The organism is Pantanalinema sp., assembly GCA_036704125.1.
GTDB lineage: Bacteria > Cyanobacteriota > Sericytochromatia > S15B-MN24 > UBA4093 > JAGIBK01.
The window spans coordinates 1-56,524 of record DATNQI010000060.1 but is presented as its reverse complement, the minus strand read 5'-3'; the positions used below and the strand labels follow the sequence as shown (position 1 = coordinate 56,524).

The following is a 56,524-nucleotide window of genomic DNA, read 5'->3' as shown; positions in this document are numbered from 1 at the left end:
GATCCAGGGAGGCGAGGGATGAACACGACGCACCCGCTGATTCGAGGTTGGTCACTGGCGCTCGGCATCGCCGCGGCGGTGGTCGCCATGCTCGCGTGCGCGCCCTTCGCGGGCCATGCGCCCGACGAGGCGGGGGACACCCCGCCCATCACGGGCCGCGCCTACCTGAACCCCGCCGACAAGCTCTCCCCCTACACGGTCCAGGCCTCCATCACGGAGGTGGCGAGCGCTTCGACGATCGTCCTGATCGACACGGTCGCCAACATCACCCGGGGCAGCACCCTGACGGACGCCGTCGGCAAGTTCACCCTCAGCTTCGGCCGCACGTTCAAGCCCACGGTCAACCGCACCTACTACCTGGAGGCGGTGCGGGGCCTGGGCGACAACGGGGCGGGCAAGAGCGCGGCGCGCGTGCGGACCATTCTCGCCTACACGAGCCAGGGCTGGACCTCGATCACGAGCACGGCCTCCAACGTGCCGGTCGTCATCGACGAGGGGACCACCGCGCTCTCGGCCCTCGCGAACCTCAAGGGGCCCGCCAGGGTCAACCCCATGCATCTCATCGGCGCGCTCGCGCTCCCCTTCAATGGCGTCACGGGCCTTTCGCTCAGCGACTACAACGTCGCCAGGGGGATCGTGACCTCGCTGCTCAAGGCGGACAACGACCCGGTCGCGGGCATCGCCTACGATCCGGGACCGCCCAGCGAGCGCATCTACATGCGCTCGACCGGCGGGGGCAGCGTCCTTTCCATCGAGCCCGCGACGGCGAGCATCACCCCGCCGGACAACACGGTGACCCTCCGGGGCATCCTGTTCGACACCGCCGGTGCGGCGAGCGACGCGGACTCGGCGACCCTCACCGCCCGCAACGTGATCCTCTTCAACAACGTCGCCACCGCCACCGTCACCGGGGTCTCGGCCGATCACCAGTCGCTCTACGCGGTGGTGCCGCCCGAGGCCGAGAGCGGCCCCATCACCGTGAAGGTCAACGGGCAGCTCTACGGCATTCCCGACTACGCCATCTGGGGGACCTTGAATGTGGACATCCACTAGGGGCCTCCTGGGGGCGAGCGTCCTGCTCGTGGCCCTGCTTGCCGGCGCTTGCACCTCCGATGACGCCCCCGTCCTCACCGGGACGATCGTGGGCGGCAACGGCGGCGCGACCGGCCGCGACGAGGCGCCCGGCGACGAGGGGGCGGATCCGACCCCGCCGCCGCTCCAGCTCCCCGTGCTCGCGGCCCTCATCCTCGTACCGGACAGCTTCCAGCTCAGCTCCGATCCGTCGGCGCCGGCGTCCGCCAGGAGCAAGGCGCTCACCGTCCTGGCGCGAATGAGCACGGGGCAGCAGTTCCAAACCGGCGTGACATGGCAGGCCTCACCGGCCGGTCGGGTGAGCCTCGGCGGCGCGAACACGGTGAGCGTCGTGCCCGGTGCCCCCGGAGGCCTGGTGACCCTGACGGCGAGTTCGGGCTCGATCACGGCCACCGCGTCGGTGCTCATCGTGCCGCGCGTGCTGACGGTGAGCGGGGTGAGCGTCTCGGCGACGACCGCGTCGCTCTACGTCCCCGACCGGAACGGGGGCGGGCTTGCCGACCTGCCCCCCCACATGCGCCTGAGCGCCACCGTCACCATGAGCAACGGCTCGACCACCAGCGACGTGAGCTGGGCGAGCACGGACCAGACGGTCGCCCAGGTGGATTCCGCCGGCTACATGGCGGCGCGCGGCGTCGGCACCGCCGAGATCGTGGCCACCTCGACGCAGGACGGCGCCCGTTCGGCGCGGTGCGTCGTCACCGTGACGGCCAAGGGCATCGTCGACGTCGCGCTGGAGTGAGCCGTGAGGCGCTGCCCGCTCCTGGCGGGTGGTGCCGGGCTGCCTGCCCTTCACCCCGCGCCGCTCAGGGCGAGAGCTTGCTGAGCTGCGGCGGCCCGCCGAAGATTCCCCAGAACGCGTAGCTCCGCGGGTTGGGGAAGAGGCCCAGGACCTGCTGTCCCGGTCGGACCGAAAAGGGGGGATTCTGGGCCTTGAACTGGAGGAGCTCGTCCTCGGTGGCCGCCCACTTGTTCCCCAGCTTGTCGATGATCAGCGAGTGAACGGGCTTGCCGGTGTTGAAGGAGAGAGCTGATTGCAAGATCATGCTCTCCGGGGCGACCTTCACCAGCACCGCCTTGCTCTCGTCCTTGTTCTGAAGCACGAGCCAGACCTCGGTCGAATTCACGCTGAGAACGTCCATGGCCACGATGTCGCGGTCGTAGAGCTCCCCGCTCAGGCCGGGCAGATCCAGCGTCCGAACGTACGAACCGGCCTGTCCGGGCTCATCGACCCACCGGTGGTAGACCTGGTAGAGCCGGCGCGGGGTGGCGATCCAGGTGGTGTCGTTGTGGCTCTGGATCCTGAAGGGCCGTCCCGACACCGCCAGGGTCTTCAGCAAGCCGCCGGTCGGACCGTAGACCTTGACCTGGCCGCTGCCCTCGCCCGCCACCCCGACCCAGGCGCGCTGCTCCTGGTCCGTCGCCACCGCGGCAGGGCGCAGCCCCGCCTCGATGGCGCCGAGGAAGTTGCCGTTGACGTCGAAGACGGCGACGTGACGACCGTCGTGCTGCTGGTTGGCCACCCAGACGGTCGCGGGGGCGCCGGCCGGGTGAGCGATCGCGAGCTGCCCCGGCATGAAGGAGGCCTGCATGGAAGCCGGGAAGGAATAGCGCTTGAACCAGCCCGTCGTTGAGCCCGCCATCCGGGTGATCGAGCCGGAAGCCGGGCTGCTCACCCAGAGGATGTCGGGGGTCTCGTGCGTGAGCCAGAAGGGGACCCCGTCCAGCGCTCGGATCTGGAGCGGTGCGGCAGGATCACCGAGCGTCGGCTCGGGGACGGGCGCCGGGGTCGGCACCACGGTGGAGACGGGCGCGGGGGTGAAGGTGGGGCCGGGATCGGGCGTCGGAGCGGAGGTGCCGGGGGTGGCGGTGGGGACTGGGGTCGAGCCCTCCAGGGCCCTCATGTCCGCGATCAGGCCCTCGAGGCGCTGCTTGATGACGAGGTGGCCCTCGAGGTAGGCGTCCACGCCCCTGGCGATCGCCTCGTCCGAGGAAAGGTCGGGCAGGTCGGCATTCGTCATCATGCCGCGCGCCTGGGCGGCGATCTCGTCGAAGCGGCCCTGGTCGAGCTGGGCGAGGGTGAGCCCCTCGCGCCCGAGGCGCTGGGCGAGCATGGTGCTCGCCGCGCTCAGGGTGGTGAGCGACTTGCCGCCCCTGACCCGGACGAAGGTGCGGACGCGGCGGGGCGTGCCAGAGGCGGCCTCGGCCAGGTAGGTCCCGTCCGGGATGGTCGTGTAGAAGGCGAAGCGGCCGCCGCTGTCCGTGAGGACCTCCGGCAGGGCCGGGACGGCCGCTCCTTGGCGCGAGAGCAGGCGGAGCTTGATCCCGCTTCCCGGTTGCTCGGCCAGTGGAGCCAGCTCCTGGGCCCGGTAGGTGCTCGCGCCGGTCTGGGCCGGCAGCACGACGGTCCCCCTCACCGGGGCGCTGTCGAAGCCGCTGACGGCGGGGGGAGCGGTGGGGGTGCAGGCGCACAGCACGGCAAGGGCGATCGCCGCGCTCGGCCCCAGTCGGCGCCAGTCCATGAATGCCTCCAAGAGGCTTATACCCGCTCGCTGGCTTGCCTCTCACCCTTGCCACGGTCCGTGGCGCGCGTTACGCTGTCAAGCATGATCGAGACCCGCCACCTTTCGCGCCAGTTCGGAAGCTTCATCGCCGTCGAGGACCTGACGCTGTCCGTGGCGCCGGGCGAGGTCTTCGGCTTTCTGGGGCCCAACGGCGCGGGCAAGACGACCGTCATGCGGATGCTCGCGGGCCTCATCGCCCCCTCCGGGGGCACGGCCACGGTGGTCGGGCACGACGTCAGGACCGAGGGGCAGGCCATCCGCCGCCGCATCGGGCTCTTGACCGAGACCCCGGGCCTGTACCGCAGGCTCTCCGCCGAGGCAAACCTTCGCTTCTTCGCGCGGCTGTACGGGGTCCAGGAGGCGGAGTCGGCCATCCGCCACTACCTCCAGGTGCTCGGCCTCTACGAGCGCCGCCACGATCCGGTGGGCAGCTTCTCCAAGGGCATGCGCCAGAAGATCGCGATCGCCCGCGCCCTGATCCACGACCCCGACCTGGTCTTTCTGGACGAGCCCACCTCTGGCCTCGATCCCGAGGCCGCGCGCCTGGTGCTGGACTTCATCGTGGGTCTCAAGGCCCAGGGGCGGACGGTCTTCCTCTGCACCCACCACCTGGACGAGGCCGAGCGCCTGTGCGACCGGGTGGGCGTCTTCAAGCGCAAGCTCATCGCGGTGGACACCCCCGAGAGCCTGCGCCGCAACCGCTTCGGCACCAAGACGGTGCTGGAGCTTGCGCGCCGCGAGGACGTCTTGCTGCGCCGGGTGGCGGAGCTGCCCTTCGTGCAGGGGGTCCAGTGGCGCGAGCGCTCGCTCGTGGTCTCGGTCTCGGATCCCGTCCGACAGAACCCGACGCTGGTCCGGGCCGTGGTCGAGGCGGGCGGCGAGGTGCTGTTCGTCCGCGAGGAGAAGGCCAGCCTCGAGCAAGTGTACCTTTCGTTGACGGGGAGTCTGCGCCTTGACTAGCGCATCCAACAAAACCAGGCATGTGTTGCGAAGTGCCGCCGTAGGCGGCTATGAGGAACAGTTTCGTTGAACGCGCTTAGCTGGATGGTGGTCTGCGAGAAGGAGCTGCGGGACGTCCTGCGGCGGCCCGGCCTGATCGGCACCATGGGGGTGCCACTCGCGATCCTGACCTTGCTTTCGGTGCTCGCGCTGTACGCGGCGGGCATGGATGGCGCTGCTTCCCAGATGCCGCCCCTGCGCTTGCGCCCGGCCTCGCTGGCGGGGGCGAGCCCGGTCGAGCTCGCGCAGTACGCGGCCCTTTCCCCCTTCTTCCTGATGTGGCTGATCTTCCCGGTGACGATCCCGAGCACGCTCGCGGCCTACTCCATCGTCGGCGAGAAGGAGGAGGGGACGCTGGAGCCCCTGCTCGCCACCCCGCTCGGCACCGCCGAGCTGCTCCTGGGCAAGGCCCTCGCGGCGGCTTTGCCCGGGGTGCTGCTGGTCTGGGTGCCGTGGCTGCTGACGCTCGCGGCGGGCTACGCGCTCACGACCCCGAGGGTCCTGGCGGCCACCCTTCTCTCGCCGCTCTGGCTCACGGGGATGCTCCTCCTGGCGCCGGCCTTGACCTTCTTCACCGTCATGCTGCTCGTGGTCGTCTCGTCGCGGGTCAACGACGTGCGCACGGCCAACCAGATCGGCGGGACGCTCGTCATACCGCTGGTGGTGCTCTTCGTCTCGCAGGTGGGCGGCGGGCTATCCTTCGGCCACTCGGCCGTGATCGGGGCCTTCGGCTTCGTGCTCGCGGCGGGGCTTGCGGCCCTCGCGGTCGCGGTGCGCCTCTTCCAGCGGGAGTCGATCCTGGTGCGCTGGAAGCAGAGCCGCTAAGAGCGTCCAAAAGCTCAGGCCTCTTTGAGGACGTAGCCGATCCCGCGGACCGTGTGCAGCAGCTTCGGGGCTCCAGATCGCTCGATCTTCTGGCGCAGGTGGCTGACGTAGACCTCGAGGATGTTGGCCTCGCCGTCGAAGTCGTAGCCCCAGACCGACTCGATGATCCGCTCGCGGTGCAGGACCTTGTAGGGCTGCTGGATCAGGCAGCTGAGGAGATCGAACTCCTTGGGCGTCAGGGTGATGGGCGCGCCGCCGCGCGTCACCTCTCGCGTGTCGAGGTCGAGGCTGAGGTCGCCCACCTCGAAGCGGGTGCGTGCCCGGGGGCGCCTCAGGCGGAGCTGAGCGTTCACGCGCGCCACGAGCTCGTCGAGGTCGAACGGCTTGGGCACGTAGTCGCTCGCGCCGCTGTTGAGCCCCTCGATCCGCGCCGGGGTCTCGCCGTGGGCGGTCAGCATCAGGATGGGGACGTCGGACCCCTGGCGCACGCGCCGGCAGATCTCGATGCCGTCGAGCCCCGGCAGGGCGCGGTCGAGGATGATGAGGTCCGGCTGGGCGCTCCGGGCCGCCGAGAGGCCGGCAATCCCTTCCCTCTCGATCCGGACCTCGAAGCCCTCCGCTTCGAGGCGCGCGTTCAGCAGAGCGGCTATCTCGGGCGAATCTTCGACGATGAGGATTCGCGCCTTGCTGCTCGCCACCATCGCCTGCCTCTCCTCGTAGGGGTGCGAAATTCCACCAGAAAAACCCGGGCCGAAAGTTTTAAAACCTGTAATACGGGATTAAAGCCCCGTTCAAAGCCGAATCCTAATCTTACCACAGCCGATACGGCGGTCAGGGTGCTTGCTTGAGGCTGCTTGAAAGGAAATATGCGACGGTGAAGATACGGTTTGGGGCGCTGGCTCTGGCGCTCGTTTCGGTGACGGCCTGCGGATCGCTCTCACCCGAGGCCCATCCCCTCTACGGCAGCGCGCGCCTCTCGTTCGCAGCCCAGGAGGGACGAAGCGTCCAGTACCTCGCGGGCGACATCCAGGCGGTTCGCGTGACGATCACCGAGGGGGCCGACGCCACTCAGATCGCCCAGGCGAGCTTCACCGGTCCGGCGCTCGCAAGCCATCTGGCGGGCAACACCTTCTCCTTCACCGTGGATAACCTCAAGGTCAAGGACGGCGCACATCCGAGCTTCAGCTACACCGCCAAGGTCGAGACCTTCCTCGACGCGGGCCTCGCGACGGCCATCGGCCAGAGCGTCTCGGCCCCCTTCAGCGTGAGCGCGGGGCCCGCCGGTACCGGCGTCAGCCTGCCCAACCTGGTCCTCGCCGCGACGCCGCTGGGCGGCGCCAGCGGCAGCGTCACCATCGTGGACACCCCCGCGCCGGGGGTGGTGATCCGCTAGCCATGAACGCGGTTCGCAGGCTGGCGGCGGGGGGGATCCTCGCCGCCCTTGCGGGCTGCGCGGGCGATCCGGCGGCGACTCCGCCGCTCGGGACCGTCCAGCTTCGCTGGGAGGCGGGGCGCAGCATCCAGTATCGCGCCGATCAGATCGGGGCCCTCAAGGTGACGCTCGCGCCGCAGGGCAGCGGGGTGAGCCACACCAGGGTCTTCGGGCCCGAGGGCTTGCGGCTCGCGTCTGGTGGGGCCAGCTTCGCCTTCGAGGCCCTGCACCTGATCCCCGGCGCTTACACCGCGCGCCTGGAGGCCTACGTGGACGCGGGTGCGACCATCGGGATCGGCAGCGTCGCATCGCCCCCCTTCACCGTCGTCTCGAACGAAACGGCCCGGGTCGTCCTCCCCGCGCTCACCCTCGCCTCCACCCCGCTCGGGCAGTGGGAGATCCAGGTCGCCGTGAGCACGAGCAGCGGCCTGAAGCCGGAACGCCTGAGCGCTGAGCTCTCGGCGATCGACGGCGCCCAGGCGAGCTTGCCGGCGGAGGCGGCCCAGGCAAGCCGGACCTTCACCTGGGACAACGTGGCGGCTCCTGCGGGCGGCACCAGCACGGTCTCGGTCACGGTCACGGCGAGCCGGGGCAATCGGACGTACGCGCGCACCCAGGTCGCCACCGCGAGCCTCCTGGCGGACCGGCGCGTGAGCTCGCGGCTCTCGTTCGCGTTCCCATGAGGAGACTCGCCATGACCCGCCTGTTTTTTGCGATCGCCCTTTCTCTCTTGCTCGCGGGCTGCACGGCACGCAGCCCGAGCCAGCCGGCCCCTGAGCGCTCGGTGGTGATACACTAGAACTCGCCTGCTTCCTCAGCCGACCCCGCCCCGAGACGGGGCAGGAGCCCATGCCCACCACCGTCGCGCCACTGCCCCTTGGCATCGACCTCTCATGCGTTCGCGCCCACGCCGCCGCCCAGCCCCACGGCTTCATCCTCGACAGCGGGGACGCGCCGGACGGCTGGCAGTTCATCGGCTTTGCGCCCCGGGAGCTCCTGACCAGCCGAGGCGATACCACGACCCTCGCGCGCGACGCCGATGAACGGTCCTGGCGCGGGCATCCCCTGGACGCCCTCCAGGAGCTGCTCACCCGGTGGCGCCTGCCGGCCTGCGAGGGGGCGCCGCCCTTCTGGGGCGGGGCGGTGGGCTACCTGAGCTACGACCTCGGCTGGCAACTCGAGCGCCTCCCCCGCCTCGCCCCCGACGATCTGGGCCTTCCCGAGATGATCGTGGGGTTCCACGACGTGGTCGTGGCCGTTCCGGCCGAAGGCCGCGCCCTCCTTTGCGTCGCCCCCGCGCCGGGCGAGGGCTCCGAGGCAATCGCGGCCAAGCGCGAGCACTGGGAGCGCCGCCTGCGCGACCTGAGCGCCCCGCCGCCTTCCGCGAGCGCTCGGGCCGTGGGGGCGCCCCGCTCGACCTTCTCGCGCGAGGCCTACCGCGCGGCGCTCGCGCGGGTGCTCGAACACATCGCGGCCGGCGACATCTACCAGGCCAACCTCTCGCAGCGCTTCGAGATCCCCGTCGAGGGCGACGCCTACGCCTGGTTCGAGCGGCTGTGCGAGCAGAACCCCGCCCCCTTCGCGGCCTACCTCAACGCCGGTGAGGCCGCCATCGTGAGCGTCTCGCCCGAGCGGTTCTTGCGCTTGCGCGGCGATCGCGTCGTGACGGCCCCCATCAAGGGGACTCGCCCGAGAGGCCGCACCCCCGACGAGGACGCGCGCCTCGCCGACGAGCTGCGCGCCAGCGTCAAGGACCGCGCCGAGCACCTGATGATCGTGGACCTCGAGCGCAACGACCTGGGTCGGGTCTGCCGCCTCGGCTCGGTCGAGGTGAGCGAGCGCTTCGCCCTGGAGGCCCATCCGACCGTCTGGCACATGGTCTCGACGGTGGAGGGCCGGCTCGCGCCGGGCCAGGGCGTGGGATCGCTGCTCGCGGCCACCTTCCCGGGCGGCTCGATCACCGGCGCCCCCAAGATCCGCGCCATGGAGATCCTCGAGGGCCTCGAGCCGACCCGGCGCGGGGTGTACACGGGGGCCATCGGCTATCTCGGGCGGGACGGGGATCTGGACCTCAACATCGCCATCCGAACGGCGGTGGCCTTCCCCGACAGGGTCTACGTCCAGGTGGGCGGCGGCATCGTGGCGGACTCAAACGCCGATGCCGAGTACCAGGAGACGCTCGACAAGGCCGCCGCCTTCTTCCGCTCGCTGGGGGTCGAGGCCGCATGCGCATCGTCCTGAACGGCGAACTGCTGGACGCCCAAGAGGCGCGTGTCTCGGCCCTGGACGAGGGCCTGCTCTTCGGCTACGGCCTCTTCGAGACGATCCGGGCGGTGAAGGGCCGCATGCCCCTTCTCGAACGTCATCTCGATCGGCTCTTTTCAGGGGCCGCGCGCCTCGGAATCCCGGTAAGGCGGGATCGCGAAGCCATCACCCGGGACCTGGCGCGCCTGCTCGAAGCCGAGGCTCACCCCGACGCGCGGGTGCGCCTGACCTTGACCCGCGGTGCTGCCTTGCTCGGCGAGGGTTCGACCCTGTTTGCGACCGCGCAGCCCTACGCCCTGCCGAATCCGCCTTACGACGTGTGTCTTGCGCCTGGACATCCGGGCGGTGCCTCGCCTTTGGCGGGCCTCAAGACGCTCGGATATCTGCCTTTTCTGCTGGCGCGCGATCGCGCCCGCGCCCAGGGCTACCACGATGCACTGCTGACGGATCCGGCTGGCTACGCGGTCGAGACCACGACCTGCAACGTCTTTGTCGTCCTCTCCGACGGGGAAGTCGTCACGCCCCCGCTGAGCGCGGGCCCCCTCGCGGGGGTCGGGCGGGCCTGGGCGATCGCGCGGCTGCGGGTGGCCGGCGCCGAGGTGCGCGAGGCAACGCTCGGCGTGCCCGTCCTCGAGACGGCGCGCGAAATCTTTCTCACCAACGCCCTGATGGGGGCGATGCCGGTGGGGCGCATCGAGGCAAAAAAGCTGCAGCCTCCTGGCGCCACTTCATGGGGAATGCGCTTGCGCGACGCTTTCATTTCCCTGGTTCGGTAAGCAAGAAGGATCACCGTCTCGCGCTTGCCCCTACGAACGCTAACTCTCGGGGTTCGTATGAAAAAGAGTGCTGGTGTCGCAGCCTTGGCACTCGCGGTAGAAGTTGCGCCCTTCCTTGCGGACGCGCGGCGTATGCCCCGAGTTACCGCAGTCCCACTTCATGGACGTGTTTCCGGCGCAACCCGAACACTTGAAATAGTAGCCATACTGGCCGTGAAGAATACTTCCGATGCCCTTGCCGCAGTTTTTGCAACTGGGGGCTAGCTCAGGGGCGATCGTTGCCGCCTGTGAGAGTGGCCCGCTGCCTCTCAAGGGCGAAGTGTTCGGGAGGGTTCGCTGTCCCCCGAGCTGTTCGATCACGGTTTCCGGAGCACTCGCTTGAGGTGAGCTCATCGTCGCCAAGGGGGCAACTGCCGGATTCGCGTATCCCCCCCCAAAGGCTACAGACTCTCCTGCTTCGGGCACGGGGTGAAGAGGCTTGTGCTGGGCCACGAGGCGCTGCCCGATCGCGTACAGGACCCCCTCCCCGATGACTCTTGCGAGGTTGCCGAACGCACCGGCGACTCCCATGCCGTCGTAGTGCTTGTCGATGGTTGTCTTCAGTGCGTCGGCCTTGATGACCTTGCTCGTGTCAAAGCTTTTCGGGCGATCGATCCGCGCGTTGGGCGAGACGAGAACATACGAATGGAAGATCGGTGCCAGCGTGACGCCGAGTTTCGTGGGTAACTTGATCGTCTTGAAGGCTTCCCTGAGCACCGAAACATGCCGCTCGTTTTGCTCCAGCGGCGAGGCCATTCCCTCGTACTTCTTGTCGAAGTTGTTCCAGCGAAGGAACTCGCCGTGCTCGTCGATCTTGAAGCCGCTGTGGAAGCTCTTGGTCTCCAGCACATAAACATGAAGGAAGCGATTGATGAGCAGGTGGTCGATCTGGGCCACTCGGCCGCCGATTTCGAGCCTTAGATCGTGGATGACAACCCAGTTCTGGCTCTTCTGGTAGTCGAAGTTGATGAGGTATGCGACGTCGCCTTCGGTCTTTATGCCCGCGCGAATGTTCCGGACGTCACGCTCGAGCCTCGCGCGCTGCGTGCCCGTAGCAGCCTTCGAGCGCGCCTCGATTTCGGCAATCTGATTATCCTTGCTGTCTGCAGATTTTAGTAGCACTCGAACGCCTCACAAAAAGTCCATCACCAGGCTGAGTTGTACCCTGCTCGGTTCGAATCTAAATGCCAAAAGAGACGTCCCCCGGCTCGCTGAGCCGGGGGACGTCGAATGAGGGGCCGAGAGGTTTAGATCGAGAGGGCCTTGAAGGCGTTGATCCGGCCGTGGCCGAAGCTCTTGTCGAAGCCGGCGGTGCCGAGGTCCTGGGCGCTCTGCTCGAGCTTGGCGCGGACGCCGTTGATGTCGAGCGAGGGGTACTTGTCGCGGACCAGAGCGGCGAGACCGGCGGCGGCGGGGCAGGCCATCGAGGTGCCCGAGAGCGAGCCGTACTGGGTCTTGCCGATGGGGTTGGCGGCCATCGGGAGGGTCGAGAGGATGTTGCTGCCGGGGGCCGAGATCGAGATGTGGCTGCCCATGTTCGAGAAGTTCGACTTCTGGTCGGCGGCATCGGTCGAGCCGACGCCGATCACGCCGGGGATCGCAGCGGGATAGCTCTTGGTCTCACGGCCGTCGTTGCCCATCGCGGCGACCACGACGGTGCCCTTGCTCATCGCGTACTTGACCGCATCCTCGACCGCCTGGGACGAGGTGGGACCGCCGAGGCTCATCGAGATGACCTGCGCGCCCTGGTCGGCGGCGTAGACGATGCCCTGGGCGACGCCCTCATACGAGCCGCTGCCCGACTTCGAGAGGACCTTGACCGCGAGGATGGTCACCTTGGGGGCGATACCGGCGATGCCCACGCTGTTGTTGGCCGAGGCCGCGGCGATACCGGCGCAGTGGGTGCCGTGGCCCTGATCGTCCATCGCGTCGTCGTCGTTGTTCACGAAGTCGTGGCCCTTGAGGACGCGGCCGGCGAGGTCGGGGTGGGTGTGGTCGACGCCCGTGTCGACGATGGCGAGCACCGTCTTCGACGAGCCCATCGAGAGGTCCCAGGCCTGGCGGGCCTGCACCTTGTCGAGGGTGTACTGGTCCTTGGCCATGGGGTCGTTGACCTCGGCCTGGACGGTGTAGTCCGAAGCGCGGACGACGTAGTTGGGCTCGGCGTACTCGACCATGCCGGAAGCCTTCAGCTTCGAGATGGCGGTGGCGACGTCACCCTTCACCGTGATCAGCTGCATGCCGATCTTGCTGTTGGAGCGGACGGTCTTGGCGCCGAGGTCGCGGGTGAGGCCGAGCGACTGAGCGCCGGTCTTGAACTTGACGAGGACCTGGCTGGGGACCGATTCGGCGTTGATCGCCGCGTTCGAGCCGGTGTTGCCGATGGCGGCGCCGGTGCTCATGCCGCAGCCGGTGAGCGACAGGGCGGTCATGGCGGCGAGGACCGAGGCGAGGGCAACAGGCTTGCGAATGAGCGTCATCGACTTCTCCTTAGCAGGGGGGGTGGACGGAATCGCGGTCGAGAGTTAATTCAAGATTAACTTGGGGTTAATGTACCACTTCACATTGGCATAAGCAACCCTTAAACTGCCCTTAAGTAATTATTTAACCAAACCTTAACCACATCCCCTCGAAAACATGCGCCCCCCGAGATCGGGGGGCGCGGCGCGGGGCCTGACGAAGGGCGGGACCGAAGGGCTAGACCTCGTGCAGATAGGCCTCGATGAGCAGGTCGCTCCCCATGGATCGGCTGCGCATGTCGTAGAGGGGCAGCGCCTCCTCGACCAGGGAGACCCCGAGCCCCTCGACCGGGGTCAGCGCCGACTGGCCGCCGATGATCATGGGGGCGATGGTGCAGTAGAGCTTGTCCACGATGCCGGCGTGGAGGGCCGCGGCGTTGAGGTTGCCGCCGCCCTCGACCAGCACGCTCGTGATGCCGCGCCGGCTGAGGATCTGCATCAGCTTGTTGAGGTCCACGTGGGACTCGAGGCCGCTTGAAATCTCGGGGCAGACGAGGATCTCGGCGCCCAGGGCCTGGAGGGCCCGGATGCGATCCTCGGGGGCGTACCGGGTGACTGCCACCAGGGTGCTGGGGCGAAGGCGCCCCGTTCCTTGCTGCTTGCTCAGCATCTTGCAGCTCAGGGGCGTGCGCGCCAGCGAGTCGACGACGACCCGCAGGGGGGTGCGCGAGCGGGGCAGCATGCAATGGATGTCCGGGTCGTCCTGGATCAGGGTGGTGACGCCGACGAGCACCGCGTCGTAGGTCCCGCGCAGCTGGTGCAGGTGCGCCCGGGCCTCGTGCCCGCCGATGTAGTCACGCTCGCCGACGGCGGTCGCGATCTTGCCGTCGAGGCTCATCGCGCTGCGCAGGGCGACGAACGGGCGCCGGGTCGCGCTGTACTTGAAGAAGACCTCGTTGAGGCGCCGGGCCGCCTCGCGCTCGACGCCGACCGTGACCTCGAGGCCGGCCTCCTCGAGCGCGCGGATGCCGCGGCCCGCGGTGGCGGGGATGCCGTCCTCGTGGGCGATCACGACCCGCGAGAGCCCCGCCTCGAGGATTCGCTCGACGCAGGGCGACTCTCGGCCCGCGTGGTGGCACGGCTCGATGGTCGTGTAGAGGGTGCCGCCCCTGGCCGCCTCGCCCGCCGCGTCCAGCGCGCAGCGCTCGGCATGGGGCTGGCCCGCCTGGAGGTAGAAGCCTTCGCCGACGATCTGGTCGCCCTGGGTGACGACGGCGCCGGCCATGGGGTGGGGGCTGGTCCAGCCGCGCCCTTGAAGCGCCAGCTCGATGGCCCGCTGCATGAAGACGGAATCGGAGTTCATGGTTGGTTCGACTCCCTGTTGCTTCTGGGTGACGCCATCTTACGCGATGGGTCGCTTGGCGTCATGTTATGCTGGCGCTCGTACAAGCATGCTAGCAGGAGGCTATCAATGAAGGTGCTCACCACCACCGACGGCTCCCCTTTCTCGCTCGAGGCCCTGCGACGTCTCGGTAACTTGCTCCCACGCGAGGGCACCGAGGTGGTCCTCCTCGCAGCCTACCCCAGCCCCGGCGGCGGGGGCTTCGGAATGATGGGCCCCCCTTACGTCGATTATGCCCAGCTGGGCGTCCAGATGCACGACGAGGCGAAGGGCTTCGCCGAGGAGGGGGCGCGGATCCTCGAGGCGCAGGGCTTCAAGGTCGCCCCGAAGGTGGCAGAGGGCGACCCCGCGTCGGTGATCCTGGATGCGGCCGAGCAGCTCAAGGCCGACCTGATCGTGGTCGGCTCCCACGGCCGTACCGGCCTGGCGCGCTTCTTCCTGGGCAGCGTTTCGTCGCGGGTGGCCTCCCATGCGCCGTGCTCGGTGCTCATCGTCAAGCATGCCGAGAAGGCCTAGAGGGTCCGGAAAAACCATTCATCACATGCCTGGTCTTGCTGGATGCGCTTAGCCCCGGCCTGACGCTCGAAACCCTGCTCTAGCCCTCGCCGGGCACGAGCAGGGTTTCGAGCTCCCAGACCCCCGAGAGGACGCAGTCCGCTTCGGGCGCGAGCCAGGCGGCCGGCGTGATGCCGGAGGCCACGGCGATCGCGCCGGCCGCGCGCGCATGACGCGCCATGCGCATGTCGTTGAGGCCGTCGCCGACCATCCAGGTCTCGTGCGGCTCCACGCCGAGCGCGTCGCAGGCCGCATGCAGCATGTCCGGGTGGGGCTTGTTGCGCGCGACCGCGTCCGCGCCGAAGACCGCCGAGAAGCAGTGGGAGATCCCGAGCAGCGCAAGGTCGCGCCGGGCGTTGGCGGTCGTGTCGGAGGTGGCGACGGCGAGCTTGGCCCCCCGTGCCACGAGCTTCTCGAGGGCGGGGCGGATGGGGCCCGGCGCCTGGACGTGGTCGGCCGGCGACACCCCATCCTCCCCCGCCTGGAAGGCGCTTTCCGAGAGGCTTCGCGCCTCGAGCCAGTCGAAGCCGCGCGAATACAGGAAGCCCGCCGAGAGCGTCAGGGCCTCGACGCGGGCCCCCATGGCCAGCGGCCCCGTAGGGTCGATCCGGCCTTCTCGGATGCCGAAGAGCTCGGTGAGCAGGCCCCTTTCCGCCTCGCCCAGCCCCGCGAGGCCCAAGAGGGCGTCGATCCGCGCGCGCACCACGGCGCGCCAGAACGGGGCGAAGTCGACGAGCACCCCGTCCTTGTCGAAGACGACCGCGCGGGCCGGCTGGAGCGTGGGATGCGTGGTCAATCGAAGCATGGGTGGCCTCCTCGGTTCGATCATCAATCGCGCTGCTCGGGCGCCTCGATCAGGGGGGGGCTCGCGGGCGGCTGGCTCGAGGGCACCGAGCGGGTGGCCCCCAGGCGCTGGGCGTTCGCCTGGACCAGCACCGTGGCGTAGCCCAGGCGGTGGGTGATCTCGTCGCTCACCGGGGCGCTCAGGACGCGCTGCTGGGCCATCTGGCGGGCGAGGGCCTCTACCGCCTCCAGGCGCTTCACCAGCGCGGCGTTCTGGTGGTACGGCGTCGCCGTGAGAGGAAGCGATCGCTGGATCTTCTTCAGCTCGCCGCGCAGGACCGCGACGCTCGCCGCCGTGCCTTCGTCGGCTCCGGCCTGGACCGGGCCGAGGTAGGCGTTGTCCAGCTCGGAGAGCACCCGGCGCGCGGCGGGGATGAGCCTGCGGCCGGGGTTCATGGCTGGCCTGCGGAACGGGCCCGCCGCCAGGGCCTCGAGGGTGCCGGGCTTGAGGTGGGAGAGGGCGAAGAACAGCACGGCGGGCGCTTGCCGCTGGTTCAGGAACTCGATCTGCTCGAGGGTCTGCGGGATGGGATCGGTCATGCGGTGCGGGCCCAGGATGGCGTACAGCAAGTTGGTCCGGCTGCCGGCGTCCGTCTCCCAGTTGAGCCAGGTGCCGAGGTCCGAGGTCTTCGCGGTGTAGAGCATCGACGTGACGAAGTCGGTCCAGCCGTTGTTGGACCAGTGGCGCCAGTGCTGCATCTTGTTGAGGCGGCCGTAGCGCTCGCCGCGGAAGGTCGAGACCGAGAGCTGCAGGTCGGGATTCTTGAGCTTGAGGCGCTGGGCGATGGTCTGGACCGTCAGGTTGACCTGCTGCTCGCGCCAGAGCTGGTACTCGATCCAGGCGGGGGTGTTGGGCTTGATGGGCGAGGGGGGAAAGACGCCGTGCCGGGCGTAGTGCTCGAGCCCGAAGGTGGTCTGGCTGATCCAGTCGTCGGGGGTCTCCTCGTCGTAGCGGATGTAGTCGAGCAACAGCCCGTCCACGTCGTAGCGGTCGATCAGCTCGTCCACCAGGCCGAAGACCCACTCGCGCGCGCGCGGATCGGCGGGCGAGAGGAAGCGCGGCTCGGTCGTCCTGGCGCTGCGGGCGGCGAGCGCCGGCAGGCGCGAGAGCACCGGGTCGCCGAAGCCGGGGCTCTTGACGCGGAAGGTCCAGATCCAGGGATGGACCTCGATGCCGGCCTGGTGCGCCTCGCTCACGAGCGTCCGGAAGGGGTCGAAGTCGAGCCCGGCGAACTCGGGGTCCTTGTCGGTGAAGCGGCTGGGGTAGAGGGTGTAGCCGCGCCGGAACACCTCGGGGATGATCATGTTGAAGTTGGCGCGCGACAGGCGCCCGACCAGCTCGCGGATGCCCTCTCTGGTCCTGGGCAGCGACGACATGTCGATGAAGAGGCCCCGGGCCTCGACGCCGCGCGAGGGAAGGGTCCCGAGGTACGAGGCGTCCAGGCGTTCGCCGGCCTTGTCCAGCCACCCCTGCACCCGCTTGGGGTCCTCGCGCATCTCGAGCAGGAGCCCGGCGGTGTCCAGGGCCATCTTGCCCACCGCGAGGTCCACCTCGGCGCGCTCCGCCGGGACGTCGAGCATGCGGCTCCTGGCGAAGGAAAGGCGGCTCTCGATCTTCGCATGGCGCTCGCGCAGGACCGAGAGCCGATTTTCGAGGGGGCCCGCGAACGCGGGGGCGGCGAGGGCGCTGCCGAGAGTCAGGGCGAGGAGCGCCGGGGTGAGTCGGGAGGTGAGCAACGCCAGGATCCTTTTTCTCCATCGCCGGGGGCCCGCCGCGGTGAGGCAGGGACCTCCCATGCTAACCGGGTCCGAGCCCCCGCGTCAACGAAGCAACGCCGCTGGCCGGCCATTGTCTCTTTTTGTGAAGCGTGCTATTCTCCCGCGCATGTTTGACGCCATGCCCGAGGCGCGCCGCCTCCTGGCGAGTGGTCCGCCTGCCGCGACGCCTCAAGTTCCGGACGACCATCGCCTCCTGTCCGCCGGGCACGAGGCGTGCGAGATCCTGACCAGGGCCGGGGTGCCGTACATGGTGGGCGGAGGGGTCGCCGTCTGGGCCTACGGGCGCCGCCGCTGCACCAAGGACATCGACCTGTTCCTGCCGCCGAAGATCCCCTTCGTGGCCATGGACGCGCTGGGCAAGCATGGCTTCCACACGCGCGACACCGACGCGAGCTGGCTCTACAAGGCCTTCAAGTACGGGGTGCTGATCGATCTGATCGTCTGGACGACGGGCAATGTGCGGCTGGACGCCGAGACCTTCGCCCGCACGCGCGTCCACGAGATCGACGGCCGCCTGTTCACCCTGATGGGCCCAGAGGACGTCCTGTTCCGCAAGATCCTCTCCCACCGCGAGGAGCGAAGGGACTGGTACGACGGCCTCTCGATGCTCTCAGGGCCGCCGATCCCCTTCGACTGGGCGTACTTCCTGGGCCGGATCCGGCCCGAGCACGCGCGCCGGACCCTGTCGTTCGCGCTGTACGCCCAGGCGGACCTCGGGGTCGAGGCGGTGCCTGGCTGGGTGGTGGCGTCGCTGCTCAAGGACGTGCCCCTCGGGGCCTGAGGCCCTCAGCGCCTGAGGGCGGGCTCCTCGAAGCGCTGCAGCTCGTACAGCGCGTACGGGCGGCCCAGAACCGGGATCGAGCAGTTGCGCACCGGGATCCCGCCCGGGGTCTGACCGTGCTCGGTGCCGCGGTGGGCGTGGCCGTGGAGGACCAGATCCGCCCCGCACGCGTCGATCGGCTCGCCGAGGATCGACGAGCCGAGGAACGGGTACACCCCCACGCTCTCCCCTTTCAGGGTCTCGGGGATCGGCGAGTAGTGCAGGAGCACCACCCGGTAGTCGGTCTCGAGGCCGGTCAAGCCTTGCTCGATGGCCTCCGCGCAGGCGTAGGTCTCGCGCATGAACTGCTTGATCTCGGGCTCCCCGAAAGGGGCGATGCACGCCTGGCCGAAGCCCCCGGCGAACCCCTTGGTCCCCACCACCCCGAGGGTCTGCCCCCGGACCTCGACCACCGTCGCTTCCTTCTCGAGCACGACGGCCCCCGCCTCTTCCAGGCGCTCGCGGACCACCTGGGGGCGCTCGGCGTGGTAGTCGTGGTTGCCCAGGACGCACAGCACCGGGATCGAGAGGCTGGCGAGCTCGGTGGCGAGAGCCACGGCCTCGGCCTCCTCGCCCCAGTTGGTCAGATCCCCCGCCAGCAAGAGGAGGTCGGCCTCCTGGTTGAGCTTGGCGAACCAGGGGGCGAACAGGCCAACCGCGTCCGCGCGGCAGTGGAGGTCTGCGCTCGCGGCCAGGCGGATCATGGCGCGTGACCTCCGGGCAGGATCACCTCGGCCTGCTCCGGGGCGCGCACGGTGCGGACGTGGGTGCGGTTGAGGAAGTCGCGCGCCTCGGGCAGGGCGTGCAGGACCGCGCTGACGGCCCGGCGCTGCTCGTCCGAGTTGACCTCGCCGGTGACCACCCCGCGCCCCTCGGGGGTGAACTGGACCCGCAGGTCGGTCATGCCGACCCGCTCGTCGGTCGCGAGCGCGGTGCGCACCTTGCTGGCCAGGTAGACCTTTTCCATGACGGGCCCTCCCACAGAGGTGCCGCCTTCCGGTTCGCGGCGGGGATCGCACGCCCAGTCTAGGGCCATGGGGCGCCCCGGACAACATTGGCTAAGCCGCTCTGCGCTTGACGCACGGGCGGATTGTTACATAAGATTAAGCGCATCGGGACGGCGCCGCGGTGCGTCGAGCGAGGCATGCCCCATGCGAGACACGCGCCCCCTGCACCTGATCGTGATCGACGGCTGGCACCCGGCCTTGCTCCAGCAGGAGCGCGATCGCTTGCCTGCTTTCTCCTTCCTGGCCGCGGCGGGTGCGCTCGACCTGGAGTGCGTCTCGACCTTCCCGACCGTCACCCCGAGCGCGCTGAGCACGCTGGTGACCGGGGCCATGCCGAGCGCTCACGGCATCCGAGGCATCATGTGGTACCACCGCGAGGAGGACCGCTACGTCCACTACTGGCCCTCGCACCAGAGCCTGGTCATGGGCACCATGCCGCGCGTGCTGCGCGACATCTTCGTCCACCTCAACGGCGCGCACCTCAGCGCGGCGACCCCCACGGTCTTCGAGGTCCTCGAGGGGGCGGGCCTGGTCTGCGGCAACGTCAACTTCCCCATCACCCGCGGGGCGTGCCTTCACCGGGCGACGCTACCATGGCCCATCTGCTGGCTCGCGGGGATGGCGCCGGATCTCGCCGTGAGCGGGCCGCGCCACTGCTACCTGGGCGACTTCGTGCCCATGCGGGGCTTCGGCAGGCAGGGGCTTTTCGGCCGCTTCGGGATCAACGACGACCGGGCGGGGGACTACGGGGCCGCCATGATCAAGCGCTTGCGCCCCGACTTCAGCCTCGTCTACCTCAACGAGCACGACCTGCGCTCCCACCACGCCGGGCCCATGGGCTGCGCCTACAGCCTCTCGATCATCGACCGTCAGCTCGCCAAGCTGATGGACGCCTACGGCTCCTGGGAGAAGGCGATCAGCGAGGCCCGCTGGATCCTGGTCGGCGATCACGCCCAGAGCCCCATCGGCGGCGTGCCGGGCTACGCCGTCAACGTCCTCAAGGCCTTCAAGGGCCTCATGGTGGCTCCCTTGGCGGTGGGGGGCCTGAGCGCGCGCTCGGCGGATCTCGCGATCGCCCCCAACGACCGCTCGGCGCTCATCTACCTGCGCGATCCTGGCAGGCTCGCCGACGTGCTGGAGCAGGTCGCGCTCTGGCCGAGCGTGGACCAGATCGCCTGGCGCGAGGGGGGGGGCTACTGCGCCATGAGCGCCGGGAGCGCCCGGGTCGTGCGCTGGCGCGAGGGGGGTGCCCGCCGCGATCCGCACGGGCGCGCCTGGGACCTCTCGGGGGACCCCGCGGTGCTGGATGTGCGGCTGCCGGCTCTTGGCCGGATCGACTACCGGGAGTACCCCGACGCCCTGTCGCGGCTCGCAGACGCCCTCGACGGCGGGGCGGACGTGGTCATCACGGCCCGGCGGGGCTACGAGTTCACGACGGGCTTCACCATGGGCAAGGGCAATCACGGCAGCCTTGCGAAAGAGGACTCCATGGTCCCATTATTGACGGTGGGGCTTCCGCCGCTCATGGCACCCGCGCGCACCAGCGACGTGGCGCACCTGGTGCTCGCGGCCTTCGGCCTCGCGTCTTCCCCGATCGCGCCCTTCTGGAGGCAAAAGTGGTCCTCATCCGTCAGTGGCTAGCATCCGCGCTGGCCTTCCTCGCCATCGCCCTTTACCTTCCCGGCTTCCACGTCAGCGATCCGATCTCCGCGGTGCTCGCGAGCGCCGTGCTCGGCCTGTTCAACGCGATCCTGCGCCCCATCCTCCAGCTCTTCGCCTTCCCCCTGACCCTGGTGACCTTCGGCCTCTTCCTGCTCGTGATCAACGGCCTGATGATGTGGCTGGTGCCCTTCGTGGTGAAGGGGGTGCGCATCGAGGACTTCGTGGCCCAGGGGATGCACGTGCCCGCCTTCGCGACCGCCATGATCGCTGCGGTGCTGGTCTCTCTGGCCAGCTGGCTCATCGGCGGACTGCTGCGCGTCCTGACCGGGGCCCCGAAGTAGGCCCCGGCTTCGCTTGACGCGCCGACTTGCGCCTGGCTAGTATGGTCCTCGTGGGATGCCGTGCCGGTGGGCCGGGGCCCCGGAAAGAGGCCGAAAAACCATGAAGCTGCTCTTGGTAGCGGATCAGTACTATCCCCCGACGCTCGGCGGCAGCGCCATCACCATCCGCCGGCTGGCCCACGGCCTTGCCGAGCGCGGCCACGACGTGACCATCCTCGCGCCGGGGACCCAGGGCCTGCGCAACTACGTGGAGCGTGACGGCCAGACGACGGTGGTCCGCGCCCGCGCCATCCCGGCCCTGCACCTGGCGACCAACACCAACAAGCAGTCCGCGCCGCGCCTGACGATCCTGCCCGAGAACCTGGTCGAGCACACCATCCAGCGCATCCGGCCGGACCTGGTGCAGCTCGTCACCCCGACCATCATGGGCTCGGCGGCCCTCAAGAACGCGCGCCGCCTGGGGATCCCGGTGGTCGCGAGCAATCACGGCATCCCGGACAACCTCATCCCCTTCAAGGTCGATCGCGACTGGCTCGCCTACAAGATCTTCGACAACGTCTACTGGACCGAGGTCGTCTCGTTCCTCAACCAGGTGGACTTCGTCACGGCGCCGACCAACCTCGCCTGCGACATGCTGACCGAGCGGGGTCTGGAGAAGCAGCCGGTGCCCGTCTCCAACGGGGTGGACCTCAACGTCTTCACGCCGCCCTCGCCCGGCGAGAAGGATCGGCTGCGTGCCCGCTTCAAGCTGCCGAATGATCGCCCCGTGGTCCTGTACGCCGGCCGCCTCGCCCTCGAGAAGCGCCTGGACGTCCTCTTGGAGGCCATGCCCAAGGTGCTCTCCGAGACCCAGTGCCACTTCCTCTTCATGGGCGCGGGTGCCCTCGACGTGAAGGGGATGGTGGAGGGCCTCGGCCTTTCCGAGCACGCGACCTTCACGGGGCTGGTGGACGACCAGACCCTTCCTCTGGTGTACCGTGCGGCCGACATGCTGGTGCTGCCCTCCGAGTCGGAGCTGCAGGGGATGGTGCTGCTCGAGGGGGCGGCGAGCGGCCTGCCGCTCATCGGGGCCAACGCGCTGGCGATCCCCGAGATCGTCCACCACTGCTCCAACGGCTTCCTGCACCAGCCGGGCAACGCGGACGACCTGGCCGAGCGCATCGTCTGCCTGGTCGGCGACGCCGAGTTGCGCGCGCAGTACGGGGCGCGCAGCGTGGAGCTGGTCCAGCACCACGCGCTCGAGGCCTGCATCGGTCAGATGGAGTCAATCTACCGGGAGATGATCGCCCTGCACCGGGGCGCAGAGGTCGAATAGTCATTACAATTCGACCTTCACGACACAACCCTGCTGACGAACAGGCCGCGAAGCGCTGGTCATGGGAATATCTCATGGTTGAGGAATGACCTCGAAAACACGCGTTATGTCGCGCCGAAAGGCTCAAAAGGTTCTCAGCAGGATCGTGTGGGTAAGTTGAGCGCGGGTTCGACAGTTACGAGACGTCCATTGGCTGATCGCATGACATGATGCGGTTTTCCGGGGCGGCGATCGGGTCTCTCCAGACCCGCCAGAAAGGGGGAATCTCCCCTGCCCCAGCCTTCCGGATCGTTGCACGGTCGGACTCCGAGAGATCCGAGCAGGTCCACTTGAGTCGCCCACCCTCGGATACCTGGTGGGCCTGCACCCGATCGAAGCGCTTTCGCAGCTCCGCGATCGACTCGCCGGTGCGCTTCTCCAAGGCCCGCACGCAGTTTGCGGCCAGGATCGTCAGCATCACATGCGCTCGGATGCGCTCGCTCGAACGGTGGTAGCAAGGCCGCAGTTGCAGCGGTCCCTTGTATTCCAGGTGATTCCGTTCCACCACTTGCAATAGTTGGTAGGCGTCGAACACCTCGTGGCCGTTCATTTCCGTGAGCGTCGTTCGCAGCAAACGTGTTCCTGCCAGTTGCTCCTCGCGCCGGATCGCCTCCTGGTCCAGCACGTAGCGTCCCGACACCTTCTCGGACGGCTTTACGTACCGCTTCAGGCTCGGGTGCGTGGCCACAGCGCACACCGACTTGGAGTGCGACCCCTCGGGTTCCTTTTTGGCCAGGGCCTCTCGGACCCGAACCACGTGCTCGCCGATCTGCTTGACGCGGTTTCGACAGTTGTCGGCTAAAATCATGCTTGAGAGGCTCATGCTGATTGGCTTTCCGCCGTTGCCGGCGATTCTCTCCAGGCCTGCCATTTCGCCGGTGGCTCCCCGGCGCCAGCCCGCTTGAGCGTCGCGCGATCGGCCTCGGACAGCTCCGAGCACTTCCAGACGCGGCGCCCGTATTCGGTCACCTGGGTGGCCAAGATGCGGTCGAAATGCTGCCGCAGGTCGGCGATCGATTCACCCGTCCTCATCTCCAGCATCCGCAGGCAGTTCGCGGCCAAGATCTTCAGCATCACGTGGCCACGATCGCCCTCCTCAAGCGCATGGTCCGGCGCATTCGAGCGCGCTGGCCGAAGGTTCGCATCCTCGTCAGGGCGGATGCCGCTTTCGCCGCGCCGGAAGTCTACGACCGGTGCGAGGGCAACTGCGTCGACCACCTGATCGGCCTGGTCAACAACAAGGTCCTGGAACGCTTCTCGGCACCAAATCACAAGGCGGCCAAGATCGCCTACCACGGCTGGCTCGCCAAGAACGGGGCGTCGCTCGGACTTTCACCGAATTTGCCTCTCGCACTGGAGCCGCGCCTGCCCAAGATCATCCCCAAGCACGGCATCGCTCACCCGCAACCGTTCGCGTGAACGCCCGCCGGTAAGACCGACGGGCGCCTGAGTGATGCTTGATGAATCGTCCGGGCTAGGGAAGCAGTTGCGTCGCGCTGTCGCGAATGCTGCCAAAGGTCCGATTCCACATTTCCAGCTCATGCGACTTGACGAAGCGAACTTTAGCCCCGGGGTTGGGCGGATGGAAGACGAAGTCCATATTTGCCATCGCCTTGTGCATCTCATTGATCTGTGGAACGGGACCGGCAAGAAGCTCATGCTTCTTAATCAAGCCATTGACGGTGCCGAAGATGCCCTCCAGCCGAGTGGCGACATTCGCTCGGGTCATCCAGTTCGCGCTCAGTGCAATCGTCGCTCCCTCTGAAGCGAGGTCCTTGACGGTGGTCATGTCGACCTTGAACTGGTGAGATGACAAGATGGCTCCAACGGACTGCGGAGTTCCGCCGGTACCGTGGATTTGCGACTCGGCTCGGGCTCGAATCCCTTGGTCCGGCAAGAAGCTCAAGTCAAGGGTTGCGGCTTTCGCCCTGGCCTGGATCTGCTCCGCAGACTCGCCCGGATGGACGTAGCGCTGGTAAAACTCCACGATGTCTCGTGTAAGCGGACCGTCGCCAGGGTGCTGATCGAGCTTGTGCAAGGCGGCTTCTGCGCTGTGGACAGCCGCGCTCTTCCGAGCGCCGAGTGCCAGGTTATCGCCAAACATCTTGGGAGCCAACGCTTTGGAGGCAACCTGAGCCGTCTCCTTTGCGGCAACCTCGCGCGCAACATCTTTTGCAAGAGTATGTGGCAGCATGGAATGACCAAGCTTGGCAACCTCATTTTTGATCGACATGACCGTATCTCCTACTCGCGTTGCCCTTCCGGGCGGCCAATTGTTGATCTTAATATAGATACCTTGGCTGAATAGGATGCGTTAAAAATGAAATAAAAGCCGGATCAACTTTCTTGTTCATTCACATCAACCAAGCCTTCGTGGAATTTGAGATCCCATCCCCCGCGCGATTACAAGAATCCTATCGATCCGAAAGGCTCGGGACCTTGCCATCGGCCACCTGGGCGTTGGCGATGAGGTCCACCAGGTCGTAGACCGCGTCCGGATTGTTGATCCGGCGCATGTTCTCCTTGAGGCGCTCGACCTTGTGGGGGTTCTCCATCAGGTCGCGGATCTGGGCCGAGACCGAGGACGAGCGGGTGATGACCGTGCCGATCCCCTTCTCGACCACGAAGTCCAGGTTGCCCTTCTCCTGCGGCATGGGGGCGAAGATCCCGTCGATCAGCATGGGGATCTCCTTGTAGGCCAGCTCGGCGATGGTGCCGGGGCCCGGCTTGGAGACGGCCACGTCGCTGGCGTCCATGAGGGTCGGCATCTGGTCGGTGAAGCCCAGCACCTTGATAGGGATCCGGGCATGGGAGGCCAGGCGGTCCATCTTGCGCTTGAGCGCCGCGTTCCTGCCGCAGGCGACGATCAGCTGCAGGGGCAGGCCCGAATCGGCCAGCTCCTTGGAGAAGCGGATGGTGTTCTTGTTGGCGACGCCGCCCATGGTGATCAGCACAGTGAAGCGATCGAGCGCCATCCCGAGGGCCCTGCGGGCCTCCTCGCGCGACTTGCGCTGGGTCATGAAGGTCGGGTTGACGGGCATGCCGTGGAGCACGCGGATCCGCTCGGCGGGCATGCCGTAGGCGATCAGCTGCTCGCGGCTCTCGTCGAGCATGGCGATCATCATGTCCGCCTCGGGGTGGACCCACGAGCGCAGGAAGTTGCGCGTCAGGTCGGTCACGAAGATGACGTAGGGCTTCTTGCCGGTCCAGCCCATGCGATCCAGGACGGACATGGCCGCGTAGTTGACCACGCCGAACACCGAGACGATGATGTCGGGGTCCTGCTCCCGCAGGTAGTCCTCCAGGTTGCGGTTGGCCTTGAGCAAGAGCGGGAAGATGATCTGCTCGGCGTTGACCCGGTTCATGATCTGGTAGCCGTAGTGGACCATGCGCGGATCGGCCTTGAGCATGTCGTTGTAGGAGTTGTAGAGGTACTCCACCCGCTTGCTGTTGGTGGCCGCCGAGATGTGCATCAGGGTCACGGTGCAGCCGGGGTGGCGCGTCTTGAAGGCGTTCTCGATGGCGCGGGCGTTGGCGTAGTGGCCGCCGCCGGCGGTCTCGTACATGACTAGGATGTGCTTGTTCATGGTGGTCTCATACCCCGCCCGTGGCCTCGCGAATCGGCCCGGACGCCCTCTTCGCGCGGGTAAAGCGAGGAACCGTTTGGGAGAAGGGCGCCAGGGGTAAGATCTTTAACAGATCAACTGCCAAGGAGGACCCAGGGACGATGCGCTCCCGCCCGCTGCGCGCCGCGATCGCGGCCGCCACCATCTTGAGCCTGAACGGCTGTGCCGACCTTCCCGTGGTGGGCGGGCTCGGCGAGTCCCTCGCGGGGGTGACCGCCCCGGTGATGGCCATGCTGGATCCGGTCCTCGCGCCCTTTTTCCCGAAGGTCGAACCGACCCCCGCCCCCATGATGCCCCGCCGGCGGCGCCGCCGGCCGCTGACCCCCGAGGGGACGGCGGTCGCGACCGGCAGCGTCGGGACCGAAAGCGTCCAGGTGGCTCCCGCCGTCGCCTACGCGACCTGGGCCGAGCGCAACAAGCGCTTCGACCGCCTGCGTACCGAGGGCCTCATGCGCCTCTACCGGGGCCAGACCGGAGGCGCCCTGGACGCCTTCAAGCAGGCGCAGACCCTGCGTCCCGAGGACCCCCAGATCGCGCGCCTCGTCGCGCTGGTCCAGAACCCGCCGGCTCCAAGCCCCATCACCGGCCTGCGCGGGATGCCGGGAGGCGCCCCCAATGCCCAGCCCGATTCCGGCGCGAGCGGGCTTCCGCCGGGCATCACCCCCGAGATGCTGAAGCGCGCCGAGCAATTCTCGCAGCAGCAACAGCAGGGGACCCCGCCCGGGGCGCCGCCCGTGATGCCGCAGGGCGGAGACCAGCCCGCAGGCCTCTTCCCCTAGTGCGAGAACTCTTGCTCCCGGCCATCGTGGCGGCCGGTGCCCTCGAGGACATCCGCGGCCTCAAGCCCTACCTCGCCCCCGGTCCCGCTCCTTGGGCCCTCCTGCTGGTCCTGGCGATGGCCCTGGTGCTGGCGCTCGTCTTCTTCTACCTGTCGCGCCGCGCGAGCGACGAGGCGAGCGACGAGGTCGCGGCCGCCCCCGCCAAGGGACCCAAGACCCCCCGGGGCCGCCTCGACGCCCTCAAGGCCAGCCAGCTCGCCGATCGCGGCGAGGCCGCCAAGTTCTGCGACCAGCTCAGCGAGATCCTGCGCGACTTCGTGCTCCACCGCTACGGCCTCTCGACCCGGCGCCTGACCAGCTCGGAGCTGCTCCTGGAGCTCGAGGCGCGTCGCATCCCCATGGCCGTCCAGGACAACCTCTCGACGATCTTCGCGGCGTGCGACCTGGTCAAGTTCGCCAAGGTGCGCCTGTCGCCCACCGAGCTGCTGCAGCACCTGACCTCGGCCTACCTGGTCCTCGAGTTCGCGGGCCAGCCCCCCGCAAGCGAGGCCCCCTCGAGCGAGGCGCAGCCATGACCCTCGCCCAGCCGATCTGGCTGCTTTGCGCCCTGCTGATCCCGCTTGCGATCGCCCTCTTGCGCCGCAAGCGCCCCGCGGGGATCCCGCTCTCCACCTTCCGCCTGCTGGCCGACGCGGACAAGCGCCCCAGGCGCCTCGGCCTGGTCCTCGCGGCGCTGCGCCTCTCGGCCCTCGCGCTGGTGGTCATCGCCCTGGCGAGGCCCCAGGGCCCCGGGCGCTGGTTCGAGGAGAAGCGCTACGGCATCGACATGATGCTCGCCCTCGACATCTCGGGCTCCATGCGGGCCGAGGACTTCCAGCCCGCCAACCGCCTCGAGGTGGCCAAGCGCGTCCTCAAGGACTTCGTCGCGAAGAACGCCGAGCACCGCCTCGGCCTGGTCGCCTTCGCGGGCCGGAGCCTCACCCTCTGCCCCCTGACCACCGACGCCCAGGCCGTGAGCCAGCTGGTGGATCGCATCGGCTTCGACTCGGTCGGCCAGGACGGGACGGCCATCGGGGACGGGATCGGCAACAGCCTGTATCGCCTCGCCGAGAACGAAGGCAAGAGCAAGGTCATCGTCTTGATGTCCGACGGGGAGAACAACTCGGGCTACCTCCAGCCCCTGGACGCGGCGGCAATGGCCAAGGCGCGCGGGGTCAAGGTCTACACCATCGCGGTGGGCCGGCCCGGCGGGGCCCCGATCCCGCTCACCGACTCCTTCGGCCGCAAGGTCTACGTCCGCAACCGGGACGGCAGCCTGTTCTTGCCCAAGATGGACGAGCAGGTTCTCGCCAGGATCGCCGAGATGACGGGAGGGCGCTACTTCCGCGCCACCGACTCCCGCGGCCTCGAGGCGGCCTACGCCGCGATCGCCCAGCTCGAGAAGTCCGAGCTGCCGGCGCAGCGCCACCGGGTGCCCAGCGAGAACTATTTCGGCTGGGTGCTCGCGGCCCTTTTCCTGGTCGGCGTCGAGGTGCTGCTCTCGACCGGGGTCGGCTCGGTGCTCAGAGGGGAGAAGCCCCATGCCTAGCTGGGACCAGCCGCTCTTCCTCTGGGGCCTCGTCCTGGTGCTGCCCATGGCCCTCGCCGTGGCGGGGATGGTCCGCGCGCTTCGCCTGCGCCGCGATCGCTACGCCGATCCCGACCTGATGATCGAGATGCGGGTGGGGGCCTCGCTCGCCTCGCCCATGGCGCGGCTCTCCATGCTGATCCTCGCCTTCTCCCTTCTGGTTGTGGCGCTCGCGGGCCCGCGCATCGGCGGGCGGCTCGGCGCGCGCCTGCCCGGCGAGATGCCGGCCCTTGCGATCGCGGTGGACGTCTCCAAGAGCATGGGGGTGCAGGACCTGGGGCGCGATCGCATGGGGGTCGCGCGCGACGCCCTGGACGCGCTGCTCGTCAACCTCTCGGGCTGGAAGGCGGGGGTCGTGGCCTTCGCCGACGACGCGCTGGTCTTCTGCCCCATGACAAGCGATCTCGCAGCGGTCAAGACCCTCACGGCGCGCCTGCGGCCCGGCATGGCCGAGCTGAGGCAGGGCTCGAACCAAGAGAACGCCCTGCGCAGCGCCCTTGCGCAGCTGCAGGGCCGCTCGGGGGCGGTGCTGCTCGTGAGCGACGGCGAGCCGCTCGCAGGCTCGCTTTCGAAGGCGGCGGCCGAGGCCCAGCGCGCCGGGGTCAGCGTCTACGTCCTGGGCCTAGGGACCCCATCGGGCGGCAAGATCCCGGACGGCCAGGACCTCTTCGGCGAGCCGGTCTTCCGGACGCAGGGCGATGGCTCGCCTGCCGTCTCGCGCGCCGATCTCGGGGGGCTCAAGGAGGTCGCCCGAGCCACGGGCGGGCTCTTCATGGACGCGTCCCGGCCGGGTGCTGCCGAGCGCATCCTCGCTCACCTCAACTCCCGCTGGGGAGCGGGCAGCGAGGGGAGCGAAGGGGTCCTGCTGTACCAGATCCCCCTGGCGATCGCCCTGGCGCTCCTGGTGCTGGAGGCGGGGCTGTCGAACCGCCTGCTGCTGCCCTTCAAGGCTCGCTTGATCCTGGAGCGGGTCCTGCGCCGCGTGCGCCGGGGGGCGGCGCTGGCCCTCGCCCTTCTGGCCCTCTCTCAGACCGCCTGGACCTGGCCGTGGCAGGGGAGTCCCGACGCCCGCCGGGGCGCGGACGCCTACGCGGCAGGCCAGTGGAAGGAGGCGCGAGCGGCCCTCGTCAAGGCGGCACAGGAGCGGCCCGACGATCCGAAAATCGCCTACGACCTGGGGTGCGCGCATTACCAGGCGGGGGATTTCGAGGGCGCGGCCAAGGCCTTCGGACGCGCTGCCGAGCTTCTTCCCAGGGGGGACAAGACCCTGGCCTGGGTGAAGTACAACCAGGGCAACGCCCTGTACCGCCTGGGCGAGGCGAAGGGCGAGCGCAAGGCGCGCTGGACGGCAGCGATCGCCGAGTACCGCTCGGCCATCAAGGCGAACCCCAAGGACGCGGACGCCGTCTATAACCTCGAGCTCGTGACGCGCCGCCTCAAGGCCCTGCCCGAGGAGAAGCAGCAAGGCGGTGCCAGTGGCCAGAAGCAGGCGCCGCCCAAGGAATCGGGCGGGGGCGACGTGATGCCGAACCAGGCCGAGATCCAGGCCACCCTGGATGCGCTCCAGCACGAGGAGCTGCGCTTCCAGGGCGAGGTCAGGCGCGAGGAGCGCCCCCCCGAGCCGTCCAGCGCCTCGGATCTGCTCAAGCAGCTGGTGGATCAGGCGGCCAGGGGGCAGCCCGCGGAGCGGCCCGATTGGTAGATGCGGTAGAATGGTACCGTCCCGTTCGCGATAAGGAGGTCCCGTGAAACGCGCCTCGTTGCCCTTGATCCTGGCGTTCGCCCTGCCCGTCGCCCCCGCCTTCGCCGCTCCGCCGAGCGCCTTCAAGGCCGAGGGGACCGCCGTCTCCTTTGCCGGAGCCAACGCCCCGGAGCAGCGCACGCCGGTGACGCTCTACTACCAGGACGGCAAGATGCGCCTCGAGCTGGTGCAGCCCTCCATGGGCGAGTCGATCCTGCTCGCCAAGCGGGGCTCGACCCAGATCACCCTGCTGGACACCGCCCAGAAGATGGCCTTCGTCATGACCGCCGACGCCATCGGTGGCCAGGCCGGCGTGCCGTCGGTCGAGCAGTTCCTCGACATGGCCGCCTGGAAGACCCAGCTCAAGGGCGCAAGGCGCCTGAGCGGCACCGAGGTCAAGGGCGCCCAGCGCTGCACCGGTTACCAGAAGACCATCGGCGGCACCGACTACACCGTCTGGCTCTCGGACGCGCTGGAGCTGCCCATGCAGATCGAGGGATCGGTGGCGGGCAAGCCGCGCTTCCGGATCGCGATCTCGCGCGTGACCAAGGGTCAGCAGCCCGCGGGCCTGTTCGGCGTCCCTGCGGGCTACCAGAAGGCGGAGCTGGACGCCGGGATGCTGAACCAGCGCTGAGCCGGCAATGGACGCGAAGGGAGGGGCGATCCTCGGATCGCCCCTCCCTTCGCGAAGGTCCAAAGTTGAAGCGCGGAACCTTACTTCTTCGTGACCTCGGTCATCAGGGACCGGATGACGGTCGAGCCGGTGGAGCCCGCCTTCTCGCCCGCGGGGGTGCCGGCGGTCGAGGTGTCGGTGAAGAGGTTCTTGAAGAGGTCCTTGAAGATGTCCTCGGCCTTGCCGCCGTTGATCAGGCCACCGATGGCGTTGCCGATGGCGTTGCCGGCCTTACCGCCGCCGAACAACCCCTGGACGAGGCCGCCCACAAAATTCCCGATGTTCATACCAGCCCTCCAGATGATTTGCTTACGTCTTGCGCGTTTTGCTTGCCAAGGGCCTTATACCCGCCTGAACCCTCGCTCCTTTCAACGGGATGTTGAGAGATCATTATTGTTTCGTTAAGTGAGGCTCAGCGGTCCTCCTGGTCGATGACGCGGATCTGGTTGCGGCCCTTGACCTTGGCCACGTAGAGGCCGCGATCCGCCCGCTCGACCAGCTCGGCGATCCGCTCGTCCTCGAGCCGGATGGCGCTCACGCCCAGGGACACGGTGATCTGGCGCAGGGGATTGCCCTCGGGATCGCTCAGCGCGATCTCGGCGACCGAGCGCCGGATGCGCTCGGCGACGATCACCGCGCCCTCCAGGTCGGTGTCGGGCAAGGCGACGATGAACTCCTCGCCACCGTAGCGGGCGACCACGTCCGCCAGGCGCACGGCCAGGCCGATCACCTGGGCGACGCTCTGGATCACCTGGTCGCCGAGCGCATGGCCGTAGGTGTCGTTGAAGCTCTTGAAGTGGTCGATGTCCAGCATGATCACGCTCAGGTGCCGGCGGTGGCGCCGGGCCTGGGCGAAGTCGCGGTTGAGCTGGTCCTGGAAGAAGCGGCGGTTGTGGAGGCCGGTCAGGGGGTCGGTCGAGGCCCGCAGGTTGGCCTCCTCGTAGAGGGCGACCAGCTCCTCGAGCTCCTGGGCGCGGCGCGCCAGCTGGGTGTACAGGTGGGCGTTCTCGATGGCGACCGACGCGTGGTTGGCGATCGCCTCGAGGATCTCGAGGTCGTGGGCCCGAAAGGCGTTGACGATCGCCTGGGAATCCACGTAGAGCAGGCCGAGCACCGATTGCTTGGCGATGACCGGCACGCACATCACCGTCCGGAGCTCCAGGGCCATGATGCTCTCCTGGACCTGGAACTCCTCGTCCGAGAGGGCGTCGGCCACGCAGAGCGGATGGCCGCTCTCCAGCACCTTCTGGCAGATGGATCGGCTGATCGCCTCGTCCTCGGGGTCGAGCCGCGCGCCCAGGCGATCGAAGGCGGCCCGGCAGCTCAGCTGGTCCTGCTCCCAGAGCATGAAGAAGCCGCGCTCGGCGCCCGTCACCTCGAGGGTCAGCTTCACCACCAGCTCCAGGACCTCCGCGGTCACCAGGGTGGTCGAGATGGTCCGCGAGAGGTGGTTGAGCATCTCCAGCTTGCGGCTCTTGTCCTGCCACTCCTCGTGCAGGTTGGCGTTCTCGATGGCGGTGGCCGAGAGGGCGGCGAGGCTCGTCACCACCTCCAGGTCGTGGTCGCCGAACCCCCCCTTGTCGAGCGGGCGATCCATGTAGACGGCCCCCACCACCGCATTGCGGATCTTGAGCGGGACGCACAGGGCGGTCCGGGCCTCGGGCGCCTGCTCGAGCGAATCGAAGCGATCGTCGGCGCTCGCGTCCCTCAGGTAAAGGGGCTGCTCGCTGTTCAGCACCTCGTCGGCGATCGCCTGGCAGCGCAGCCAGTCGGCGCTCTGGGCGGACGGCTCGATGCCCCGCTTCTGGCAGATGGTGGGCTCGTGGTGCTTGAGCAGGAGCAAGAAGCCCCGCTCGGCCCCGCTGATCTCGAGGATCAGGCCCATGACCATCTCCTGGACCAGCTGCAGGTCGTGGATCTGGCTGATCTTGAGGGCGAAGTCGATCAGCTGCTCAAGGTGGCGATGCGAGTCCGCGAGCTCGGCGTGGCGCGCGGCCTCGTCCCTCGCGCTCTGGATCAGGTCCTGCATGTCGGCGCCGAGCCTGCCCAGGCGCTCCTCGAGCGAGGTGCCCGCTTGCTGACGCGCGGCCGCGCGCGGGACCCAGGGCGCATGCCAGGCCGCCTCGAAGGTGGCGCGCGCGTCGGCGTCGAGGGTGTCGTAGAGGCGCATGGCGCCGTTCTTGGCCATGCGCCTGAGGTCGTCGGCGCGCAGCGGATCGGCCTCGGCGAGCAGGCGCAGGACCCTGCCGTGAAGCAGGGGGCTTCCGATGCTCTCGGCCAGGTGCTGGGCCTTGCGCAGGTGCTCGCTGGCGAGGCTGCGGTGCTCCTGCACCAGCTGAAGCTCGCCCAGGAGGGCGTGGATCTGCGCAGAGAGGTAGCGAGCGCCGACCTCGTCGGCGTCCTGGAGGGCCTCGTGGGCGAGCTTCTGGGCGCCGGTGTAGTCGCGCTGCTGGGCGGTGAGCAGCGCCAGGGCCCAGCCGGCCTTGGCGAGGGTGCCGCGGGCGCGGGTCTCCTCTGCGGCCTTGCGGGCCTGCGCCAGGCACAGGCGGGCCGCCTCGCGCTCGCCCGTCAGGATCCGGGCGAGCCCCACCATGACTTGCAGGGGGGGGATGTTCTCGCGCATCCCGCCTTCCTCGGCCACGCCGAGGGCGGCATTCGCGTATTCGAGCGCCTCCGCGTGGCGACCGAGCTGAAGCAGGGCGTCGGCGCGGTAAGTGGCGATGGTGACTTCCAGGTAGCGATTGTTCATCTCGCGCGCGAGCGCAAGCCCCGCGTCCACCTCGGCCATCCCCTGCCCCGGCTGGCCCAGGTGGAGGCGCGAGATCCCCATGAGGGTCACGGCCATGCCCTCGGCGAAGCGGCTCTGGGTCTGGACGGCCCCCTCGCGCGCGAGCTCCGAGAGGCGCAGGGCCTCCTTGAGGTCGCCCATCTCGAAGGCCACGATGGCCAGGTTCAACAGGCCGAAGATGGCCTCGTCGCGCTGGCCCGTCTCCTCGTTGAGCACCTGGCACTGGAGGAAGCACTCGTTGGCCTCGGCGTACCGGCCGAGCGCGAGGTAGGCGTTGCCGAGCAGCATGGTGGTGTCGTTGAGGCCCATCTTGTCGCCGATGGCGTGCTTGATGAGCAGGCTCTCCTGGAGGTGGCCGAGCCCCTCCTCCTGTCGTTCGGGATCCGAGGCGAAGAGGTAGCCGAGGAAGGCCAGGCTCTCGGCCAGGTACAGGGGGAGCTGGGCCTCGCGGGAGGTCTCGAGGGCGAGGGTGTAGATGCGGACGCTCTCCTCCACGTCCCCGCCGAAGTAGCGAATCCGGCCGAGGGTGGTCAGGGCGCGCGCCCTCTCGCGATCGGCGCCGGCCGCCTCGGCGAGCTCGGCGCTCTCGGCGAGGGCCTCCATCGCGCGCGGGTAGTCGGCCATGGCCTGGCGGGCCTTGCCCAGGCCGTTGAGCAGCCGGGCCCTCAAAACCGGGTCGCCGCTCGCCGTCCCGAGCGCGAGGGCCTCCTCGAACCAGGCGCACGCCTGCTGGAAGTCGCCCAGGCGGCGGTCCACGTCGCCCAGGGCGCTCAGGTAGCGCAGGCGCAGCGCGGGGTCGGGCTCGGCCGCATCCAGGGCCGAAAGGCCGGCTGAAAGGTAGCGCCGGGCCTCGGCGTTGGCGAAGAGCTCGAGGTTGCGCTCGGCGGCGGCCACGGCGTAGGGGGCGGCGCCAGCGGGCGCGTCGCTTTCGAGCATGTGGTCGGCCACCGCGTTGAGCAGGGCCGCGTCCCTCGGCGAGGCCTCCAGCCCCGGCACCAGGGCCAGGGCGATGCGCCCGTGCAGGGCCTTTCGCTCGCGCTCGCCCATCGCGCCCACGACGAGCGACTGCAGCATTTGGTGGGTCACCGCGTAGCCCTCGGGGCCGAGCACGAGCACGCCCTCGCCCTCGAGCTCGCAGAGGGCCTGGTAGAGCTGCTCCTCGACCGGGAGCCCCTCGACGCGCTCCAAGAGGGCGAGAGGGGCGCGGAGCGCGAGCGCCACGGCCCGCGCGATCGCGATCGCCTCGGGGGCGAGGGCGTCCAGCTTCTGGGCGTTGATGCCCTGCAGGTCCTTCGGCAGGGCCGCGAGATCGAGCCCCCCCTCCAGGCGCCACGCGCCGCCGTCGCGCACCAGGAGGCCGGCCTCGACCAGGTGGTGTAGGAGGTCGGACAGGTGACGGGGATTGCCCCGGGTGAGGGTCAGCAGGGGCGCGAAGAGGTCGTCGGCGAGAGCGAGGCTGCCCAGCATGGAGGCCGCCATGGCGCGGGCCTCGGCCTCGTCCAGGTTGGAGAGGCGCATGGGCTCGAGCCAAGGGGCCTCGTGGCCGACGAGCACCATCCAGAACGCGAGGTCGTGCGCGTTGCGCTCCAGGTGCTCGATCAGCTCCAGCGAGGGGGCGTCGAGCCACTGGGCGTCGTCGACGATGAGCACCAGCCCCCGCGCGCGGGCGACGGCCGAGAGCACCTCCGTGACGGCGGCCTGGAGGCGCATCTTCTCCTGCTGGGGCTCCAGGGCCTCGGGCGGCTCGGCCCCCGCGAGCTCGGGCAGAAGGCGGGCGAGCACCGGCGCCTGGGCTTCGAGGATCGCGGGGCAGGCGGACCTGGCGAGCGGCATCAGGGCGCGCAGGGCCGTGACCAGGCTCTCGTAGGGGGCCGCGTGCTCCCGGCAGCGCACGAGCGCCGTGGCCCGCTCCTGGAGCTGGGCGATCAGGTTGAGCTCCTGGGCCAGGCGGCTCTTGCCGCTGCCCGGCTCGCCCAGCACGCTGAGCGCCGCGCCGGGCCCCGCGCCGAGGCGCTCGCCAAAGGCGCCGGTCTCGGCCTCGCGCCCGACGAAGCCCGCCGAGAGCAGCGGCATGGCCGCCTCCTCGGCGTCGAGGCCGAGGCGCGAGAGGACCTCGGCGGCCGACTGGCAGCGCTGCAGGGGATCCTTGGCCATCAGGCGCAGCACGAGCGCGGCGAGCTCCGGGTCGGGCCCGGGCGCCGGCGGCAAGGGGGCCTCCAGGTGGGCCCTGATCAGGGCGCGCGCCTCGGTCTCGGGGTAGGGGGGCTGCCCCGTGAGCAGGTGATAGGCCACGCAGCCCAGCGCGTACAGGTCCGCGCGGCGATCGACTGCGCCCCCGCGCGCGATCTCGGGGGCCATGTAGCGCAGGGTGCCCCGGATGGTGCCCCCCGCTCGCCCGGCGCGCTCCATGAGGCCGAAGTCCATCAGCTTCACGACGCCCGAGTCGGCCAGGCGGATGTTCTCGGGCTTGAGGTCGCCGTGGACGTAGCCCTGGGCGTGGATGTAGCCGAGGGCCTGGCACACGGCGACGAGCACCTCGCGCACCGCCGTACTCGTCATGGGCGAAAGCGCGTCGAGGCCCTTGCCCGGCACCACCTCCATGGTGAAGTAGGGGGTGCCGTCCTCCAGGGCGCCGTAGTCGTAGACCTCGACGGTGTTCGGATGCCGCAGCCGCGTCATGGTCCAGAACTCGTGCTTGAGCTGCTGGAGGGTGCCCGAGCCCCGCGAGCGCAACAGCTTGAGCGCCACCTCGCGGTCGTTGAGGGTGTCGTGGACCGACAGGACCTTGCCCATTCCCCCTTCCCCCAGGGCCGCGAGAACTTCGTAGCGGTTTGCGATGGCGTCGGGCATCGGGTACTCCACAGACAACGAGCGGGTCTTCTCCGGATTTAAACCCTGGCGAGCGAGGGATTAATCAAGCGGACGCCACTGGACCCCCACGTACAGCCGGTTGTCGCTCGGGTCCGAGAGATCCTTGAGCCAGGCGCCGGTCAGGCCGTAGCGATGCCCCCACCAGCCGGGGTAGTACACGCCCGAGAGGCGCAGGCCGGGGGTGACGGGGTTGAAGACCTCGCCGGTCAGGGCCATGTCCTTGGCGGGGGCCCAGTCGAGGCCCGCGCCGATCTTGCTGCGGATCATCCCCAGGTGGAAGCTCAGGCCGTCGCCGAGGAAGTTGGGCTTGCCCCAGTAGGCGTTCCAGAGGTTCTTCTCGCCGATCTCCTCGACGCCGAGCAAAAAGGAGTCCTGGGCCAGGTGAAGGCCCATGGTGAAGTTGCCGTTGACGTACGAGCGCTGTGCCTCCTGGACGCCCATCAGGTCGAAGCGCGGCGAGATGCCGGGCGGGTTGCTGGCGGCGTGGGCGGCCTTGGAGACGATGTCGCGCGAGGTGGTGACGATCTCGGTGACGTCGCGCTTGAGCTTGGGGTCATGCGAGAAGGACTCGACCTGCCCCGCCAGAGAATCGAGGCGCTCGGTGAGGCGCTTGAGACTGCCGAGGGCCGCGCGGGCGTCGGCGAGCTGGTCGCCTTCGCCGGCGAGGGTCTCGTAGCCCTTGCGGACCCCGCCGCTCAGCGCGCGCAGGTCGGCGACGATGGCACGCAGCTCGTCGGGGGGGAGCGAGCCTGCGATCGCGTCGGCGGTGCCCACCAAGCGGCGCGCGTCGACCGCGACCTGGTCGGTGTGGGCGATGAGGGCGTTGAGGCCCGCCATGGTGGCCTTGACCTGCGAGAGGCCGTCCTTGAGGGCCAGGCGCGTCTCGGGCGAGTCGGCCAGGTCGCGCAGCGATCGCAGGGCCTTGTTGGCCTGCTCGATCGCCACGTCGAGGCGGGCGGGGTTGGTACCGTAGACGGTGGCGTCGTGCGCGAGGGTGTCGGCGAGAAGGTCCTCGGGCGGGAAGATCTCGAGGGCCTTCTCGCCGATGATCCCCTTGCTGAGGATCTTGAAGTACGAGCCCGTGAAGATGCGGGTCTTGGGATCGGCGATCTCGGCGTCCACCACCACCAGCCGCTCCTCGGGCGAAAGGCCCGCGACCCGGCCGACCTTCACGCCCATCAAGAGGACGTTGGCGCCGGGCAACAGACCGTCCACGTCGTTGAAGACCACCTTGAGGTGGTAGCCCCTCGGGCGGAAGGAGGTCTGCGTCAGCCAGCTCAGGCCGACGACCAGAAGCAGGAGTGACAGGACGGTGAACGCACCCACCTTGGCGGGGGCCGTGAGCTTCAAGGGTGCCTCCTCTCGTCGGGGTGAGCCGGGGGCTCCCCGCTCAAGAACGACGCGATGACGGGGTCGGTGCTCTCGCGCATCTGGTCGGGGGTGCCGCTGCCGATCACGCGCCCCTGGTGGACCATGGTGATGCGGTCGGCGGTGCGGAAGATGGTCGAGAGCTGGTGCGTGACGACGATCGAGGTGGCCCGGGTCTCGCGGGAGATGCGGACGATCAGGTCCTCGATGACCGTCGAGGTGATGGGGTCGAGGCCGGTGGTCGGCTCGTCGTAAAGGATGAGCTGGGGATCGCGGGCGATGGCCCGCGCGATCGCGACCCGCTTCTGCATGCCGCCCGAAAGCTCGGACGGGTAGGCGTCGCCGGTGCCCGCCAGGCCGACCACCGCGAGCTTGGCGTCCGCGATCTCGCGGATCTCGGCCTCCGGCATGGCGGTGTGCTCGCGCAGCGAGAAGCCCACGTTCTCGGCGACCGTCATGCTGTCGAAGAGGGCGCCTGACTGGAACACCATCCCGACCCCGTGGCGAAAGCGGATCCAGCCGCGCTGATCCAGCCGCGTCAGGTCCTCGCCGTTGCAGTAGATGGCCCCCGAGTCCGGCGCGACCAGGCCGATGAGCATCCGCAGCAGGGTGCTCTTGCCGCACCCCGACGGCCCGATGACCACCGAGATCGCGCCCGGCTCGAAGTCGCATGAGGCCCCGGACAGGACGGTCTTGGCGCCGAAGCGCTTCTCGAGGGCGTCGGCCGAAAGGGCGAGCCCCTGCTCGAACGGGGGCGTCACTTGCCGGCCCCCGGGAAGAGCAGCGCCGAGAGGAAGTAGTTGGAGACGAAGATGGTGATCAGCGAGAGCACCACCGAGTCGGTGGTCGCCTTGCCCACGCCCCGGGCGCCCGCGGTGGTCGAAAGCCCCTGGTGGCAGCCGATGAGCCCCACCACCGCACCGAAGATCCCCGCCTTGACGAGCCCGCGCAGGACGTCGGAGCTCACCACCAAATCCTGCAGGCTGTTGACGAAGAGCTGGGGGGGGACGCCCTTGACGGCGACCGCCACCGCGTAGCCGCCCACGATGCTCACGGCGTCGCCGACGAGGGTGAGCAGCGGCAGCATCACGGCGCATGCGATCACGCGGGGCACCACCAGGTAGTAGATCGGGTCGCTGGCGAGCGCCGTCAGGGCGTCGATCTGCTCGGTCACCTTCATGGAACCCAGCTCGGCCGCGATCGCGGCCCCCACCCTTCCCGCGATCACCACGCCCGTCAGCGTCGGGATCAGCTCGCGGGTCAGGGCGATCGCCGAGACGCCGCCGATGACCGAGGTGGCGCCGAAGCGGATGAACTCGTTGGAGATCTGGAGGGTGAAGACCATGCCGATCGACAGGGCGGTGATCAGGGCGATGGGCAGACTCTCGACGCCGATGAAGGCCATCTGCGAAAAGGTGTTGCGGCCGTGGACGGCGCCCGTCGCGACCAGGCGCAGCACCCGGCCGGCCAGGAGGACGAAGCGACCCAGGGCTTCGAGCGAGCCGATCGTCCGTGTACCGATGCGTTCCAGGGCGCCAACGACCCGCATGCCATCTCCCAAATGCCCGCCTGAATCAATGGGCGGGCCGTCAGCATTTTATCACACGGCGCCCTCCTGGATCCTTGCGGCGCGATGAAGAAACGGGAAAGTGAAAAGGTAGCAAGGGTCGGGTATGGTGGAAGAGGGCATCGTCGTCATGCGTTCTCGCCCGCCTTGCAAAGGGATCCGCCGTGCGCCAAGTCTCCTCCGCTCATCCCCCGAGCGCCCTCCCGAGCGCTTCTTCGAGCGCTTCTTCGGCCCCCGCCCCCGCCCCCGCCCCCGGAAGGGAGCGGCCCGCGGCGGCGCAGACCCGGCCGCTGGACTGGACGGACAAGCTCGCCATCGGCAACCGCGAGGCGGCGATCGCCCTGCGGGACCAGGCCCATGAGGCCCTGAGCAACCCCCTCTCCCTGCTCAAGCGCCGGGTCGAGGGGCTGGTCGAGGGCATCGCCCACCCCCTCGACCCCGTCGAGACTGCCATGGACGCCGCCCGCCGCGACGCGCTTCACGGCGGCATCCAGCTGGTGCAGGCCGCGAGCGGTGCCGTCGCCGTGGGCAGTCTCGTCGCCGGGGTCGCGGCGGTGGTGGCCGCCCCCTTCACCGGCGGGGCATCGCTCGCCGCCTTGCCCGCCATCGGGGCGATCGCCGAGGGCGCGGGCCTGGTGGGCCTCGCGAGCACCGGCGCCTCGCTACTCGCGCACGAGGTCGGCATGGCGACCGCGGGCTCGCGCTCGGAGCTCTCCTCGCACGCCCACGGCGCGGCCAGGGCGCTTGGGAGCCTCGGGGAGGCCGCGCTCACCTACGGGGCGGGCCGCGTGGCCCGGGGCCTCAGCACCGGCGAGGTCACCTTCAAGTGGCTCGCGGACAACGACTCAACCAGGCTCTGGAGCAAGGATCTGGCCCCCCGGACGCGCGCGGCGCTCGACGCCTTCGAGCGCGGGGAGGTCGGATCCTCGGTGCGCGGCCTCGACCTGCGCAACCGAGCGCTTTCCGCCATCCACGACGACCTTCGCGCCCGGGGCTTCCAGGCGGAGATGGCCACCATCACCGACTTCAAGACCCGCCAGCCCGTCATTCACCCCGGGTCGGGCCAGCCGGTGCCCATGGAGATCTGGACCCACCCCGACGGCGGCATGGTCCGCATCAAGCCCATGGGCGACCCGACCAGCAAGTTCCGGCCCCAGCCCCACGCCAGCGCCTCGGTCAACTTCCCGCCCGGATCGAGCGCGAAGGACTTCAACAACGAGGCCTTCAAGCTGGACCACAAGGGCACCCCCTTGCCCAAGTGGGCCAAGGACGCAGCCGTTCCCTTCGGTGAGCAGACGATCGAGAGCAAGCGCTTCCTCGACGCCCTCGCCTCGCGCACCCACATCAACCTGCCGGTAGAGCATGCAAATTAGCTACACCCTCGCCCCCACGCTCACGCCCTTCGACCTCGAAGCGGTGGAAGCCCGCCTTTCGGCCCTGCCGGGCGCCTTCCCCCACCCCGATCCGAGCGACCGGACCTACGTGGTCACGGCGGGCCCCGAGATGAAGCGCTTCGTCGCCTCCGAGATCTCGGTGGACCCGTACGGCGCCCTGTACGGCCAGGGCCTGGTCACCCTCGACCCCTCGGGCATACGGGTCCACCAGGACGCGCCGCAGGCGGTGCTCGCTCAGCTCAGGGACTTCGTCACCTGGGTGCTCGCGACCTACCCGTGCTCCGTCTTCTCCGAGACGGGGGACGACTGGACCGCGCGCTACGCGCGCCACCCGCAGGCCCTGTTCGAGGAAGAGCCCGTCGCCTGAGGCTCGCCTACGAGGCGTCGAGGCTCGCCCGCGCGCCAGCCTCCTTCGGGCCGGTCGCGCCGGCTTCGCGCGGGAGAGCGAACCAGAAGGTGCTGCCCTGCTCGCTTTCGCTCACCACGCCGATGGTGCCGCCGTGGGCCTCCACCAGGGCCTTGGTGATCGGGAGGCCGAGCCCCGTCCCTCCGCGCCGGCGCGTGAGGCTGTTGTCGATCTGGAAAAACTTGTCGAAGACGTGCGGCAGGTCCTCGGGGGGGATCCCGATCCCCGTGTCCTGGACCTGGACGCGGACCTCGTGCTCGCCGAGGGTGAGCCCGAGCCTGATCCGGCCGCCCGGGGGCGTGAACTTGATGGCGTTGCCGATCAGGTTTAGAAGGATTTGCCCGACCCGCTTCGGATCGATCCGGATCGGCAGGGGATCGCCGAGCCCCACCTCCGTCAGGGTGACACCCGCCTCCTTGGCTTGCGGCTGGAAGCTCATGACGCTCTCCCGGATGACATGCGCCAGGTCGGCCTCCTCCAGCGCGAGCTTGAAGGTCCCCGACTCCACGCGGGCCACGTCCAGCAGGTCGTCGACCAGGTGCGCCAGTCGCCGGCTCCCCTGCTGGATCTGCTGGACGAAATGCGCTTGCTCGGCGCTCAGGTCACCGGCCAAGCGATCTTCGAGGAACTCGGCGAACCCCTGGATCGAGGTCAGCGGGGTACGCAGCTCGTGGGAGACGGCGTTGAGGAGGTTGCTCTTGAGCAGATCGAGCTCCTTGAGGCGCTCGTAGGCGGCGGCCAGCTCCTCGCCCGCCCTTTCCCGCTCGGCGAGCACGGCGGCGATGACCATGGTCGAGACGGCGGTGACGGCGACGAAGATCTCGAGGAACAGCAGCGCCCCTCGATCTTGCTGGGCGGCGAAGGGCCCGAGTCCCCTGAGGGTGCCCGCGATCGCGAGCAACCACAGCACCAGGTTGGAGAGGGTGACGCCGCGCTGCCCGAACCGGAACGCGGCGACCATGAGCACGGGAATCACCAGGTACACGACGGGTGACTGGCCGATCCACGGCGTCAGGACGCCCCCGAAGATGACCTGCGCCGCCCCCGCGAGCAGGGCGAGGAGCCCCACCAGCTCGACGCCCCTGCGCGGGAGCCAGGGCGCGCGATCGGGCGCGGTCCAGCTCAGTATCAAGGAGGCGACGACCAGCGCGCTGACCGCGTCCGAGACGAACCACCCCCCCATGACCGAAGCGGCGTTGCTCCACGCGAGTTCCCCTCCGACGATCCGGATGAGGCCACCGATCGCCACCCCCGCGGCCACGCTCGCGCCGCAGCCCAGAAAGGCGAACAGCAGGACGTTCCGGGTGGTGGCGAGGAGGCGATCGCGCCCGATGAAGCGGTACACCAGGGCGGTCCCGAGCAGGGGGATCAGGCAGTCGCTCACCCCGAGCCCCAGGGTGGGGATGGAGGGGATGTCGCGGACGGTCCCCTTGAGCAGGACGCCGAGGGCGATCCCCGGCCAGGCACGGTAGCCGAGGCGCAGGACCGCGGCCAGGGCGAAGCCCGCCGCGGGCCAGATGGCAGAGACGTTGTCCTGCACCAGGCCGAGCGCGAAGGTGAGCTGCGCGACGCCGTTGTAGGCGAGCGCCAGCAGGACCCACGTGAGCCATAACGGCAGGTTGCGCGGCCGCATCAGTCCTCCCCTTTCGAACACCCGAGCGCCCGGCGTCATTCTAGATCCGCGCGAATCAGGGCAGAAAGGCGGCTTGCTCGCTGTCGGCCTCGAGGCCCAGGAGCGGCCAGAACGAGGGGGTGACGAAGTGCCGGTGGCTGTGGGGGAAGGTGCCCGCAAGGATCGAGGCGCGGATCCCCTCCATCAGGCGGATCAGGTAGCGGATGTTGTGGATGCTCAGCAGGGTATGGGCCAGGTACTCCTGCGCGCGGACCAGGTGGTGGAGGTAGCGGCGCTCGAAGCCGTAGGAGCAGGTATAGCAGTCGCAGCCCGCCATCAGGACCTCGGGATCCTCGCGGAAAACGGCGTTCTTGATGGTCAGGCGCCCCTGGTCGGTGAAGAAGCTCGCGTGGCGCGCGAGCCGCGTCGGCAGCACGCAGTCGAACATGTCCACGCCGAGGGCCGCGCCCACCACCAGGTCCTCGGGCATGCCCACCCCCATCAGGTAGCGGGGCTTGTGAGCGGGCAGGAGGGTCGTGCTGTGCGCCAGCGCCGGGTACATCTTCTCCTTGGGCTCGCCCACCGAGAGCCCGCCGATGGCGTAGCCGGGGAAGTCCATGGGGACCAGGGCCTCGGCGCTGCGGGTGCGCAGGTCGTCGTAGACGTTGCCCTGGATGATGCCGAAGAGGGCCTGGTCCTTGGGGCGCTGGTGGGCCGCGAGGCACCGCTCGGCCCAGCGGGTGGTGCGATCGACCGCCTTGAGGGCGTCGGCGTGCGAGCTCATGCCGGGGACGCACTCGTCGAAGGCCATCATGATGTCGGCGCCGAGCGAGTTCTGGATCTCCATGGAGGTCTCGGGCGCGATGAAGTGCTTGGAGCCGTCCACCGGGTTGCGGAAGTGGACGCCCTGTTCGGTGATCTTGCGCAGGTCCGACAGCGAGAAGACCTGGAAGCCGCCGCTGTCGGTGAGCATGCTGCCGTTCCACCGCTCGAAGCGGTGCACGCCGCCGGCGCGCTCGATCAGCTTGTGACCGGGGCGCAGGTAGAGGTGGTAGGCGTTCGCCAGGATGATGCTCGCGCCGGTGTCCGCCACCTGGTGCGGGGTCAGGGCCTTGACCGTCGCCTGGGTGCCCACCGGCATGAAGACCGGGGTCCGGACCTTGCCGTGGGGGGTCGTGAGGGTGCCGGCGCGGGCGCGGCCGTGCTTGGCTTCAACCGAGAACTGAATGGCGCTCAATGAATCATCCTTGGGGCTAGCCTCCCCGCCCCCCGGTGGGGCGGGGGTGGGGGCGAGCGTCGAACAAAACTGTTCCGTCAAGCCGCCATGGCGGCCAAACTCAACAAATGCCTGGTTTTGTTAGATGCTCGGTGGGGGGACAAAATCAGGTTCCTTCAATAAATAGCCGCAGGCGCTAGATCCAGGTCCTGAACCAGATGTGCATCCGGTAGAACTGCTCCGGGATGGGAAGCCCCGACAGGAGCGGGTAGAAGAAGGCGAACAGGCCGACCACCAGAGCGAGGTAGGTCGAGGCGACGGGCTCCCAGTCCTCCTGCCGCCACAGCCGCTCCATGAAGTAGGCCATGGCGAGGATGGAGAAGGGGATGGTCTCGAACATGTAGTGCATGAAGACCAGGGGGCGCGGCTGGATGGCCCACATCAGGTACATGCCCAGGCCCATCGTGACGACGAACCACCCCATCCAGAGCTTCCTGCGCCATGCCACGTAGGCCATGGCCAGAAGCGCGGGGATGCTCGCCCACCACAGGGCGGGGTTGCCGATGGCGATGATGCCCGAGATCAGGCCGTTCTTCCAGTCATGGTAATAGTACCAGGTCGGGCGGACCATCAGGGGCCACTGCCACCAGGGCGACGAGTAGCTGTGGCTGGCGTTCAGGTTCGCATGGTAGCCCCACATGTTCTTCTGCATCTGGAGCACCTCGCCGAGCCCATGGCCCTGGGCCATGTAGGGGATGTAGCTCAGCAGGTAGACCGCCACCGGGATGGCGACGAAGTACCCGATGCACCGCAGGGCCAAGAGGCCGATCTCCTTGGGCTGCCGGCGCGGGGCCTCCCAGAACAGGACGTAGACGCCGATGAGCAGGCCCAACAGGCCCCAGGCGTACATGGTGGACCAGCGGGTGGCGAGCGCGGCGCCCAGAGCGAGCGCTGCGAGCGGCAGCATGCGCTCCTTGCGCGTTCGCATGAACTCCCAGGTGGCGAGCGTCGCGAGCAGGAGGAAGAAGACCACGTAGATGTTGGTCATCGCCACGCGCGACTGGACGAAGAAGACCCCGTCGCAGGCGAGCATCAGGGTCGCGATCCAGGCCGGGCGCCGCCGATCGAGCATGCGGCGCGCGAGCAGGTAGAAGACCCCGAGGGTCAGGGCGCCGACCAGGAGGCTCACGATGCGCCAGCCGAAGGCGTTCATGCCGAAGAGGGCCACCCCCACCGCGATCATGAGCTTGGCCAGGGGCGGGTGGGTCCACTCGTAGGGGCTGATCCCCTTGAGGTACTCCTCGGCGGTGCGGGCGTGGTAGACCTCGTCGAAGATCTGCTCGGCAGGCAATCCCAGGCGCCACAGCCCGAGGGCGAGGAAGGCCCCCATCAGGCCGAGCATCCACTGCCAGTCACGCCTGTCCCACGGCTCGGGGGCGCTCTCGGCCTCCATCTCGGAAGCGCCCTTGCCCAGAAGCGCCTGACGCAGCGAGGTGGTGGGGCGCCAGGCGGTCTCGTGGCGCCGGCCGAAGGTGTAGCCGACCAGGTCCCCGAAGGTCCACATGTTGACCAGCACCGCCCCCACGATGACGACGGTGCGCACCGGGGCGGGGACGGCGTAGAAGAGCTGCTGGTTGGTGTAGTAGACGTAGACGTAGAGGACGTTGAGGGTCGCCGTCGCCGTGAAGGCCCACATGTTGGGGATCAAGTGGCGATTGGCGCTCGCGGCGAGGGTCAGAAAGGCGATCGCCGGGAACATGTAGCGCTCGTGCATCCGGGTGGGGAAGAGGAAGAAGCCCAGGAGCAGGAGGCTGGAGGCGAGCATGAGCGGGGCGAGGCCCGCGTGGCGCTTGCGGTAGAGGTAGACGCCCATCCACGCCGAGAGGATGCCCACGAAGACGAGGCCCAGGGCCCGGTGGGTGAGGCCGAAGATGGTCCGGGAGTCGCTGTAACGATCGCCCCACATCAGCACCCCGTTGTCGAGGCTGGTCGGCGCCCAGATGTTGAAGGCGTTGATGGTGCTGCTGGTGTAGGTCCCTGCCGTCGCCATCATCTTCTCGAAGAGGAAGGCGAAGGGACCAACGACGGGCGCGCCGCCCGCGTGGAAGGGGAAGGTCAGCGCCCAGACCAGAGCGAAGCCCGCGAGGGCCGCGGCCGGCCACACCCACCACGCCCGGCGGAACCACTGGGAGAGGACGAAGAACGGCGCGAGGAAGAGGCCCTGGGGCTTGAGCATGACCCCGAGCACCGCGGTGGCCGCCGCGGTCACGAACCGGTTGCGCAAGAGCAGCCAAACGGCCGCGAGCATGGCGAGCGTCAGCACGCTGTCGATCTGGCCCCAGATCCCCGAGACGAAGAGCACCAGCGGGTTGAAGGCGTAGACCAGGGCGCCGTGGTAGGCGCTGCGGATCGTGACCCGGCCGCGCAGGATGAGGAAGATCACGTAGGCCGAGGCCACGTCCGCGAGGACCGCGGGCGCCTTGAGCAGGGCGGAAAGGCCCAGGCCCCGGCCGTAGTGGGCCCAGCTGGGGTCGAAGAGGTGGTAGAGGTGGCCGAGGCCCGACAGGACGTAGAGGTAGCCCGGCGGGTAGTCGCAGAAGTAGTCGGGGGCGTAGAAGTTCGGGACCCCCACCTCGACGAGCCGCCGGCTCCAGGCCATGAAGGTGTCCATGTCCACCCAGAAGGCCATCGGGAAGAGGATGAGCACCAGTCGCAGGGCCAAAGCGGCGCCAAGGCCCACCCACAGGCGCTTGCGATAAGTCTGGAGCAGCGTCGAGTTCGGGATTTCTGCAGACATGGAGGCCAGTTTAGAGGATTCGCCAAGCAGTGACAAGGATCGCGGGGCTCAGGGGTCAAGGGGGCCAAAAAAGCAGGCACCGCGAACGCGATGCCTGCCGAGGTGACGGCGGCTCAGAAGCCGACGGAACGGATGAGGTTGTTGTCGGTATCGGCGATGAAGAGGTTGCCCGCCTTGCCCACCGTCACGCCACGCGGGGAGGCCAGCCTGGCATTGATCGCAAGCCCGCCGTCGCCGTCGATGCCGTAGATGCCGTTTCCGGCCACGGTCGAGACGGCGCCGCCGAGGGCGACCTTGAGGATCCGGTTGTTTTCCGTATCGGCGACGTAGAGGTTGCCCTCGGCGTCCACCGCCACGCCCTCGGGGCTGTCCAGGGTGATGCGGGAGGCGACCTCGCCGCCGGAGTATCCGGCAACCCGGTAGTCGCTGAGGCCGTAGGAATAGCCGTTGCCGGCGACGGTCGAGATGGAGCCGCCGCTGAGTTTGCGGATGCGGTTGTTGTACGTATCGGCGATGTAGAGGTTGCCCGCGGCGTCCACCGCCAAACCCTGGGGATGGTTCAGCTGGGCGCTGGTGGCCGCGCCGTCCCCGGTGAAGCCGTACACGCCGGTGCCGGCGACGGTCGCGATGAAGCCGGTGGTGTGGTCGACCTTGCGGATGCGGTTGTTGTTCGTATCGGCGATGTAGAGGTCGCCCGCGGCGTCCGCCGCCACGCCCAGAGGAGCGTTCAGCTGGGCGCTGCCGGCCGCCGCGCCGTCTCCGGAGAAGCCGGAGACTCCGGTGCCGGCGAAGGTGTAGAGGGAGTTGGCGACCATGGGGATGCCGAAGTAGGTCCCGTCGGTCGCGGGCACCATGCGGATCCGGTTGTTGTTCGTATCGGCGATGTAGAGGTTGCCCGCGGCGTCCACCGCCACGCTCTGGGGCTGGTTCAACTGAGCGCTGGTGGCCACGCCGGAGTCCCCGGCTTCGCCGGGGACTCCGGTGCCGGCGACGGTCGTGAGGGTGCCGTCGATACCGAGCTTTCGGACGCGGTGGTTGTACCTATCGGCAATGTAGAGGTTGCCTTGCGCGTCCTCGGCGGTCGCTGCGGGCCCGGCAAGGTCCACGTTCAAGGCGCCTGCGGTCATGGCCTCGCCCGAGACATCGCCTGCCACGGTCGAGATCGTCTGAGCGACGGCGTCGAGCTTGCGGATGCGGAAGTTGTTCGTATCGGCGACGTAGAGGTTGCCCGCGGCGTCCACCACGACCCCCTTGGGATAGCTGAGCTGGGCGCTGGTGGCCGTGCCGCCATCCCCCGAGAAGCCGCCTTGACCGTTACCTGCGACGATCGAGAGGGTACCGTCGCTGAGCTTGCGGATGCGGTGGCTGTTCGTATCGGCGACGTAGAGGTTGCCCGCACCGTCCACCGTCACGCCCTGGGGATAGGCGAGCTGGGAGCCGACGGTCGAGATGGTGCCGTCGCTGACCTTGCGGATGCGGCTGTTGTTCGTATCGGCGATGTACAGGCTGCCCGAGGCGTCCACCGCCACGCCATGGGGATAGGCGAGCTGGGCGCCGACGGCTGCCGTGGCGTCTCCGGAGAAGCCGTAGCTGCCGGTGCCGGCGAAGGTCGTGATGATGCCGGTCGCGTGGTCGACCTTGCGGATGCGGTTGTTGTTCGTATCGGCGATGTATAGATCGCCCGTGGCGTCCACCGCCAGGCCCCGAGGCGCATACAGCTGGGCGCTGCCGGCCGGACCGCCGTCCCCCGAGAAGCCGCTTTGGCCGTTTCCTGCGACGGTCGAGATGACGCCGTTGCTGACCTTGCGGATGACGTGATTCCAGGTATCGGCGATGTAGAGGTTGCCCGAGGCATCCACCGCCAGGCCTTCGGGACTGTTCAGCTGGGCGACGGTGGCGGGAAAGCCGTCCCCGATGTAGCCCCAGGCGCCGGTGCCGGCGACGGTCGTGAGGGTGCCGGCCGGGTCGATCTTGTAGACGGCGCTTCGGCTCTGCTGCGTGACGTAGAGGTTACCGGCGGAGTCCATGGCCATGGCGCCGTAGGACGCGCGCCAATCGGCGGCCCTCACCCCCCCGGGCGCTCCTTGCGACCCGGCGACGGTCCGGATGCCCAGGCGAGCCGAGTAGCTGTCGGCGCTCGTGGCGGTCTTGCCGTTGACGGTCACGGTGATGGTGCCGTACGAGCCGCCCTCGGGGACGATGACGGTGAGGGTGGTGGCGGTGGCCGCGGTGACGAGGCCAGGGGTGCCGTTGAACAGGACGAGGTTGTTGGAGGCGATCGCTCCGTCGAAGCCGGTGCCCGTGACGGTGACGACCGTTCCGGCGGTCCCCTGGGTGGGGCTGAAGCTCGAGATGACGGGCGCCGCGACGGTGGTTGTGGTGCCGGTTGCAGTGGCGCCACCGGTCAGGGAGGCGGTCGGCGTCCCCGCGCAGCCGCCAAGGGCGAGAAGGGTGACGAGAGTCAAGCTAAGACTCAGCTTGCGCATGAAGAGGCTCCTATGCTGGTGCTGTGGAAGTCGCATCGCATCAGCATAGGACAAAAGGTAAGCAGGATACCGTGGATTATTTGGCGCTCTGGTTGGACGATTTATCGATCTTTCGAGCCCGGGGCATCGCTTCGGCGGGGCGGGCCTAGACCCCGACCGGCGTGCGGATCGCCTGGTGCTGGGCAGCGATCAGGTCCTTGATGCCCGCATCCGCCAGATCGAGCATGCGGTTGACCATCTGGCGATCGAAGGGCTCGCCCTCGGCCGTGCCCTGGATCTCGACGTAGTGGCCCGAGCCGGTGGCGACCACGTTCATGTCGGTCTCGGCGCGCGAGTCCTCCAGGTAGCACAGGTCGAGGACTGCCTCGCCGTCCACGATGCCGACGCTGATGGCCGCGAGAGGGTCCAGGCGGGGCATGCGCTCGATCTTGCCCTGGGAAACCAGGCTCGAGAAGGCGTCGTGAAGGGCGATCCAGGCACCGGTGATGGCGGCGGTCCGGGTGCCGCCATCCGCCTGGATCACGTCGCAGTCGAGGGTGATCTGGCGCTCGCCGAAGCCGTACAGGTCGCACACCCCGCGCAAGCTGCGGCCGATGAGGCGCTGGATCTCGTGGGTGCGCCCGCCCACCTTGCCGATGCTCGACTCGCGCGACGAGCGGGTGTGCGTGGCGCGGGGCAGCATCGAATACTCGGCCGTCACCCAGCCCTTGCCCGTTCCCTTCAGGAAGGGGGGGACGCGATCCTCGACGCTGGCGGTGCAGAGGACCTTGGTGTCACCGAAGCCGATGAGCACCGAGCCCTCGGCGTGCTTGGTGAAGCCGCGCTGGATCGTGAGGGGGCGGAGCTGGTCGGGCTGACGGCCGTCGGGGCGGGGCATCTGAGACCTCCTGAAGGATGGGGAGAGCGTCTAAGGGACCGCCTGATCTTAGCAGCCAGACGGGGCACTTTGCACCATGGGGCTCAGATGATCAGCAGCTCGTAGTCGCGCGAGCCCAGCCCGTCGCGCGCGACCAGCTCCAGGAGGTGGTCCCAGTCGGCGGCCGGCGCGAGGCTGCGGATCTTGTCCGGGGTGCCGAGATCCTGCAGGCAGGTGCCGGGCAGGCCGGTCTGCATGTTCAGGAAGTCCGCGGTGGCCTGGTCGAGCCCGACCGGGTCGCGCGAGACGAGGATCCCCACGTCGGGGATGACCGCCGCGTCGCTCCATCCCGCCCCGTCCGGATCGGGGGTGAGGTCCATCAGGACGTTGCAGTAGAGGATCTTGCCGGCCTTGGCGCGGTGGACGGCGCCGAACGCCTCGGCGATCCGCGCGGCCAAAAGGTCGGGCGGAAGGACGGCGGCCTCGGCCTCGACCTCCCGGCTGGGGGAGTCGCCGCCCGCGAGCACCAGGGCCGGGCTCGGCGCGGCGCAGAGGGCGAGCTTGCCCTCGCGGGTCAGGGCGCCGAGGCCCAGGTGGTAGAGGGCGCCCACGAAGCCGACCTCGGGGTGAAAGGTGACGTGGTTGGCGACGATGAGGGCCTCGGCCTCGTCGATGGCCCCTGCGATCGAAACCGTCCCCAGGTGTTTCCCGCCGGTCGGGTACGCGGTGCCTTGGCGGCCGTCCACCCCGTCGGCGATGAGCACCGGGGCCCCGAGGGTCGGGTAGTTGAACCCGTGCGCGCTCGCCACCTCCAGGTGACCCACCGCCTCGGTGCGCCGGGGCGAGTACCGCGCGTTGGAGTCGGTGACGAAGGGACGGGCGTCGGCCTGGCGGACCTTCTTGATGAGCCGCCGCAGGATCTCGGGGCGGATGTGGGTGGTGTTGCCCGGCTCCCCGAAGTGGGTCTTGATCGCGACGCGATCGCCGGGGGTGACGACCTGGGCGAGCCCCGCGGCGTCGAGGAGCTGCTCGATCTTGTCCATGAGGCCGCCGCCGCCGGTCGCGCGGCGCTGGGCGAAGTAGACTTCTGCGGTCATCGGGGCTCCTTTGTGCGGCGTTGCGGGCGAGAAGGGGGAGAAGAGCGCGTGCCGGCCTTGTCATAATAAATCATAACAAACAATCGTGTCCCATGTGAAGCCATCGTGAGGGTTTTCGCCGGCCTGGCCCTCTTCTGGACGCTTCGCCCGGGTGAGAATGAACACCGTCTTGACAGCCTTCGCGCCATTCCTATAATGGTTAGTGATTACTCACTAACGACTGAGGGAGGCCCATGGCCGCTGACACCCGCGAACGCTTGACGGCAGAAGAGCGCCGGGCGCAGATCCTGCGCTGCGCCACCGCGGTCTTCGCGCGCTCCAACTACCGGGTCGCGGGCATGGCCGAGATCGCCAAGGAAGCCGGCATCTCCGAGCCGACGGTCTACAAGCACTTCGCGAGCAAGAAGCAGCTCTTCCTCACCATCCTTGACCGGGTCGGCGACAGCACCCTGCGCCACTGGAAGGAGCTGGCCTCGGACGCGGCCGATCCCCTCGCCCTCCTGCGCCGGATCGGCACCAGCCAGTACGAGATCGTCCTCAAGCGGCCCGACACCCTCAAGATCCAGTTCCAGGCCCTCTCCGAGGTCGAGGACGACGAGATCCGCGAGGCCCTGCGCCGGCACTTCGCCTCCTACGCCGACTTCCTGATGACGGTCCTCGACGCGGGGCGGCGCTCGGGCGTGCTCGCGGCCGACCTGGACGTGACGGCCGCCGCCTGGCAGCTCATCTCGGTGGGCTTCACCCTCAACCTCGCCTCGCTCTTGGGCTTCGAGGAGGAGTTCAGCCGGGAGCGGATGCAGCTGATGGGGGACCGGATGGTCCTCGCCTTCGGAAGCGGCCAACAAGCCGCGCCCTTCGATCCCGGGAGCGAAGGCGCTCCCGGTTCTCGCACGCACAGAAAGGGTTCCTAGCTCATGAAACAAGTCGTCTTGGTGGACGGGATCCGCACGCCCTTCGGCAACTTCGGCGGGGCACTCAAGGACCTCAACGCGCCCGAGCTGGGTCGCATCGTGCTCGCGGAGCTGCTCAAGCGCAACCCGCAGGCGATCGAGGCGATCGACCAGGTGATCATGGGCTCGTGCGGCCAGGGCTCCGAGGCGCCCAACCTCGCCCGCGTCGTGGCCCTCAAGGCCGGCATCCCCCTCGAAAAGCCCGCCTACACCGTCCACCGCAACTGCGGCTCGGGCATGCAGGCGATCATCAACGGCTACCAGGAGATCCAGGCGGGCGACGCCGAGGTCCTGGTGGTGGGCGGCATCGAGTCCATGAGCTCGTACCCCTACATCAGCCGCGACATGCGCTTCGGCAAGCGCATCCGCCACGCCGAGATGATCGACTCCATGTGGGAAGGCCTCACCGACCCGGTCTGCAACCTCCTGATGGGCCAGACCGCCGAGAACCTGGTCGAAGAGTTCGGCCTCACCCGCGAGGAGCAGGACCAGTTCGCCGTCAACTCCCACAAGAAGGCCTTCCGGGCCGCCCGCTCCGGCAACTTCGCCGAGGAGATCATGACGGTCAACGTGCCCAAGAAGGCCGGCGGCAAGGACGTCGCCCCCGAGCCCGTCTCGATCGACGAGGGCCCCAACCCCGCCCTCAGCCTCCAGATGCTCTCCATGTACCCGACCATCTTCAAGAAGGGCGGCTCCGTCACCCCCGGCAACGCCTGCGGCACCAACGACGGCGCGGTCGGCCTGCTAATGATGACCGAGGAGAAGGCCCAGGCCCTCGGCTACCAGCCCATGGCCATCGTCCGCTCCTACGTCAACGTCGGCCTCGAGCCCGAGCGCATGGGCATGGGCCCGGCCTACGCCATCCCCAAGGCCCTGGCCAAGGCCGGGCTGACCCTCGACCAGATGGACGTGATCGAGGTCAACGAGGCCTTCGCCGCCCAGGTCCTCTCGGTCGCCAAGAAGCTCGAGCTGGACATGGACAAGCTCAACCCCAACGGCGGCGCGATCGCCCTCGGCCACCCGGTCGGCGCCTCGGGCGCGCGCCTGGCCCTGACGCTCAGCCGTGAGCTTGCTCGCCGCGGCGCCAGGTACGGCGTCGCCAGCCTCTGCATCGGCGGCGGCCAGGGCATCGCCATGGTCCTCGAGAATCCCAACGCTTAGCAAGGAGAGTCAGATGGCAGTCGAATCCCAATCCAAGTCCGCCCTGAACGCCAAGCCGCTCCCCATCTTCAAGGTGGGCGTCGTCGGCGGCGGGGCCATGGGCGGAGGCATCGCCCAGGTCGTCTCCAACGCGGGCCTGCCGGTCATCATCAAGGACATCAGCCAGGACGCGGTGGACAAGGGCCTCGCGGCCGCCCGCAAGGTCTACGAGGGCCGCGTCAAGAAGGGCAAGATGTCCGCCTCCGAGATGGAGCAGAAGATGGCCCTCGTCTCGGGCACGACCACCTGGGACGGCTTCGATGACGTGGATCTCGTCATCGAGGCGGTCACCGAGAAGATGGACGTCAAGAAGGCCGTCTTCGCCGAGCTGGACAAGGTCACCCCCAAGCACGCGATCCTCGCCTCCAACACCTCGGCCCTCTCGGTCACCGAGCTGGGAAGCGTCACCTCGCGGCCGGCCAAGGTCGCGGGCCTGCACTTCTTCAACCCTGCCCCGGTCATGAAGCTGGTCGAGGTCATCGCGGGCAAAGAGAGCTCCGACGAGACCATGGCGACGCTGCTCTCCTTCTGCAAGGACATCCGCAAGCACCCGGTCCTGGTCAAGGACGGCGCGGGCTTTCTGGTCAACCGCCTCTTGCTCGCGAGCTTCAACGAGGCCGTGACCGCCCTCCAGGAGGGGGCCGCCACCGCCGAGCAGATCGACATGGTCGTGCCGAGCAAGGGCTTCCCCATGGGCCCCTTCACCCTGGCCGACATGCTGGGCGTCGAGGTCTGCAACGAGGTCGTCCACACCCTGCACGACGCCTTCGGTTCGCGCTTCCAGCCCACCGAGCTGCTCGACTGGATGGTCGCCGAGGGCCGCTGGGGCCAGAAGAAGGGCGCCGGCTTCTACTCGTACAACGACGAGGCCGTGAACCCCGTCCCCGGCAAGATCGCCGAGATCATCGCGAAACAGGGCAAGGCCAAGGTGCCCTTCGAGGTCGACCGCTTCGTCCTGCCGATGATCAACGAGGCCGCCATCCTGATCGCGGACGGCGTCGCAGCGGCCGAGGACGTGGATCCCGCCATGCAGATGGGCACCGGCATGGGCCGCGGCCCCCTGATGCTCGCCGACATGATGGGCCTCGACACCGTGCTCGAGCGCCTCAAGTTCTACCAGGCGGAGCTGGGCGATCGCTTCAAGCCCGCGCCCCTGATCGAGCAGATGGTCGCCGAGGGCAAGCTCGGCGCCAAGTCCGGCCAGGGCTTCCACGCCCACGAGGCCGCCGAGGAGGGCAAGAAGACCCGCACCTTCGTCAAGGTGCAGCAGGACGAGGCCGTGGCCCTGGTCACCCTCGACAACCCTCCGGCCAACGCCCTCAACTCGGCCGTCATCTTCGAGCTCAGCGAGGTTCTCCTGGAGCTCGAGGCCGACAACGCGGTCAAGGCGATCGTGCTGACGGGCGCCGGCCAGATGGCCTTCGTCGCGGGCGCCGACATCAAGGAGATCGCCGAGATCAAGAGCGGCGCCGACGCCAAGCAGATGGTGGCGGCGGCCAACGAGGTCTTCAACCGGATCGAGGCCCTCAAGAAGCCCGTGATCGTCGCGATCAACGGCTTCTGCCTGGGCGGCGGCTGCGAGCTGGCGATGGCCTGCCACATCCGCATCGCCTCGGACAAGGCGCGCTTCGGCCAGCCCGAGATCAACCTGGGCATCATCCCGGGCTTCGGCGGCTCCCAGCGCCTGCCCCGCATCATCGGCTACGGCAACGCCACCGAGTGGCTCCTGACCGGCGACATGTACACGGCCCAGCAGGCCCTGCGCGTGGGCCTGGTCCAGAAGGTCGTGCCCGCGGGCGACGAGGTCGCCCAGGCCATGACCCTGGCCAAGAAGATCGCCACCAAGGGGCGCCTCTCCATCCAGTACATGATGGAGGCCCTCCACGGCGGGCACGGCAAGCCCATCAAGGAGGCCATCAAGATCGAGAACGAGAAGTTCGGCGCGGTCTGCGAGACCGAGGACAAGCAGATCGGCGTGAAGGCCTTCATCACCAAGACCCAGCCCAAGTTCGTGGATCGCTAAGGCGACTAGAGGAGATTAAGCGATGGATTTCAATTTCACCGAAGAACAGCAGATGCTCCGCCAGATGGCCAAGGAGTTCGCCGATCGCGAGATCCGGCCCCTCGCCGACAAGCACGACAAGGAAGAGCACATCGGCCGCGACATCATCATGAAGATGGCGGAGCAGGGCTTCCTCGGCTCCAACATCCCCGAGGAGTACGGCGGCTCCAGCCTGGGTGACGTGGGCAACGCCATCCTCGCCGAGGAGATCGGCCGCGTCGACTCCAGCCTGGGCGTCACCATGGGCGCCCACGGCGGCATCGGCACCTACGGCCTGGTCATCGACGGCACCGAGGAGCAGAAGCGGAAGTACCTGCCCAAGCTCGCCTCGGGCGAGATGATCGCCTGCTTCGCCCTGACCGAGCCGGGCGCCGGCTCCGACGCCGCGGCCATCAAGACCCGCGCGGTGCGCGACGGCGACGACTGGGTGATCAACGGCCAGAAGATGTGGATCACCAACGGCGGCACCGCCGATCTGATGACGGTCTTCGCCGTGACGGATCCGGCCCTCGGCGCCCACGGCGGCGTGACGGCGTTCCTCGTCGAGCGCGCCTTCGGCGGGATCGAGAACGGCCCCAAGGAGAAGAAGATGGGCATCCGGGGCTCGGACACCCGCGAGATCTTCTTCAAGGACGTCCGCGTCCCCAAGGAGAACGTGCTGGGCCAGGTGGGCCTCGGCTTCGTGACCGCCATGAAGATCCTGGACAAGGGCCGCCTGAGCCTCGGCGCCGCCTGCCTGGGCTCCGCCAAGGAAGCCTTCGACCTGTCCATGAAGCACGCGACCACCCGCATCCAGTTCGGCAAGCCCATCGCCTCGAACCAGGCCATCCAGTTCTACCTCGCCGAGATGGCCACCCGCATCTTCGCGATGGAGCAGATGGTGTACTACACCGCCTGGCAGTCGGAGCAGGGCAACAAGATCACCCTGCCCGGCTCGATGGTCAAGCTGTTCTGCACCGAGAACGCGACCTGGATCATCAACAAGGCCGTGCAGATCCACGGCGGCATGGGCTACTCGGGCGAGTACCCCATCGAGCGCCTGTTCCGCGATGCGCGCATCTGCGAGATCTTCGAGGGCACCAACGAGATCCAGAAGGTCGTCATCGCCAAGGACATCCTCAAGCAGTACTCTAAGGAGGCCGCGCGCGTCTAGGCGTTATTCCCCCGCCCCACCGGGTGGGGCGGGGAGCTGGC

General features: G+C 68.8%; 49 protein-coding genes. 25 read left to right on the top strand and 24 right to left on the bottom strand.

The genetic code is table 11. From position 1 onward, the window contains the following. The first annotated feature begins 18 nt into the window (after positions 1 to 18). Both V6D00_09545 and V6D00_09540 read left to right on the top strand, forming a co-directional pair. Positions 19 to 1,053 (top strand): hypothetical protein, encoded by a 1,035-nt coding sequence (locus V6D00_09545; protein HEY9899412.1) that lies wholly within the window; start codon positions 19 to 21, stop codon positions 1,051 to 1,053. Then, on the top strand, positions 1,037 to 1,834 hold the full coding sequence (locus V6D00_09540) for an Ig-like domain-containing protein (GenBank protein ID HEY9899411.1): 798 nt from the start codon (positions 1,037 to 1,039) through the stop codon (positions 1,832 to 1,834). The genes V6D00_09545 and V6D00_09540 overlap by 17 nt, the downstream gene beginning before the upstream one ends. A 64-nt stretch (positions 1,835 to 1,898) precedes the next feature. Here V6D00_09540 and V6D00_09535 read toward each other — a convergent pair whose 3' ends face one another. Continuing rightward, entirely contained in the window at positions 1,899 to 3,614 is a 1,716-nt protein-coding gene (locus V6D00_09535; protein ID HEY9899410.1) for a hypothetical protein, read from the bottom strand. Positions 3,615 to 3,698: 84 nt separating this feature from the next. On the opposite strand from V6D00_09535, the gene V6D00_09530 reads away from it, so the two are divergent. Next, positions 3,699 to 4,616, top strand: a complete 918-nt coding sequence (locus V6D00_09530; GenBank protein ID HEY9899409.1) for an ABC transporter ATP-binding protein — start codon at positions 3,699 to 3,701, stop codon at positions 4,614 to 4,616. A 66-nt stretch (positions 4,617 to 4,682) separates the two neighbouring features. Then, positions 4,683 to 5,480, top strand: a complete 798-nt coding sequence (locus V6D00_09525) for an ABC transporter permease subunit (GenBank protein HEY9899408.1) — start codon at positions 4,683 to 4,685, stop codon at positions 5,478 to 5,480. A 14-nt stretch (positions 5,481 to 5,494) separates the two neighbouring features. On the opposite strand, the gene V6D00_09520 is transcribed toward V6D00_09525, so the two are convergent. Further along, positions 5,495 to 6,178, bottom strand: coding sequence for a response regulator transcription factor (locus tag V6D00_09520; protein ID HEY9899407.1), 684 nt, complete (start codon positions 6,176 to 6,178; stop codon positions 5,495 to 5,497). Positions 6,179 to 6,354: 176 nt separating this feature from the next. Here V6D00_09520 and V6D00_09515 point away from each other — a divergent pair, with 176 nt between their 5' ends. From V6D00_09515 to V6D00_09500, 4 genes are all read left to right on the top strand, one after another. Further along, positions 6,355 to 6,873 carry a hypothetical protein gene (locus V6D00_09515; GenBank protein HEY9899406.1) on the top strand — a complete coding sequence of 173 codons (519 nt, stop codon included), beginning with the start codon at positions 6,355 to 6,357 and terminating at the stop codon, positions 6,871 to 6,873. Between the two features lie 2 nt (positions 6,874 to 6,875). Beyond that, on the top strand, positions 6,876 to 7,595 hold the full coding sequence (locus tag V6D00_09510; protein HEY9899405.1) for a hypothetical protein: 720 nt from the start codon (positions 6,876 to 6,878) through the stop codon (positions 7,593 to 7,595). A 166-nt stretch (positions 7,596 to 7,761) separates the two neighbouring features. Continuing rightward, the gene (gene pabB, locus V6D00_09505) at positions 7,762 to 9,153 is read left to right on the top strand and encodes an aminodeoxychorismate synthase component I (GenBank protein HEY9899404.1); all 1,392 of its coding nucleotides are present in this window, start codon (positions 7,762 to 7,764) and stop codon (positions 9,151 to 9,153) included. Then, positions 9,138 to 9,953, top strand: coding sequence for an aminotransferase class IV (locus V6D00_09500; protein ID HEY9899403.1), 816 nt, complete (start codon positions 9,138 to 9,140; stop codon positions 9,951 to 9,953). The genes pabB and V6D00_09500 overlap by 16 nt, the downstream gene beginning before the upstream one ends. 39 nt (positions 9,954 to 9,992) lie before the next feature. On the opposite strand, the gene V6D00_09495 is transcribed toward V6D00_09500, so the two are convergent. The 3 genes from V6D00_09495 to ribD form a co-directional block, all read right to left on the bottom strand. Beyond that, entirely contained in the window at positions 9,993 to 11,114 is a 1,122-nt protein-coding gene (locus V6D00_09495; GenBank protein HEY9899402.1) for a nuclease-related domain-containing protein, read from the bottom strand. A 125-nt stretch (positions 11,115 to 11,239) separates the two neighbouring features. Beyond that, positions 11,240 to 12,472: a S8 family peptidase gene (locus tag V6D00_09490; protein HEY9899401.1), complete on the bottom strand. Its 1,233-nt coding sequence runs from the start codon at positions 12,470 to 12,472 to the stop codon at positions 11,240 to 11,242. A gap of 217 nt (positions 12,473 to 12,689) precedes the next feature. Continuing rightward, the gene (gene ribD / locus V6D00_09485; protein ID HEY9899400.1) at positions 12,690 to 13,814 is read right to left on the bottom strand and encodes a bifunctional diaminohydroxyphosphoribosylaminopyrimidine deaminase/5-amino-6-(5-phosphoribosylamino)uracil reductase RibD; all 1,125 of its coding nucleotides are present in this window, start codon (positions 13,812 to 13,814) and stop codon (positions 12,690 to 12,692) included. Between the two features lie 108 nt (positions 13,815 to 13,922). Here ribD and V6D00_09480 point away from each other — a divergent pair, with 108 nt between their 5' ends. Then, positions 13,923 to 14,369, top strand: coding sequence for a universal stress protein (locus V6D00_09480; protein ID HEY9899399.1), 447 nt, complete (start codon positions 13,923 to 13,925; stop codon positions 14,367 to 14,369). A 79-nt stretch (positions 14,370 to 14,448) separates the two neighbouring features. Here V6D00_09480 and V6D00_09475 read toward each other — a convergent pair whose 3' ends face one another. Together V6D00_09475 and V6D00_09470 are read right to left on the bottom strand one after the other, a co-directional pair. Further along, positions 14,449 to 15,213 carry an HAD family hydrolase gene (locus V6D00_09475; protein HEY9899398.1) on the bottom strand — a complete coding sequence of 255 codons (765 nt, stop codon included), beginning with the start codon at positions 15,211 to 15,213 and terminating at the stop codon, positions 14,449 to 14,451. 23 nt (positions 15,214 to 15,236) lie between these two features. Beyond that, positions 15,237 to 16,988 carry a family 10 glycosylhydrolase gene (locus tag V6D00_09470; protein HEY9899397.1) on the bottom strand — a complete coding sequence of 584 codons (1,752 nt, stop codon included), beginning with the start codon at positions 16,986 to 16,988 and terminating at the stop codon, positions 15,237 to 15,239. A gap of 148 nt (positions 16,989 to 17,136) precedes the next feature. On the opposite strand from V6D00_09470, the gene V6D00_09465 reads away from it, so the two are divergent. After that, positions 17,137 to 17,811: a nucleotidyltransferase gene (locus tag V6D00_09465; GenBank protein HEY9899396.1), complete on the top strand. Its 675-nt coding sequence runs from the start codon at positions 17,137 to 17,139 to the stop codon at positions 17,809 to 17,811. Between the two features lie 5 nt (positions 17,812 to 17,816). Here V6D00_09465 and V6D00_09460 read toward each other — a convergent pair whose 3' ends face one another. Together V6D00_09460 and V6D00_09455 are read right to left on the bottom strand one after the other, a co-directional pair. Further along, positions 17,817 to 18,554: a metallophosphoesterase gene (locus V6D00_09460; GenBank protein ID HEY9899395.1), complete on the bottom strand. Its 738-nt coding sequence runs from the start codon at positions 18,552 to 18,554 to the stop codon at positions 17,817 to 17,819. Beyond that, complete coding sequence (locus V6D00_09455) at positions 18,551 to 18,817, bottom strand: BON domain-containing protein (protein ID HEY9899394.1); 267 nt, start codon at positions 18,815 to 18,817, stop codon at positions 18,551 to 18,553. The genes V6D00_09460 and V6D00_09455 overlap by 4 nt, the downstream gene beginning before the upstream one ends. Positions 18,818 to 19,001: 184 nt before the next feature. Here V6D00_09455 and V6D00_09450 point away from each other — a divergent pair, with 184 nt between their 5' ends. The 3 genes from V6D00_09450 (at position 19,002) to V6D00_09440 (ending at position 22,175) form a co-directional block, all read left to right on the top strand. Then, positions 19,002 to 20,498: an alkaline phosphatase family protein gene (locus V6D00_09450; GenBank protein HEY9899393.1), complete on the top strand. Its 1,497-nt coding sequence runs from the start codon at positions 19,002 to 19,004 to the stop codon at positions 20,496 to 20,498. Further along, entirely contained in the window at positions 20,474 to 20,860 is a 387-nt protein-coding gene (locus V6D00_09445) for a phage holin family protein (GenBank protein ID HEY9899392.1), read from the top strand. Before V6D00_09450 ends, V6D00_09445 begins: the two co-directional genes overlap by 25 nt. Positions 20,861 to 20,960: 100 nt before the next feature. Continuing rightward, complete coding sequence (locus V6D00_09440) at positions 20,961 to 22,175, top strand: glycosyltransferase (GenBank protein HEY9899391.1); 1,215 nt, start codon at positions 20,961 to 20,963, stop codon at positions 22,173 to 22,175. Positions 22,176 to 22,350: 175 nt separating this feature from the next. Here the strand turns inward: V6D00_09440 and V6D00_09435 are convergent, their stop codons facing one another. After that, complete coding sequence (locus V6D00_09435) at positions 22,351 to 23,085, bottom strand: hypothetical protein (protein ID HEY9899390.1); 735 nt, start codon at positions 23,083 to 23,085, stop codon at positions 22,351 to 22,353. Further along, the gene (locus V6D00_09430) at positions 23,034 to 23,288 is read right to left on the bottom strand and encodes a hypothetical protein (GenBank protein HEY9899389.1); all 255 of its coding nucleotides are present in this window, start codon (positions 23,286 to 23,288) and stop codon (positions 23,034 to 23,036) included. Before V6D00_09430 ends, V6D00_09435 begins: the two co-directional genes overlap by 52 nt. Positions 23,289 to 23,291: 3 nt before the next feature. On the opposite strand from V6D00_09430, the gene V6D00_09425 reads away from it, so the two are divergent. Further along, positions 23,292 to 23,633 (top strand): transposase, encoded by a 342-nt coding sequence (locus V6D00_09425; GenBank protein ID HEY9899388.1) that lies wholly within the window; start codon positions 23,292 to 23,294, stop codon positions 23,631 to 23,633. A gap of 55 nt (positions 23,634 to 23,688) precedes the next feature. Here the strand turns inward: V6D00_09425 and V6D00_09420 are convergent, their stop codons facing one another. Together V6D00_09420 and V6D00_09415 are read right to left on the bottom strand one after the other, a co-directional pair. Then, positions 23,689 to 24,447, bottom strand: a complete 759-nt coding sequence (locus tag V6D00_09420) for a hypothetical protein (protein HEY9899387.1) — start codon at positions 24,445 to 24,447, stop codon at positions 23,689 to 23,691. A gap of 181 nt (positions 24,448 to 24,628) precedes the next feature. After that, complete coding sequence (locus V6D00_09415; GenBank protein ID HEY9899386.1) at positions 24,629 to 25,801, bottom strand: glycosyltransferase; 1,173 nt, start codon at positions 25,799 to 25,801, stop codon at positions 24,629 to 24,631. Positions 25,802 to 25,941: 140 nt separating this feature from the next. Here V6D00_09415 and V6D00_09410 point away from each other — a divergent pair, with 140 nt between their 5' ends. The 5 genes from V6D00_09410 to V6D00_09390 are packed head-to-tail and all read left to right on the top strand — an operon-like array spanning position 25,942 to position 30,621. After that, a complete protein-coding gene (locus tag V6D00_09410) occupies positions 25,942 to 26,619 on the top strand; it encodes a hypothetical protein (protein HEY9899385.1) in 678 nt (225 codons plus the stop codon). An 11-nt stretch (positions 26,620 to 26,630) separates the two neighbouring features. Continuing rightward, entirely contained in the window at positions 26,631 to 27,194 is a 564-nt protein-coding gene (locus V6D00_09405) for a hypothetical protein (GenBank protein HEY9899384.1), read from the top strand. Then, positions 27,191 to 28,207, top strand: a complete 1,017-nt coding sequence (locus tag V6D00_09400; protein HEY9899383.1) for a VWA domain-containing protein — start codon at positions 27,191 to 27,193, stop codon at positions 28,205 to 28,207. The genes V6D00_09405 and V6D00_09400 overlap by 4 nt, the downstream gene beginning before the upstream one ends. Continuing rightward, a complete protein-coding gene (locus tag V6D00_09395; GenBank protein HEY9899382.1) occupies positions 28,200 to 29,948 on the top strand; it encodes a VWA domain-containing protein in 1,749 nt (582 codons plus the stop codon). The genes V6D00_09400 and V6D00_09395 overlap by 8 nt, the downstream gene beginning before the upstream one ends. Positions 29,949 to 29,991: 43 nt before the next feature. After that, positions 29,992 to 30,621 (top strand): hypothetical protein, encoded by a 630-nt coding sequence (locus V6D00_09390; GenBank protein ID HEY9899381.1) that lies wholly within the window; start codon positions 29,992 to 29,994, stop codon positions 30,619 to 30,621. A gap of 80 nt (positions 30,622 to 30,701) precedes the next feature. Here V6D00_09390 and V6D00_09385 read toward each other — a convergent pair whose 3' ends face one another. From V6D00_09385 to V6D00_09365, 5 genes are all read right to left on the bottom strand, one after another. Further along, complete coding sequence (locus V6D00_09385; GenBank protein HEY9899380.1) at positions 30,702 to 30,947, bottom strand: hypothetical protein; 246 nt, start codon at positions 30,945 to 30,947, stop codon at positions 30,702 to 30,704. A gap of 125 nt (positions 30,948 to 31,072) precedes the next feature. Further along, the gene (locus V6D00_09380; protein HEY9899379.1) at positions 31,073 to 36,298 is read right to left on the bottom strand and encodes a diguanylate cyclase; all 5,226 of its coding nucleotides are present in this window, start codon (positions 36,296 to 36,298) and stop codon (positions 31,073 to 31,075) included. A 60-nt stretch (positions 36,299 to 36,358) separates the two neighbouring features. After that, entirely contained in the window at positions 36,359 to 37,669 is a 1,311-nt protein-coding gene (locus V6D00_09375; protein HEY9899378.1) for an MlaD family protein, read from the bottom strand. After that, a complete protein-coding gene (locus tag V6D00_09370; GenBank protein ID HEY9899377.1) occupies positions 37,666 to 38,448 on the bottom strand; it encodes an ABC transporter ATP-binding protein in 783 nt (260 codons plus the stop codon). Before V6D00_09370 ends, V6D00_09375 begins: the two co-directional genes overlap by 4 nt. Next, the gene (locus tag V6D00_09365) at positions 38,445 to 39,236 is read right to left on the bottom strand and encodes an ABC transporter permease (GenBank protein HEY9899376.1); all 792 of its coding nucleotides are present in this window, start codon (positions 39,234 to 39,236) and stop codon (positions 38,445 to 38,447) included. Before V6D00_09365 ends, V6D00_09370 begins: the two co-directional genes overlap by 4 nt. A 182-nt stretch (positions 39,237 to 39,418) precedes the next feature. Here V6D00_09365 and V6D00_09360 point away from each other — a divergent pair, with 182 nt between their 5' ends. Both V6D00_09360 and V6D00_09355 read left to right on the top strand, forming a co-directional pair. Then, entirely contained in the window at positions 39,419 to 40,627 is a 1,209-nt protein-coding gene (locus V6D00_09360) for a hypothetical protein (protein HEY9899375.1), read from the top strand. After that, entirely contained in the window at positions 40,617 to 41,015 is a 399-nt protein-coding gene (locus V6D00_09355) for a hypothetical protein (GenBank protein ID HEY9899374.1), read from the top strand. The genes V6D00_09360 and V6D00_09355 overlap by 11 nt, the downstream gene beginning before the upstream one ends. Before the next feature lie 7 nt (positions 41,016 to 41,022). Here the strand turns inward: V6D00_09355 and V6D00_09350 are convergent, their stop codons facing one another. The 6 genes from V6D00_09350 to V6D00_09325 all read right to left on the bottom strand — a co-directional run bounded on the left by V6D00_09350 (position 41,023) and on the right by V6D00_09325 (position 51,118). Beyond that, positions 41,023 to 42,687 (bottom strand): ATP-binding protein, encoded by a 1,665-nt coding sequence (locus V6D00_09350; GenBank protein ID HEY9899373.1) that lies wholly within the window; start codon positions 42,685 to 42,687, stop codon positions 41,023 to 41,025. A gap of 55 nt (positions 42,688 to 42,742) precedes the next feature. Beyond that, the gene (gene tgt, locus V6D00_09345) at positions 42,743 to 43,903 is read right to left on the bottom strand and encodes a tRNA guanosine(34) transglycosylase Tgt (GenBank protein HEY9899372.1); all 1,161 of its coding nucleotides are present in this window, start codon (positions 43,901 to 43,903) and stop codon (positions 42,743 to 42,745) included. Positions 43,904 to 44,078: 175 nt separating this feature from the next. Further along, positions 44,079 to 46,679 (bottom strand): phospholipid carrier-dependent glycosyltransferase, encoded by a 2,601-nt coding sequence (locus V6D00_09340; protein ID HEY9899371.1) that lies wholly within the window; start codon positions 46,677 to 46,679, stop codon positions 44,079 to 44,081. Positions 46,680 to 46,792: 113 nt separating this feature from the next. Continuing rightward, a complete protein-coding gene (locus V6D00_09335; GenBank protein ID HEY9899370.1) occupies positions 46,793 to 49,165 on the bottom strand; it encodes an IPT/TIG domain-containing protein in 2,373 nt (790 codons plus the stop codon). Positions 49,166 to 49,310: 145 nt separating this feature from the next. Continuing rightward, positions 49,311 to 50,042 (bottom strand): ribonuclease PH, encoded by a 732-nt coding sequence (rph, locus tag V6D00_09330; protein ID HEY9899369.1) that lies wholly within the window; start codon positions 50,040 to 50,042, stop codon positions 49,311 to 49,313. Positions 50,043 to 50,125: 83 nt separating this feature from the next. Continuing rightward, positions 50,126 to 51,118, bottom strand: coding sequence for a DUF362 domain-containing protein (locus tag V6D00_09325; GenBank protein HEY9899368.1), 993 nt, complete (start codon positions 51,116 to 51,118; stop codon positions 50,126 to 50,128). A 233-nt stretch (positions 51,119 to 51,351) separates the two neighbouring features. Between V6D00_09325 and V6D00_09320 the strand changes: the two genes are divergently transcribed. The 4 genes from V6D00_09320 to V6D00_09305 are packed head-to-tail and all read left to right on the top strand — an operon-like array spanning position 51,352 to position 56,483. Beyond that, a complete protein-coding gene (locus V6D00_09320) occupies positions 51,352 to 52,029 on the top strand; it encodes a TetR/AcrR family transcriptional regulator (protein ID HEY9899367.1) in 678 nt (225 codons plus the stop codon). Positions 52,030 to 52,032: 3 nt separating this feature from the next. Continuing rightward, positions 52,033 to 53,229, top strand: a complete 1,197-nt coding sequence (locus tag V6D00_09315; protein HEY9899366.1) for a thiolase family protein — start codon at positions 52,033 to 52,035, stop codon at positions 53,227 to 53,229. A 13-nt stretch (positions 53,230 to 53,242) separates the two neighbouring features. Then, entirely contained in the window at positions 53,243 to 55,291 is a 2,049-nt protein-coding gene (locus V6D00_09310) for an enoyl-CoA hydratase-related protein (protein HEY9899365.1), read from the top strand. Positions 55,292 to 55,313: 22 nt separating this feature from the next. After that, complete coding sequence (locus V6D00_09305; GenBank protein HEY9899364.1) at positions 55,314 to 56,483, top strand: acyl-CoA dehydrogenase family protein; 1,170 nt, start codon at positions 55,314 to 55,316, stop codon at positions 56,481 to 56,483. The last annotated feature ends 41 nt before the right edge of the window (positions 56,484 to 56,524 follow it).

What these genes read in the sequence shown, in the direction of transcription:
- V6D00_09545 (HEY9899412.1), top strand. Translation starts at nt 19, where the DNA reads ATGAACACGACGCACCCGCTGATTCGAGGTTGGTCACTGGCGCTCGGC.
- V6D00_09540 (HEY9899411.1), top strand. Translation starts at nt 1,037, where the DNA reads ATGTGGACATCCACTAGGGGCCTCCTGGGGGCGAGCGTCCTGCTCGTG.
- V6D00_09535 (HEY9899410.1), bottom strand. Translation starts at nt 3,614, where the DNA reads ATGGACTGGCGCCGACTGGGGCCGAGCGCGGCGATCGCCCTTGCCGTG.
- V6D00_09530 (HEY9899409.1), top strand. Translation starts at nt 3,699, where the DNA reads ATGATCGAGACCCGCCACCTTTCGCGCCAGTTCGGAAGCTTCATCGCC.
- V6D00_09510 (HEY9899405.1), top strand. Translation starts at nt 6,876, where the DNA reads ATGAACGCGGTTCGCAGGCTGGCGGCGGGGGGGATCCTCGCCGCCCTT.
- pabB (HEY9899404.1), top strand. Translation starts at nt 7,762, where the DNA reads ATGCCCACCACCGTCGCGCCACTGCCCCTTGGCATCGACCTCTCATGC.
- V6D00_09500 (HEY9899403.1), top strand. Translation starts at nt 9,138, where the DNA reads ATGCGCATCGTCCTGAACGGCGAACTGCTGGACGCCCAAGAGGCGCGT.
- V6D00_09490 (HEY9899401.1), bottom strand. Translation starts at nt 12,472, where the DNA reads ATGACGCTCATTCGCAAGCCTGTTGCCCTCGCCTCGGTCCTCGCCGCC.
- ribD (HEY9899400.1), bottom strand. Translation starts at nt 13,814, where the DNA reads ATGAACTCCGATTCCGTCTTCATGCAGCGGGCCATCGAGCTGGCGCTT.
- V6D00_09480 (HEY9899399.1), top strand. Translation starts at nt 13,923, where the DNA reads ATGAAGGTGCTCACCACCACCGACGGCTCCCCTTTCTCGCTCGAGGCC.
- V6D00_09475 (HEY9899398.1), bottom strand. Translation starts at nt 15,213, where the DNA reads ATGCTTCGATTGACCACGCATCCCACGCTCCAGCCGGCCCGCGCGGTC.
- V6D00_09465 (HEY9899396.1), top strand. Translation starts at nt 17,137, where the DNA reads ATGTTTGACGCCATGCCCGAGGCGCGCCGCCTCCTGGCGAGTGGTCCG.
- V6D00_09460 (HEY9899395.1), bottom strand. Translation starts at nt 18,554, where the DNA reads ATGATCCGCCTGGCCGCGAGCGCAGACCTCCACTGCCGCGCGGACGCG.
- V6D00_09455 (HEY9899394.1), bottom strand. Translation starts at nt 18,817, where the DNA reads ATGGAAAAGGTCTACCTGGCCAGCAAGGTGCGCACCGCGCTCGCGACC.
- V6D00_09450 (HEY9899393.1), top strand. Translation starts at nt 19,002, where the DNA reads ATGCGAGACACGCGCCCCCTGCACCTGATCGTGATCGACGGCTGGCAC.
- V6D00_09440 (HEY9899391.1), top strand. Translation starts at nt 20,961, where the DNA reads ATGAAGCTGCTCTTGGTAGCGGATCAGTACTATCCCCCGACGCTCGGC.
- V6D00_09435 (HEY9899390.1), bottom strand. Translation starts at nt 23,085, where the DNA reads ATGGCAGGCCTGGAGAGAATCGCCGGCAACGGCGGAAAGCCAATCAGC.
- V6D00_09430 (HEY9899389.1), bottom strand. Translation starts at nt 23,288, where the DNA reads ATGCTGAAGATCTTGGCCGCGAACTGCCTGCGGATGCTGGAGATGAGG.
- V6D00_09420 (HEY9899387.1), bottom strand. Translation starts at nt 24,447, where the DNA reads ATGTCGATCAAAAATGAGGTTGCCAAGCTTGGTCATTCCATGCTGCCA.
- V6D00_09415 (HEY9899386.1), bottom strand. Translation starts at nt 25,801, where the DNA reads ATGAACAAGCACATCCTAGTCATGTACGAGACCGCCGGCGGCGGCCAC.
- V6D00_09410 (HEY9899385.1), top strand. Translation starts at nt 25,942, where the DNA reads ATGCGCTCCCGCCCGCTGCGCGCCGCGATCGCGGCCGCCACCATCTTG.
- V6D00_09400 (HEY9899383.1), top strand. Translation starts at nt 27,191, where the DNA reads ATGACCCTCGCCCAGCCGATCTGGCTGCTTTGCGCCCTGCTGATCCCG.
- V6D00_09395 (HEY9899382.1), top strand. Translation starts at nt 28,200, where the DNA reads ATGCCTAGCTGGGACCAGCCGCTCTTCCTCTGGGGCCTCGTCCTGGTG.
- V6D00_09385 (HEY9899380.1), bottom strand. Translation starts at nt 30,947, where the DNA reads ATGAACATCGGGAATTTTGTGGGCGGCCTCGTCCAGGGGTTGTTCGGC.
- V6D00_09380 (HEY9899379.1), bottom strand. Translation starts at nt 36,298, where the DNA reads ATGCCCGACGCCATCGCAAACCGCTACGAAGTTCTCGCGGCCCTGGGG.
- V6D00_09365 (HEY9899376.1), bottom strand. Translation starts at nt 39,236, where the DNA reads ATGCGGGTCGTTGGCGCCCTGGAACGCATCGGTACACGGACGATCGGC.
- V6D00_09355 (HEY9899374.1), top strand. Translation starts at nt 40,617, where the DNA reads ATGCAAATTAGCTACACCCTCGCCCCCACGCTCACGCCCTTCGACCTC.
- V6D00_09350 (HEY9899373.1), bottom strand. Translation starts at nt 42,687, where the DNA reads ATGCGGCCGCGCAACCTGCCGTTATGGCTCACGTGGGTCCTGCTGGCG.
- V6D00_09340 (HEY9899371.1), bottom strand. Translation starts at nt 46,679, where the DNA reads ATGTCTGCAGAAATCCCGAACTCGACGCTGCTCCAGACTTATCGCAAG.
- V6D00_09335 (HEY9899370.1), bottom strand. Translation starts at nt 49,165, where the DNA reads ATGCGCAAGCTGAGTCTTAGCTTGACTCTCGTCACCCTTCTCGCCCTT.
- rph (HEY9899369.1), bottom strand. Translation starts at nt 50,042, where the DNA reads ATGCCCCGCCCCGACGGCCGTCAGCCCGACCAGCTCCGCCCCCTCACG.
- V6D00_09325 (HEY9899368.1), bottom strand. Translation starts at nt 51,118, where the DNA reads ATGACCGCAGAAGTCTACTTCGCCCAGCGCCGCGCGACCGGCGGCGGC.
- V6D00_09320 (HEY9899367.1), top strand. Translation starts at nt 51,352, where the DNA reads ATGGCCGCTGACACCCGCGAACGCTTGACGGCAGAAGAGCGCCGGGCG.
- V6D00_09315 (HEY9899366.1), top strand. Translation starts at nt 52,033, where the DNA reads ATGAAACAAGTCGTCTTGGTGGACGGGATCCGCACGCCCTTCGGCAAC.
- V6D00_09310 (HEY9899365.1), top strand. Translation starts at nt 53,243, where the DNA reads ATGGCAGTCGAATCCCAATCCAAGTCCGCCCTGAACGCCAAGCCGCTC.
- V6D00_09305 (HEY9899364.1), top strand. Translation starts at nt 55,314, where the DNA reads ATGGATTTCAATTTCACCGAAGAACAGCAGATGCTCCGCCAGATGGCC.